Source organism: Candidatus Cybelea sp. (genome assembly GCA_036489315.1).
In the GTDB taxonomy this organism is placed as follows: Bacteria; Vulcanimicrobiota; Vulcanimicrobiia; order Vulcanimicrobiales; family Vulcanimicrobiaceae; genus Cybelea.
On the sequence record DASXFZ010000058.1, the window covers coordinates 1 to 57,671 of the forward strand.

Below are 57,671 nucleotides of genomic sequence, written 5' to 3' on the forward strand. Positions count from 1 at the left end.
GGTATGCCAGATAAGCGTCGATCGAACCCGTTTGGGCGAAAAGCCTCCAGAAGAGATTGGACGTTGCCATAGCGCTTTGCAGTCTCCTTCTAGCCGTCGGCTCCAGGGCGGCCCTCGTCGCGGAATGGGGTGAGTATACCATGCGAGTTTTAGCGCTGGTAGTCTTGACTTTTTGCCCCCCGAGTACTCTCTTGACAAATATTTCGAACCTATTGCCGCGGATACGTTCGGCTCGCTTCGAAGAGGGCAATCGAGCCCGCCACGCCCGCGCTCAGACTCTCCGCGCGGCCGCGCATCGGAAGGGCGATAAGGGCGTCACAGAGCGCCTCCCAGGGCCCCAAACCGCGCCGTTCGTGACCGATGACCAAGGCGGCCGGCCCTTCGCGAAGTTCCCCCGTCAACGCCGTGCCTCGCGTATCGAGCCCCAGCAGCCGAACGTGCGCGGCGGCCGCTGCGGCGGCCACTTCCGGTGGGCTTGCGACCGCCGTGCGCAGGCGAAAGACGGCCCCCATCGATCCGCGGACTACCTTTGGGTGGAACGGCTCCACGCCGAGCGGCCCGAAGATGACCCCGTCGCAGCCGAACGCGTCCGCCGAGCGCAGCAGCGTGCCCGCGTTCGCCGGGTCGCCAAGGTCGGCCAAAACGAGCACCAGTGCGTTGCCTGCGAAGATCGCGGGCAGGTCCCAGCGGCGGGGCCGGGCGACGGCGACGATCCCGGCTGGGGTCGTCAGATCGGAGAGCTGCTTGGCGACGGCAGAGTCGACGAGATGGACCGTCGCCCCGTCCGCCTCGATCTCCCGCACGAGCGGTGTCGCTGCGTATGCTTCGGGCGTGACGAAGAGTTCCTCGATCGCAAAGGAACTGGCGCGTGCTTCCTGCAGCAGCGTCGGACCCTCGAAGACAAACAGGGCGTGCTCGGCGCGTCCCTTGGACGAGCGAAGCTTGCGGACGCGAGCGAGCCGCGGCGAATGGGCGCCGATCTGTGCCGCCATCTTCGGAGCTCTCCCTAGCTCTTTGCGGCGCGGGACGCGAGCCACGCGCGGGCAGCAATCAGGATCAGCCCGGAAAAAATCGCGGCGAGCATGATTGCGATTTTGTCGTTAAAATGGTGGGGGACCAGCGTGCGCACGAAGAGATAGACCGATGCAACGAAGACGACCAGAAAGAAGCCGAGCCATCCGATTTCGATCCAGATGGACGTGCGAGATTTCGGCACCTCACGAGCTTAGCCACGAGGCTGCGCCCAAGCCTTCCGCCAAGTCAACGCCGCAATGAATTACCGGCCCCGGGTGCTCGAATCACGTGAAGTCTTCCGGGGGCGCGTCTTTACCGTTCGCGCCGACGAACTCGAATACGAAGACGGCACGACCCATCGCGTCGACGTGGTCGAACACGGAGCATCGCTGGCCATCCTGGCGACCCCGGCTCCGGGTAAGGTCGTTCTGGTTCGCCAGTATCGCCATCCCGCACGGACGTCGCTCTGGGAGCTCCCCGCGGGCACGAGCGAAGCGGGCGAATCGCCCGCCGAAGGGGCCCGCCGCGAGCTGCAAGAGGAGACCGGATACACGGCCGGGCGGTTGAACCCGATCGGTTCGTTTTGGATGACGCCGGGATTCTGCTCGGAGCTCATGCACATCTTTCATGCAGACGAACTTGTCGAGGGCGCGCCTGCTTTCGACGACGACGAGCGAATCGAGATCGGCACATTTACCCTTGAGGCGGCATGGCGCCTGGTCGCTAACGGCGCAACGGATGCGAAAACGATGCTGGGTTTATCGTGGCTAAAGGGCGTTCGAGGTGAAATTGGAACTCACGCCAGTCGATAGTTAGAAATAGAGAGCAATTCCCGCCGTCGAGAACCGTTGCTATTTCGTTGCGGCGGATTTGCTTCTTTGGAGGTTTGTGGTGGAGATACCCAGCGACATTGACGCCGTCATCAAGCGATTGTTGGAGCCGCGCGGGGATGGTGCAGAAGAATCGGCGTTGACGCCTGAAGACGAGGCGTACTTAAACTCGCTCATCGCTTCGATTCGGTTGGGCCGCCGTTCGGTCTTGATCGTCGAGGATGCAGACGAGCGCTTGCGTTACATGTTCAGCAATGCGACGCGAGCAGAAGCGGTAACCATGTTGGGCAAAGTAGTCGAGGCGACAGGGCGTCGCCTCGCCGATGGAGACGACTAGGGAAACCGCATTCTGGGGGGCTTTTGCGGCCCGCTAGGCCGATAGGCTGAGGCCGTCGATCTTCCCCTGAGGGGTCAACTCGAACTCGTAGTGATACTGTGCGCGGCGGTAGCGCACGAGAAACTCATAGAGAGTATCCCCGCCCTGTTCGGTCGTACTCGATTCGGGCACGATTGAGACCAGCGGTCCAAGCGCCGCGAGATTATCGTGTTCGACCAGAGCGTCCGTAAGATACGTGCTGAAGCTCGGCGTCAGCTCATCCCGCTCGATCTGGCCCGTCGCTAAGCGATTGAGCCATTCTTTGGCGCGGTCGACGATCGCGTTGTCCAAGTGCGCCGCCGCCGGCGGGACGATCAGATCGAGGATGCGAGCGCTAAGTTCCTCCGGAATTGCAACCGAGCCGTGAAAAGAGTCGGCGTTCGAAAGAACGATGACGCCGACGTGCTGCTCCGGCAAGAGGGCGCTAATGGCGCGGTAGCCGGAAATCTGGCCGTTCGACCAAACGAAGTCCTTGCCGCCGCGCCGGTCGATCACCCATCCCATGCCGTAGCGCGTCGGGCCGTTGCTCGCGGTAGGAGCGAACATCGTTCGAACGGCGTCGACGCGCAGGAGTATCGGCATCTCGATGTCCCACTTCGCGAGGTCGTAGAGCGTCGTAACCAATCCGGCATTGCCGCCCAGCCAGGTCGGGTCCCAGACGGGAGCCGGAACGAACTCACGGCCCGATCGCGTGTATCCGGTCGCGTGTGTGGGAGCGATTCCGCTGTCCCCCGCGAGAAACGTGCTGTCCATGACCAGCGGAATGAAAATGTGCTGCTCGAGGTAGTCCGAGAGCGGAAGGCCGCTCGCGCGCTCCACGACCAGCGCCGCGAGCAAATAGTTGAGCGGGGAATCGACGTAGGCGCCCGGAGCGGGCAAAGGCTTGCCTGCATCGATCTCGGCGATGACGTCGGCCAGCTTGACGGATTTGGTCGGATCCTTTGGCTCGTACGCCGGCAGGCCGGAGGTCTGCGTCAGGAGCTGCGCGACCGTAATTGCCGCGCCGAGCTTGAACTCCGGAATGTATTTGCCGAGCTTGTCCGTGAGAGAGAGCTTACTCTCTTGCGAGAGCAGCAGCACCGCGGCCGCCGTGAACTCCTTGGTCAGGCCCCCGACGTAGAATTGCGTGTCCGGGGCCATCGCGACGTGCTTTCCGATCGTGCTGAAGCCGAAGCCTCGAGCGTAGACGATGCGGCCATCCTGGACGATGCCGATGGCCAGTCCCGGCGTACGCCCAGCGTGAATCTCCTCCCGCGCCAAGTCGTCGATCCGATCGGCGAGCGCGGGGGTGAGCGTAACGCTGCTCTCCGCTCGTACCTCCAGCGGCGCGGCCTGCGCGAAAACGCAGAGCGAAAACGCCGTCGCAAAGACGGGGCCCCAACGTTTCATATCGCTCAATGTTTTAGAGATTAGACGGCGTTCGCCTTTTCCGGCGGGCTATTTCTGCGAGGCCTGCCGGGCTATACTGAGGAGCTTTCCGAACGCCTTCTCGTCCGAAATAGCCAGTTCGGCGAGCGCCTTGCGGTTCAGGCTCACGCCGGATTTTTTGAGACCGTGCATGAAAACCGAGTACGAGAGACCCTCGCGCCGGACGGCGGCGTTGATGCGGCTGATCCAGAGCGAGCGAAAATCGCGTTTGCGAACGCGCCGATCGCGAAACGCATACGCCAGCGATTTGAGCAGTGCCTCATTTGCGACCCGATAGTTGCGGCGGCGAGCGGCGCGAAAGCCCTTCACCAGCTTCATCACCTTGCGGCGATGCTTCATCCCGCCAACCGCGCGTTTGATCCGTGCCATGTGTTAACTTTCCCTCAGAGCAGATACGGAATGGTCGGTGCGAGGCGCTTGAGATCGCCTTTAAATGTCGGCTGATCCTTGCGGAACTTCCGCTTTCTCTTGCGGCTCTTCTTGCTCAGAATGTGGCCGCAGCCGTCGAATTGATGACGGTGAAGCAGCTTGCCCTTCGCTGTGACCTTCACTCGCTTGGCTGTTCCCCGATGGGTGCGTATCTTCGGCACTGGTTCGCTCCTTGGCTGGGATAGAAAATTTTGGCGGACCGGTCGGCGTCGCGCGGGGCGCCAGAATCATGAACATGTTCTTGCCCTCGAGCCGCGCCTCTCGCTCCACCGTTGCAAGCGGCGCCATGTCCTCGGCCATTCGATCGAGCAGCCGCCGTCCAAAGGACGTGTACGTGATTTCGCGGCCGCGAAACATGATCGTTACTTTGATCTTGCTCCCGTCGAGCAGCAGGCGCTCCGCCATTCGCGCCTTCGTTTCGTAGTCGTGAGTCTCGATCTTCGGCCGCAGTTTCACTTCCTTCAGTTCGAAGTGGCGCTGCTTTTTGCGCGCGTCTTTATCTTTTTTCGACTGCTCGTATTTCAACCGCCCGTAGTCGGCGATCTTGCAGACCGGAGGCTGCGCGTTCGGCGACACTTCGATCAGGTCGAGTCCGGCGACCCGGGCTCTTGACTGCGCGTCTTCGGTCGGGAGAATTCCGAGTTGGTTACCGTTTTCGTCGATCACGCGGACCGAACGGATGCGAATCTGATCGTTGACTCTAAGGGGTCTTGCTATGAGCTCATCTCCAAATAAAAAAAGCGCTGCCGGAGCAACCCCACGTGGGAACCAGCCGTAGGCCCCTTAAGTGAAGACCGGATCGCCCGCAGGCATCCGGTGAGCGGAACGACCCGCTGCTTCGGCCCGCCAACCATATCACGCCCGAACGGGGGAATGTCAAGAGTGGGATTGCAGGCTGCCCAGCGCGCCGGTGAAGCGCTCGAGCAGGTAGGCGATCTCGTCGTCATTGATGACCAAGGGCGGCGCTATGCGCAGGATGTGCTCGCGAGTCTCTTTGGCGGCGATGCCGCGTTCGAGCAGGGCGTCGGAGAGCCGGCTGGCCGGAACATTGAGAGCCAAGCCAAGCAGCAGCCCGCGTCCGCGAATCCCGGTTACTAGCGGGGATCGAATCGAGCGCAGGCCGGCAACGATCGCGGCCCCGGCATAGCGGGCGCGCGCGGCAAGGTTCTCGGAGAGAATGACGTCTAGGGATGCCTCGGCAACCGCGCACCCGAGCGGGTTTCCGCCGAACGTGCTGCCGTGATCGCCCGGCCCGAACAGGTTCATCAATTCGTCGTTTGCTAGCGCCGCCGAGACGGGATAGTAACCGCCGCCTAGCGCTTTGCCGACGATCAAAACATCGGGTTTGACGGCATCGTAGTCGCACGCGAAGAGATCGCCGGTGCGCCCGAAGCCGGTCTGCACTTCGTCGGCAAGCATCAATATCTCGTGCTCCCGGCACAGCGCCCAGACGCGCTTGAGATAACCCGGCGGAGGAACGTTGACTCCGCCTTCGCCTTGAATCGGCTCGATGAGGACGGCACACGTTTGCGGCGTGATCGCTCGTTCGAGTGCATCGGCGTCGCCGAACGGCACGGTCGCGAATCCCGGCAAGAAAGGGCCGAAGGCTTCGCGATATTCCGGTGTCGTGCTGGCGCTGATCGCGGCCATCGTGCGGCCGTGGAAGTTGTCGGAAAAGACGATGATGCGCGCGGCATCCGGTTCGATGCCCTTCTTGACGTAGCCCCAGCGGCGTGCGAGTTTGATCGCCGTTTCGACGGCTTCTACCCCGGTGTTCATGAGAAGGGCCTTGTCGTATCCGCACGTACGCGTCAACTGCTCGAGCAAACCCGACATGCGATCGTTGTGCATCGCGCGCGACGTCAGCGTGACGCGCCCGGCCTGTGCTACGAGCGCCGCCCTGATGCGCGGATGGCAGTGCCCGGCATTGAGCGCCGAATAGGCGCTGACGCAATCGAGATAGCGTTTGCCGGCAACGTCGGTCAGCCAAACGCCTTCCGCCCGCGCAACGACGAGATCGAGCGGCGCATAGTTGTGAGCGCCGTAGCGCTCCTCACACGCGATCAGCTCGCGCGCCCGCTCAGAGAGGAGATGCACCCGTCTCCGTGTTAAGGACTCGCCCTTGACTACCTGCTTCGACTCGCTCGAGCGCCTCGTCGCGCGCGATCACCCCGGCGTCGCCGAAAAAGGCCGCACGCTGGCGTACGTGCACGGGACGCGCCGTCCGCGTGCGGTCGTCTTGCTACACGGAATGAGCGCGAGTCCGGCACAGTTCGAGCGCGTGGCCGCAGACCTGTTCGACCGGGGGCATAACGTCGTCGTTCCGCGGCTACCGCGGCACGGACACGCCGATCGGCTTTCGACCGCGCTCGAGCGTCTGCGCGCCGAGGATCTCTATACCGCGGTAACCGATTACGTGAGGGTCGCGCACGAGCTCGGCGAGCGCGTCACGGTTGCAGGTTTTTCGCTGGGGGGGCTGCTCGCAGCATGGATTGGACAGCACTACGAGATCGATCGCTGCGTTCCGATCGCGCCGTTCTTCGGCATCGCGTGCATTCCCAACCGGTTGATGAACACCGTCGCCGAGCGGCTGCTCCGTCTGCCGAACCGCTTTCATTGGTGGAATCCGATTCTGCGAGACAAACACATCGCGGCATGCGGATACCCCCGTTACGCGACGCACGCGATCGCGCATTCGTATCGCATCGCGCGCGCGCTGCTCGACGAAGCGCTGACGGCCGCCCCCGGAGCCGAGCACGTCACGATCATTACCAACGCCGCAGAGATCGCGGTGAATAACTACGCTATTCGCCGGCTCTATCGCCGCTGGCATCGGCACCACCCCGATGCAGTCGAGCTTTCGGTGTTGACGGGACTGCCGCTCTCGCACGATATCGTCTCACCGCTGCGGCCGTGGCGTCTGGCGGACCGCGTGCATCCGGCGCTTCTGCACGCCATCGATCCGTAGCGGCGCTAACGGCTTAAATGTAGTTGCGCAGCCTCGGCCAGTAGGCTTCCAGCGGCATCCGAATTCCTTCGCAGAGCGAGATCGGAAAGCCGCTTTCGAACGGACGGCCCCACGGGTTAGAGAAATGCGCGACGACCCGTCCGCTGCGAAAGAGACGAGAATCGCACTCGCCGTTGACCTCGATCAAAACGTTACCGCTATTTCCGAGCGGACCCCACAGCCAGTATTGATTGTGCCCGGAGATCACCGGCGGAAGGCCGTACTGCGGGCCGTAGAAATCCAGCGCGGACGCCTCACCGTAGTTGCTCGCAATGACGGCGGCCTGCGCTCGCTGCGCGGGCGGGAGAGAACGATAGATCCGGGCGACCTGCGCGGCGAGCTCGGGCCAGCCGTGCATGTCGGCCCAATCCGGAGGCAGACTGCCGATCTCCCGGCGCTCCGTGCGCGCGAGCGCGACCTCTTGCGTGAGTAGATTGACCGCGGCTTGGTCGTAGGCGGTCATCGTTCGCTCCGGCAGGATCGGCATCAGCAACGGGACGAGCAAACTTCCCGCGATGGCGACGTACACGAATAAGGCCGGCCGCAAGCGCGCGCGCTGGGCCGACCACGCTTCGACCGCTACCGCCCCGGCGGCGATGAGAATCGGATAGACGTCGCCCGGGTAGTAGTCCTTGCCGTGAAAAACGATCATCGCCAGAATCAACAGTAGATAGGCGATCCCCAGAAATCGCGTCTGCGCGCCGCGCAGCAGCGCGATCAATCCGACGAGCCAGACCGCCGCAAGCAGCGGGTGGGTGATCAGCAGTTGGGTCGCCAGGTATTCGAGCGGGGTGAGGATGACGTTGCGGTAGGCGCCGGCATCGCGCAGCAGCGTCAGCATCGGGTAGTGATGCGCGGCCTGCCACAAGAAGTTCGGCAACGCGATCAGGACGCCGAGCAGCGCGCCGGCGAGAAACCACGGCGTCCGCAATACGCGCCGCTGCGGAAGGGCGAGCAGGGCGAGCACCATCCCGGCCATCAAGAAGAGGACGGTATATTTGCTCTCCATCGCGACGCCGAAGATGGCTCCGACCGCGAGCCACCAGCGCGGATCGGCGCCCTTGACGATACGCAGCACGTACAGCGCCGCCAGCGGCCAGAGCCAAAGCCCGGGCGTATCGGTCGACAGCTTCGTGCCGAAGTCCATCAGCGCGGGCGTAACAGCCGCCACCAGTGCGGCGAAAAGCTCGGCGAAGACCCCGCCGCCGAGCTCGAGGACGAGCAGGCACGTCGTGTAAACGCAGGCGGCGGCAAAGAACGCGCAAATTGCCCGCAGCGCGAACAGAGAGTGACCGAACAACTGCGAGCCCGCGGCGAGTAGCGGTACGACCGGCGGCTGGTCGACGTACCCCCAGGCCGGGTGCAATCCGCAGATCACGAAGTAGAGTTCGTCGCGGAAGAAGCCGTAGTGCGGATTACCGACGAGGTGGGCGGCGAAGGTTACCAGGGCGGCGGAGAGCGCGATCCGTCCAGGAGAGCGCAGGCGCATAGCCTAAGTCATAAAACATTCCAACGCAGCTTGCAATGCCGGAACGCCGCAAAGGTGACCGTCAACCGAAACGCTGTCCTTGGGCGAGCACGCCTGCTTTGATTGCCTATCACGACGCCGAGTGGGGTGTACCGGTACACAACGACCAAGCGCTCTTCGAGATGCTCGTGCTCGAAGGTGCGCAGGCGGGGTTGAGCTGGGAGACCGTCCTTCGCAAGCGCGAACGCTACCGCGAGCTTTTCGGGGGATTCGATCCCGCCTTCGTCGCCAACATCACGCCCTCGCGGGTCAAGCGCATGATGCTCGACGCCGGAATCATCCGCAACCGTGCAAAGATCGAAGCGGCGATCGGCAACGCGCGCGCCCTGCTCTTCGTGCGTCAAGAGTTCGACTCGTTCGATGCGTATATCTGGCGCTTCGTGGGCGGCAAGACGATCGTGCATAGCCCGCGGCGCCTCGGCGACGTGCCCGCGTCGTCGTCCGAATCGGACGCGATGAGTCGCGACCTGCGAAAGCGCGGCTTTCGCTTCGTCGGGCCGACGATCTGCTATGCCTTCATGCAGGCCGTCGGAATGGTCAACGACCACTTCGTAAACTGCGCCTGGAGGTAGCCATCCAGCTTTCGGATTAGATATAGTGGCGGAGTTTGGGCCAGAGGCTCGAGAGCGGTTGGGTGATTCCCTCGCATAGCGATATCGGAATGTTCTGCTCGTAGGAGATTACCCACGGCGGATTGGAATGCGTGACCAGCCGCGCACTGCGGAAAAGACCGGGGAAATCGCTGCGCCCGCAGTCCCCGTTGACGTCGATGACGACGTTCCCGCTGTAGCCTCGCGGGCCCCAAAGCCAATAATTGTTGTGGCCCGAGAGCGCCGGCGGCAACCCGTAAGGGCCGCCGAAGAAATCGATCGCCGCGGCCTCTCCATAGTTGCTCGCGACGATCGCCGCCTGCTCGCGCTGCGGCGGCGGCAACGCATCGTAGATCGCGGCGACGCTCCGTGCGAGTTGCGGCCAGCCGTGCATGTCGGCGAAGTCCTCCGGCAGCGCGGAGGTGCGCTTGCGTTCGGTAGCCAGCGTCGAGCGGCCCAACCCAAGCGCGTGCGAGACGAACCCGGTATAGGCCAGCGTCTGCGGCTCGGCGAGCACCGGCAGCGTGAGCGGTAGAAAGAAGAGCCCGGCCGCAATCGTCGCGACGGCGAGCAGCGGCCGCGCGAGCCGCACGCGCGCGGTCATGGCTTCGAAGGCGACGCCCCCGGCGGCCATCAATATCGGATAGACGTTTGCAGGATAGTAGTGCTTGGCATGCAGCGCGATCATCATCGCGATCAGCAGCACGAAGCCGTAGCCCAAAAACCGGGTGTTACTTCCGCGCAGTAAGCGAACGAGGCCCACGATCCAGATCGGCGCCGCGAAGAGATTGGTCAGTAAGAGCTGTTGGAAGAGAAAGAGCCACCACGGCGCGATGAGGTTCTTTCCGTGCGCGCCATTTTGCAAAAGCTCCCACATCGGGAATCCGTGGAGCGCCTGCCAAACGAAATTCGGCAGGGCGAGCGCAAAGACGATGCCGATGCCGGCTAGGAACCACGGGGTGCGCATGGCGCGCCGCTGCGCAGTGACGGCGAGTCCGAGCACGAGCGCGGCCGCAAAGAAGATCGCGCTGTACTTGCTCTCGAGCGCGACGCCGACGCACGTTCCGGCGGCCAGCCACCAGCGCGGGTCGGCGCCCTTGACGATGCGCAAAACGTAGAGCGCGGCGAGCGGCCAGAGCCACAGGCCGACCATGTCCGGGCTCACCTTCATGCCGAAGCTCTCGAGCACGGGGGCGGCAAGAAATGCGAGGGTGGCCAGCACCGCCGCGAAGATTCCGCCGCCGAGTTCTGCGGCAAGCAGGCACGTGACGTAGACGCCTCCCGCGGCAAACGCTGCGGGCAGCGCGCGCAGCAGCACGAGCGAGTGGCCGAAGAGCTGCGACCCCGCGGCGAGCAGCGGCACGACCGGCGGCTGATCGACGTAGCCCCAGGCCGGGCGAAATCCGCAGATTATAAAGTAGAGTTCGTCGCGGAAGAAACCGTAGTGTGGGTTGGCGGCAAGGTGCAGCGCGAACGCTGCGAACGCGGCGATCGCCGCGGTGCGGCGGACCCCGCGGTCACTCACGTCGGGTCGAAACCCCCCGAGCCGATCATCGCCTCGGAGATCTGGCGGGCGCGGCGGTAGCGATCGGCCGTAGCGGGCGGCGGGTCGGGAAGCTCGCTCAGAATCCGCGCCAGCTCGTCGTCGAACGCTGCGGAGAGTGACGGTGGCGTGTACTCTCCGGGGAAGCGCATGCGTTGTGCGATCATCAGCCGATAGATGCGATCCGTTGCGAGGTCCTCCATGTAGCCGTCGAGCAGGCTCGCACCGCGCCCTTCGAGCACGCCGTTTCGGTAGCGGATCACCGTGCGGATCGCCGCGCGCGTACCATCGAGCGTCGTCGCGCCGATACCGGCCGGCGGGGGACGCAGATCCGGCCGCGCGGGTGCGAGCGCCGGCCGCTTCTCGAGCTGATTGGGATAGGGAAACTGCGCGACGGCGATCGCGTTTTGATCGGGATGGCCCGTCCACGCGCCGTCCATCAGGCAGTCCGCCTCGTTGCGTTTGTCGCGCTCGAGCACGGCGAGCGCGCGAGCGTTGAGCTGCGGGTCGGTTCGGCTCGGGTAGAGCGCCGTCATTCCGCCGATCGCCAGCGCCCCGTGCTTGTGCGCGATCTCCGGCAGCAGCTCGCGGACTCGTTGAAAAAAGGCAACGTCGAATGGAATCGTGTTGCGATCGGGCAGCAGCCACGCGGGATCGCAAAGATTGTAGTGGATGAGGCTGGCCATGTAGTCCCAGCGCCCGAGGTTGAGGCCCAGGATATACTCACGTAAGTTGAAGAGAAACTCTTCCATCTCGAACGCGAGCGGGTGCGATTCGACCAGCGCCATCGCCCTGATCGAGCCGCGCGGCCAGCCTTTGGCTTCGATCAGCGCGTCGAAGACCGCGCTCCACCAGAGCGCCTCCTGCGCGGACTCAGATTTCGGGATGTAGATGCAGAGGGGGTGCGTCAAGCGGGAGTAGTCGCAGCGAAAGACGAGCAGCGCGAGATCGAAGAGCGGGGCGCTGGCCGGCACGTGCGAGATGATCCCAGCCTGCGAAAGGTGGAGGCCGCGCACGCGCGTCCAGACAACCGTGCCGCTCGCAGCGTAGAGCGCATCGAGCGCGTTGCGATGCGCGGTCATCAAGTGCTCCCACGTATTTACGATCGAGTCTTCCAGATCGAGCATCACGCCGGGGGCGCCCGACCGCAGCAGCTTCGCGCAAAGCTCGGCGTCGTCGGCCGGCCCGGTCATTTGATTGCGCTGATCGGCGCACCAGATCGGCAGCTTGATCCGCCACGCAGACTCCGACGCTTGGGATTGCGCAGGGTATGACGGCAGCTCGCCGGCGTGAGCGCGCGCGAGGCGCTCCGCCCGCTCGCGCGTTAGCCGCTGCGCCTCGGGTGTGAAGCGTTTGTGAAGCGGTAGAAAAAACTCGGTGAAGCCTTTGGCAATGCTTCCGTCGAGCGTGAATCCAGCCGGGGCGACGTTCACGGCGGCGTGACCGAGAAAAGCTCGTGATAGTCGTCGAGCGTCGCATAGTCGCGGGCTCCCTCCATCGCGCGTGTTTGATGGGGATCGACGAGGACGAATACGCGGCGGTGCACGGCCCACTGCCGGTAAAGGAAAATACGAGGCTCGTCGTCGGAGACGATGATGCGTCCGCTCAGCGAGCCGTCGACGTAGGCGCCGTAGGCGAGCGAGGTTGCGTCGAGCCAATCCGCGACGATGACGCTGCGCGGGGGAACATAGGGTTTGACGGCCTCGATTACCCAGCGGCCCCCCTCGCCGGGCGAGTGCGCGAAGAAACCTCGTTGGCCCCAAAACGACGTGACTGCGCCCGTTGCGAGAAAGAGCACGAGCGCCGTTCGCAGCAGCCTCGCCTTCACACCGGTCGTTTGCGGCGTCAGCGCACCCAGCAGCGGGACGGCGATCCACGAAGCGAGGAGCCGGTAGCGTCCGACGTCGCTCTCGTTCGGATAGACGACGGAGAAGAGGAGTGCGGTCGTGCACGCCAGGCATAGAACGAGCGTTACGCGCCAGTTGCGGCGCCAAGCCGCGAGCGCGCCGCCGATCAGCAGGAGCGTCGCAATCGTTCCATACTGCACGTGCGTATCGCTCACGAACGTCCACAGCGCGTCGCCGACGTGCAGCGGATTGAACGCCTGCGCGAAGTAGGCCGGGGTGTGAAACTGCGTTCCCGTGAGCTCGACGGCGAGGCCCGCAAACGTGCTCGGGTTATTGTAATTCCAAAAAATGCCGCCGCCGGCACCGGCCAGCGTTGCCGTCGGATCCAAGCCGTGCGCGACGATGTACGCCGAGCGAAGCGGCAGGTAGAGGTAGAGCGCAAGTGCGGCGACGAGCAGCAGCGCGGAGAGCGCGCTCAACCGCCACGACGGCCGGCGCTGCGCGATCAGCGCACCGGCGACGAAGGCCGGCAGAAGCCAAAGCGCGTTGGGATGCGCGGCCATCGCCAGGCCGCAGAGCGCGAAGGCTCCAGCGAAGCAGCGACCGTCCGCAGTACGCATCCATCGCACAAAAAGGTAGATCGCCAGCGCCGCGCAGGCGACGGAGAGGTCTTGAGCCTCCGCGCGCGCTGCGTGCGTCCAGACGTTTTGCGTGAAGGCAAACCAGAGCGTGGCGAAGAGCGCGACGAGCCGCCCGGAACCCAGCTCGCACGCAACCTCGTAGGCGGCGACGCACGCGACCGCGATGGCGACTCCACTCATCAGGTTCATGCGAAAAGCGACGGACTGGATCGCCGCCAGGTGCGACCAGAGATAGCCGGCCAGAACGTAAAGGGGGAAGCCGGTCGGATGGGCGATGCCGAGGATGTACGGCACGCCCTGAAGTTCGGCGGTATCCCACGACGCCGGCTCGACCGAGGCGCTCGCAGCGTATACCGTCGCCGGCAAGACGAAGGCCGCTGCGCGCGGCCAGTTCACGCCAGTGTCGGCAGCGGAAGCGAAGGACGAGTAGACAGATCGGGGTGAGGTTCGGTATATCCCTCGAGCGCGCGCTCCATCAGCTCCAAGCCGAGGTCGAGCTGAGGATCCTTGCCGTCGCGATAATCGTGCGGCGCGATATCGACGTCGTAGTCGGGATCCGTTCCGTGATTCTCCACGCCCCAGCCGACGTCGACGAACCAGAACGAAAACTCCGGCTGCGTCGTGAGCGTTCCGTCGACGAGGTGGTGATACGGGTCGATGCCGATGACGCCGCCCCACGTGCGCTTACCGACCAGCGGCCCCAGTTTATACAGCTTGAAGCAGTGGCTGAAAATATCGCCGTCGGATCCGGCAAACTGGTTGGTTAGCGCAACCATCGGGCCGCCGACCGACTCCGGCGGATAGGGAATCGGCGCGCCGTATCGCGGCAGATCGTAGCCGACGCGCTTGCGCGCCAGCTTCTCGAGCAGCAGCGGCGAGACGTGGCCGCCGCGATTGTAACGAACGTCGACGATCAGCCCTTTGCGGTCGAACTCGCTGAGGTAGCCGCGATGAAACTCGGAGAAACCCCAGGGCCCCATGTCGGGGATGTGCAGGTATCCGACGCGCTCGCCGGTTCGCTCGTGCACGAGCCGGCGATTGGTTTCGACCCAGGCGCGGTAACGCAGCGGCGTCTCGCTCGAAAGTGCCTTGACGAGAAGCGTCCGCTCTTCGCCCTTGCGGGATGCCAGCGTGACCGAGACGTGGCGTCCGGAGGCGTTGACGAGCAGCCGGCCGGGGGTAACGTCGCGGCTCAGGCGTTTCCCGCCGATTGCGACGATGCATTCGCCTTCGCGAACGTTGAGCCCGGGTTCGGCCAGCGGAGAATCGACGTCACGATTCCAGGAATCGCCGCGGTATATGCGTTCGATGCGGTAACCGGAGCGCTCTTCGTCCCAGCGCAGATCGGCACCCAAGAAACCTCGCTGATACTGTGGCGGCTCGCGATAGTCGCCGCCCCACTCGTAAGCATGCGACGTGCCGAGTTCGCCCTGCATCTCCCAGATGAGGTCGGAGAGTTCGCCGCGCGTGCGCACCCGGGGTAATACGACGGCGTAACGATCGTAGACGCGATCCCAATCGATGTCGCTCATGTCCTCGACCCAGAACTGCTCGGTCTGCAAGCGCCATGCTTCCCGGTACATCTGCGCCCACTCGTCGCGCGGAACGATCTCGACGTTGGCGCGGTCGAGTTCGATCCAGCCGCTCCGCCGGCCGGGTTCCGTCGGCGGTTTCTGTTCGTCGCCCTCCTCGGGGAGATCGTTGAGCGCGTCGACGGCGCGCAGCCGTTCCCCAGAGCGATAGATCAGCGTGCGCGCGTCGGCACCGAGACGAATCTCTTCGACCTCGGTCGCGATCATCGCCAAACGCTGCTGCTCGAAGTCGTACGCGAGCAGCGTTCCATGCGACCCTTCGTCGAGGTCCTCGCGCCGCGCCGGCTTGATTCCCTTCACCGGAAAGACCGTGAAAAGCGGACGCTGCGGCGCGGCGACGATTTCGCGATAGTCACCTTCGTCGACCGGAAAACCGAGCACGCGACCCTGGATGCCCTCGAAATCGATCTCGACGTCGGGCACCTTATGGGGCTTTTTGTTGTTCGTGTGCAGCGCGTCGTGGTTGCGATCTTGGTGGATCGGCTTTGGTTTCGGAACGAATGGCGAGGGCACGTCGTTGCGCAGCGTCACGACGAATGGCCGGCTCGCCTGCGGAAAGCTCAGATCGAACTGCAGCGCGTCGTAGACCGGATTGAAGTCGCGCGTCGAGATGAAGTAGAGGTACTTTCCGTCCGGATCCCAGGCCGGAGTGTGGTCGGTGCGCAGCGGCGACGTGACCTCGTGGATCTTTCCCGAACGAATCTTCACCACGCGAATGATCGAGGTTCCGTGCGCCGGCGACCAGACGTAGGCCAAATAACGGCCGTCGGGGGAGAAAGCTAGGCCCTCGATCCGGTTCGACGGGCACGAGTCGAGCACGCGAACCTTTCCATCTCCGAGGTCGACGGCGCAGAGCTCGTGGCGATGGTTCGCAAAAGCGATAAGGTCGTCGGCCGGAGAGCAGGCCATGTCGGTAATTCGCCCGACGTCGCCGGTGGTGACCAGCTTCGGTTCGGCCGACTCGTCGGCGGGGTAGAGCGCGATCTGCTCGTACCCGTTGATGTCGGTGATCGAAACGAGGCGCTCGCCGTCCCGCATCCACTGCGTCAAACGGCTGCGGGCCCGGCTTCCGGCGCCGTGCCGGATGACCGCCCCGTCGAAGAGCGGCATCGTGAACGTTTGGCCGCGAGCATCGAATGCGAGCTGGGTTCCCTCGGGGTTCGGTGCAAAATGCTCGAGCGACTCGGCCGCGCTCTCAAAACGACGCGCGAGCTGAGGAGCCGTCGAGTGCGTCTCTATCTGCACCGTCGCGACGTCGCCGCTTGCAATGTCGAAGAGCTTGACGTCACCGCCGGCCGCGTAAACGATCCGGCTGCCGTCGGTCGACGGGAAGCGGGCGTAGTATTCGTTCTCGCTCGTGTGGCGGCGCAGATCGTTTCCGTCGGGCGTGCACGAGTAGATGTTGCCGATGCCCTCGTGATCGGAGAGAAAGTAGATACGCTCGCCGATCCACATCGGCCAACACGGATTTCCGTCGGGCAGCGCGAGCCTGGCGAACTCGCCCGAGTCGGCCGCCTGCACCCAGATCTGGCCGGCGGTGCCGCCGCGGTAGCGCTTCCAGCGCGCCGGGTCGGCGGCGTTGCGTCCCATCGCCAGCCGCCCGCCCGGTCCAAACGAAAGCGTGCGCGCGTGGCCGAGATTGAGCTCGCGCGGCTCGCTGCCTTCGGGCGAAATCGTGAAAGGCCGTGTCTCCCCTTCGTACCACGACGTCGGGTTTGCCGCAAAGGCGATCTCGGCGCCGTCGGGCGTCCAGCCGATGACCCACGCCATCGTCGCACCGAGAAAGGTCAGGCGGCGCGGCTCGCCGCCTCGCGCCGGCATCACGAAGAGCTCCGGGCTTCCTTCGTCGGTCGAAATAAAGGCGATCCATTTACCGTCGGGCGAGAGCCGCGGATAGGAACAGGTACCGAAGCTCACGGTAAGCCGGACGGCATCGCCGCCTCGTGCAGAGACGCTCCAAAGATCGTCTTCGCACACGTAAACGACGCGGTCGCCTGCTATAGTGGGATAGCGATAATAACCCTGGTCCATACCGCGAAGCTTGGCGACCGGGTTTCCGCCTCCCCTTATTTCGGCGTGCGCGGCATCGTGCCGCCGCTCACGTGCAAGAGCCGCCCAAGCGTCGCGGAGAGCTCGGCGGCGTTTTCGATCTGCGTGAAAATCGGCACCAGTGTCGGCGTGCGCGAACGCTCCTGAAGCGGTGCGATCGGGCCACTCCAAGCAAACTGCGTCGCCGGCTCACCCGCCAGACTCCGGAAGAAGAGTTCTGCGCCCAAGGCGTTTGCCCAGCCGAATTCCGGACGGGTGTAGCGCCAGTATCCGCCGGGATAGAAGCTTTCGTGGATCAAGCCGCTCTCGCCGTCGGTTTCGGCAAGCGTCGTGATCGCATTGGCGACCTCGACCGAAGACGTTGCGGTGAGCGCCCGCCCGATGATGCCCAGCGGCCAAACGTAGCCGTACGGTGTGTGGGGGCTGCCGAGCCCTTCGGCGTAGCGTCCGGAAAAATAGAACGGGTTGTCCATGCTCAGCGCAAACTTGCGCGTTGCGAGATAGACGGGATCGAAGGCCGAGCACCAGTCGATGTACGGCAGGGTCGTGAGGTTGGGAATGTTGGCATCGTCCATCAGGTTGTAGCGGCCGAACCCGTCGGTCTCGTACGCGTAGATCCACGAGTGCAGGCGGCTATCGAAGACGCGGCCGTAGCGTTCGATTCCGACCTCAACGCGGCCGCCGAGCGCCTGCCCTTGGTGCGCGAGGTTCGCGTCGCCCCATCCATCGAGCGCAAGAAGTACGACGTCGCGCAGCGCGACCGCCGCCATCGCGTTCTGCGGAATGTTGAAGCGATAGCGCACGGCGTCGTCGGATGGCCGGAAGGCTCCCCAGATCATCCCGGTCGACGCGTTATAATTGTCGTCGGAATACGTGTGATAGGCGTAGTGATAACGGTTGCACGTGCGGTGCTGTTCTTCGCAGCGGTACGTCTTGACGATCGTCTGAAGGGCGCGGTGAAGGTCGTTGGTAAAGACGGTCCGATCGCCGGTAGAGCGCCAGTAGACGTAGGCGAGCACGACCGGCCACGCGAGCGAATCGACCTCCCATTTGCGCTCGAAGACGTGATAGTTAGCGTCGACTGCGTTGGCGTAAGCGTCGGTCAGAACGTTGCGAGCGTTGCGCTGTATCACGCCGTCGAAGCGCGCGCGCAGCACGGGGTAGAGCCGCTGAAAGCGAATGTAAGGGATCGTCTGCGCCGACGAATCGCGCAGCCACATCGCCGGAATGTCGCCGGTCTCGACGTACGTGGTCGCATCGTCTTCCAGGAAGAAGTCGCGAAACAGCGTGTGAAAGAGCTGTGCGGTTGCGATATCGCGGACGCGCTTTCCGGTCAGCGGCACGACGAGTGTCTCCGCCGCTGCGGGCAGCGCGTGGGACACGAAGATGGCGACCAGCGCCAGAATCGCGAGAGAGCGCGCACCTTCCCACCGCACCGATTGCACTATGGAATGATTGCCTTCGCGCCGGGGAGGTCCGTTCTTGCTCGGAATCGGAAAGAGGCAACATCTTGAGCGACAAAAGTACAAATGTTGAGTTGCTGCGCGATTTTCGGCTGCGCAAGCCGCGGGCGCTGGCAAAGGCGATCTCGGCGGCAGAATCGGGCCATGGCGGCGAGATCGTGCGCGCGCTCTACGAGCAGACGGGACGCGCGATGACGATCGGTCTGACCGGGCCGCCCGGCGTTGGAAAATCGACGCTCGCCTCGGCGCTCGTGCGAAAGGCGCGCTCTCTGGGCAAAAGCGCCGGGGTCGTTTCGGTCGATCCGAGCTCGCCCTTCTCGCACGGCGCACTGCTCGGCGATCGCATCCGGCTCGCCGAGCATTTCACCGATCGAGAGGTGTTCATCCGTTCGATGGCCAGCCGCGGGCATCTCGGCGGCCTGGCGGGCGCAACGGCCGACGCGGTGACCTTGATGGACGCGTTCGGCTTCGACGTCGTCGTCATCGAGACGGTTGGTGTCGGGCAGAGCGAAGTCGCCGTCGCGGAGCTGGCGCAAACGACTCTTGTCGCACTTCAACCCGGCAGCGGCGACTCGATACAGGTGCTCAAAGCGGGCATCATGGAGATCGCCGACGTTTTTGTCGTCAACAAAGCGGATCACCCGATGGCCGACCAGCTTCGGCGCGAGATCCGCTCGGCGATGGAGATGCTGCAATGGGACGGCTGGGTGCCGGAGCTTGTCGTGACGCAGGCGCTCGCAGGCGTGGGGATCGACGACTTGTGGGCCGCAATCGAGCGGCACGTGGCTTATCTGAACGAAACCGGTGAGATCGAGCAGCGGCGCCGCGAAGCTTTTCGGCACCAAGTCCGCCAGCTCGCCCTCGGCCGCATCGAAAACCGCCTCCGCCTGGCGCTGCAAAGCGACGAAATCGTGGGGTTCGATCCCTACGAAGCGGCCGATCGCGTCATCGCGAAGCTCGGCCTTTAAAGTGCGCTTGGGGAGAATTCGGGCGCTGCGTCGAAAGGCTCGCCCGCTACCCTTTGCTTCCTTACTTCCCTTCGACAGGCTCAGGACAAGCTCAGGACAGGCACAACCTCAGAATGATATTCAACACGCTAGAATTACAACGACAGGCTAAGCGCAGGATGAGACCGACCACCGATACACCAGCAGCGACGACGATCGAACGCCCCAGCGGCCTGGGAGCGGCGCCGCCGCCTGCTTTTGAGGAACAGGAGCGGCGTTGGGAGGATGCCTCGCAGAAGGGCCGCCCGCGAAAGGGCCCGGGGTCGGGCGCCGTCGACCGTACGATCTCCGACGTGCCTCTCAAAACGATCTACTCGCCTGAAGACGTCGCCGGTCTCGATCTTGCTACCGATCTGGCGTGGCCGGGCGAATATCCGTACACCCGCGGGATCCACGCCAACGGTTACCGGGATCGTCTGTGGACGATGCGGCAGTTCGCCGGGTTCGGCAACGCCGCGCAGACCAACGAGCGCTACCATTTTCTGCTCAAGCACGGCCAGCATGGCCTCTCCGTCGCGTTCGATATGCCGACATTGATGGGATACGACTCCGACGCGCCGCAAGCGCGCGGCGAGGTCGGAAAATGCGGCGTGGCGATCGACTCGCTCGCCGATATGGAGGTGCTTTTCGACGGCATCGACATGGGCGACATCACGACCTCGATGACGATCAATGGTCCGGCCTGCATCGCGCTCGCGCAATACATCGCGGCGGCCGAAAAGAAGGGCATCCCCCGCGCGAAGCTCGGGGGCACGATTCAAGCCGATATCCTCAAGGAATACATCGCGCAGAAGGAGTGGATATTTCCTCCGCGCCCACACATGCGCATCATCGTCGACATGATCGAGTTCTGCACGCGCGAGATGCCGAAGTGGAATACGATCTCGATCTCCGGCTACCACATCCGCGAGGCCGGCTCGACCGCCGCGCAGGAGCTGGCGTTCACGCTCGCCGACGGCTTTGCCTACGTCGAGGCCGCCATGGCAGCCGGGATGGACGTCGACTCGTTTGCCCCGCGGCTTTCGTTCTTTTTCAATTCGCACATAGACTTCTTCGAAGAGATCGCGAAATTCCGCGCCGCCAGGCGGATCTACGCGCGGCACATGCGCGAGAAGTACGGCGCACGAGACCCGCGCTCGTGGCAGCTGCGCTTTCATACGCAGACCGCCGGCTGCAGCGCGACGGCGCAGCAGCCGGAGAACAACATCGTTCGCGTTGCGTTCGAAGCGATGGCGGCCGTGCTGGGTGGGACTCAGTCGCTGCACACGAACTCGATGGATGAAGTCTTGGCGCTGCCGACGGAAAAATCCGTCGAGATCGCCTTGCGCACGCAGCAAGTCCTGGCGTACGAAACTAACGTCACCAACGTGGTGGATCCGCTCGGCGGGTCGTACTTCGTCGAGGCGCTCACCGAGGAGATGGAACGCCAGGCGGAGAGCTATTTCGCTCAGATCGCCGAGTACGGCGGCGTGATCGAAGCGATCGAGGCCGGCTTCTTCCAACGCGAGATCGCCGATGCCAGCTACCGCTACCAGCGTTCGCTCGAGACGCGCGACCGCGTGATCGTGGGCGTGAACGCCTTCGTGCGAGACGAAGTGAATGAAAATATCGACCTGCTGAAGATCACCGAGGAGATGGAACGGGCGCAAGCGGCTTCTGTAGAGGATCTTCGCGATAAGCGAGACGATGCCGCGGTACGCCGCAGCCTCGAGCGGCTCGCGATCGCCTGTCGCGACCCGAAGGACAATCTCATGCCGCATCTGATCGACGCTGCCAATGCCTACTGCACCGAGGGCGAAATCGTCGAGGCGATGGCAAGCGTCTACGGGCGTTACACCGAACGGGCGGTCCTCTAATGGAACCACAAGACAGAGGCGGCGACCTCGAGCTCTACCGCGTGCGGCGAACCCTCGCCGCGGTGAAGCGAAAGCTCGAAGAGGCGCTGCATTTGAGCCGTAACTACGACGAGATGCGACATGACCGACCGGCCGCTGCGCGTCGTCATCGCTAAAGCCGGCCTCGACGGCCACGACCGCGGGGCAAAAGTCATCGCGCGGGCGCTGCGCGATGCCGGAATGGAGGTCATCTACACGGGACTCTTCCAGACGCCGGAGCAGATCGTGCAGACCGCGATTCAAGAAGATGCCGACGGGATCGGCCTCTCGATTCTTTCCGGCGCACATATGACGCTCTTTCCGCTCGTCGTCGAGCAGCTGCGCGCTCAAGACGCAGGCGATATCGTCTTTTTTGGCGGCGGCACGATTCCGCCGGAGGATGCAAGGCGGCTCAAGGAGCTCGGGGTGCGCGAGATCTTTACGCCCGGCGCACCGCTCCAAGCGATCATCGACTTCGTCTCGCGCGAGTGCGGTAAGCGACGAACGCCTGTCGCCTAGAGAAGTTTCTTAGGTGACGCGAATTCGGACCCGAGTCGCGCCGTCACCGACCGGCGATCCGCACGTCGGCACGGCCTATGTGGCGCTCGTCAACTACTGTTTCGCCCGCAAGCACGGCGGCGAGTTCGTATTGCGCATCGAGGACACGGATCAAGCCCGCAGCACGGCGGAGAGCGAACGCGTCATCCTCTCCGCGCTGCGCTGGTGCGGGCTCTCCTGGGACGAGGGCCCCGACGTCGGCGGCCCATTCGGGCCATATCGTCAGAGCGAGCGCTCGAGCATCTACAAAGAGTATGCCGAGAAGCTGCTGGTAACCGGTCACGCGTTCAAGTGCTTCTGCACGCCGCAGCGACTCGAGGAGATGCGCGTCGCGCAGCGCGCGGCGGGCCGTCCCTCGCGGTACGACGGACACTGTCGCAGCCTCGGGCCCGAAGAAGTCGCGCGGCGCGAGGCGGCCGGCGAGCCGTTCGTCGTGCGGATGCGCGTTCCGGATACGGGCGTTTGCGTCGTCAACGACCTGCGGCGCGGCCCAATCGAGTTCGACTACTCGACCGTCGACATGCAGGTACTGATCAAATCGGACGGCCTGCCGACGTATCACCTCGCCAACGTCGTCGACGATCACTTGATGGAGATCTCGCACGTTTTCCGCGGCGAAGAGTGGGTCTCGAGCGCACCGAAGCACCTCTTATTGTACGAGTACTTCGGCTGGCAGCCGCCGGTCCTGATGCATCTTCCGCTGCTGCGTAACCCCGACAAGAGCAAGCTGAGCAAGCGTAAGAATCCGACCGGGATTCTGTTCTTTGAGGCGATGGGCTATCTGCCCGAGGCGCTAATAAACTTCTTGGCACTGATGGCCAATGTGGTGCACGAGGGCGAAGACGAACTGATGGAACTGCCGGCGATCGTGCGCCGCTTCGAGGTCGAGCACGTTCCGATCGGCGGACCGGTCTTCGATCTCCCCAAACTCGATTGGCTCAACGGCCGCTATATTCGCGAGCGGCTCGATCCGGCGACGCTGCTCGCGCGCGCTCAAGGTTGGGCGGCGCCGCCGCAGCGCCTGTCACGCGTCGCCGAACTCGCGGCGCCGCGCATCGAGCGCTTGAGCGATCTCGGCCCGCTCTTGGCGTTCCTGTTCTCCGGAAGGCTGGCCCTAAACGAAGACTCGTTTGCCGGCGCGAAGCTCGACGCGCTCTCGATCCGCCGCGCCTTCGCCCTCGCGCTGCGCGAGTTCGACAAGCTGCCCGTCTGGAATGCGGCGGCGATCGAGACGGTGATGTCGCGTCTTGCCCAAGCGCTCGAACGAAAAACGCGCGACCTCGCGCGCCCATTCTACGTCGCGATCACCGGCAGCCCGACGTCGATCCCCCTCTACGATTCGATGGAGCTGCTCGGTCGCGATATGGTGCGGGAGCGCCTTCGAAATGCACTCGACCTGCTCGGCGCGCCGAGCAAACGCGAGCTCGAAGAGTGGGAGCGGCTCCTATCGCGCGACGAGGTGGTTGCATGATCCGCGCGATCGTGCTCGCTGCAGGGAAGGGCACGCGCATGAAGAGCGCGCGCTCGAAGGTGCTGCACGAGATCTGTGGGCGTCCGATGCTTTGGTACGTCATCGCGGCGCTGCGCGGCGCCGGCATCGACGAGATCGTCGCCGTGATCAACTCCGAGCTGCGCGGCGAAATCGAGGGGTCCGGCGTCGAGATCGTCGTCCAGGAGGAGCAGCTGGGGACGGGGCACGCGGTGAAGATCGCGCTCGACCATCTCGCACCGATGCCGGGGCGAGTCGTCGTTGCCTGCGCCGACATGCCGCTCGTGACCAGCGAGATCTTCGCGGAGATTGCGGCGCCGCTCGATCGCAGCGGAAAGGCTCGCGCTCTGATGTCGCTCGTGACCGTGAAGATGCCGCTTCCGTCGAACTTCGGCCGCATCGTGCGCAGCGGCGGGAGCGTCGAACGCATTGTCGAGGTCCGCGACGCGACGCCCGAAGAGCTCGCAATCGACGAGATGAACGCCGGAATCTACGCGTTTGACGAACCGTCATTGCGGGAGGCCGTCAAAGAGCTGCGCAGCGACAACGCTCAAGGCGAATACTACTTGACGGATACGGTCGCGCAGTTCGTGCAAAGCGGCAAAGGCGTGCATCCCGTGAACGCGAGCCGGCATCTCGACGTGTTGGGTATCAACGACCGGGTCGAGCTTGCGCTGGCGCGCAAGGAGATGAACGCGCGGCTCTGCGCCGCCCACATGCGGGCCGGCGTCACGATCGTCGATCCCGACACGACCTATCTCGAACCCGAGCTCGAGATCGGCAGCGATACCGTGATCTATCCGAACACCACGATCGCTCGCCTTTCGATTGCCGGCCGTGCCTGCGTGATCGGCCCGAACAGCCGGCTCTCGAACGCGCGTCTTGGCGAGCGCGTCACCGTGCGCGAGAGCGTGATTACGGATTCGACCGTCGGCAACGACGCTGCGATCGGTCCGTTCGCGCATTTGCGCAGCGAAGCGCGGCTGGCAAACAACGTTCATGTCGGGAACTTCGTCGAGATCAAGAAGTCGGACTTAGCGCGCCGTGTCAAGGTAAGCCACCTGACGTATTTGGGTGACGCGACCATCGGCGAGGAGACGAACGTCGGCGCCGGCACGATCACCTGCAACTTCGACGGAAAGCAAAAGCACGCCACGATCGTCGGGCGCAACGTCGCGATCGGATCGAACACCTCGCTGGTCGCCCCAGTTCGAGTCGGGGATGGCGCCCTTACCGGTGCCGGATCGGTCGTGACCAGGGACGTTCCGGATGGCGAGCGCGTTGCCGGGAACCCGGCGCGGCCTCTGCCCAAGAAGTAACGTGCGCATACTTTGCGGCTTGCTCTTTGCCGCGGCCCTATTGGCGGTGCCGGCGTCCGCCGGCGCGGCCTCCGGCGTACGTCCCAATGCGTTGGACGTTCGCGTCGACTCGCTCTCCAACGAAGTCCTCCTGACGCAGCCGGCAACGATGCTCGTCGACCCGGCGCGTCAGGACGCCGCGCTTCGGCGTGCGCATTGGACGCTGCCCGGCTGGATCCTCATCCTCTTGTGCCAGTCGGCCGCGCTCTTTTATTTGTGGAGCTCCGGCGGCGCAGCCAGGTTGCGCGATTGGCTGCGCCGGCGGATGCGATCCGAATGGATCTTGCGATTCTCCTTCGGCGCGTCGCTCGCGCTCGTCGCGCGCATCGCCTCGTTTCTACCGGCATTTTACCTCTATCGAGTTGCACGAACGATGCAGATCGATCTCGAGCTGACGCGATGGTGGGTCGTCTCTTGGACGATTCACACGCTGCTCGGCATGCTGATCGCCGGGTTGATCGCAGCGATCGTTCTCGGTTGGGTGCAACGAACGCATCAGTGGTACGTTTACACAATCGTCGGAATCCTCGCCGGCTGCGTCGTGTGGTCCTATGCCGCGCCGTATCTCGCCTTAACCGGAGCGCGCGTCGTAGCGCTCTCCGGTCCGCTCGCGCAGCGAACGCACGCCGTCCTCGTGAGCGCCGGTTTCCCCGGAGTACCGGTGGAGGTCGCGCACATCCGCAACTCCCCGATCGGCGATGCCGCGGTTGCGGGCTTCGGCTCCGCGCGCACGATCTTGCTGACCGACAAGCTGATCGCCGGCGGCACCCCGGCCGAGGTCGCCTACGAAGTCGCCGTCCAGATCGAGCAGGTCGCGCACCACGATTTTCTCTCGATTGCTTTGATCGAAGGGGGTATCGTCATCGTCTTTTCGGCTATCGCCGTCGTGCTGGCCGATCGCATTCGCTTCCGGCGGGACGACGATCCGCTTTCACGGCTGGCGATCGTCGGGTCGCTGCTCGCGCTGGTATACATCGCCGCGATTCCGGTCCGTAACGCCGCGCTGCGGTCGTATGAGTTTTCCGCGGATCGCTCGGCGGTGGCGCTTACCGGCGATCCGGCCGATGCGGTGCGGGCGCTCGTGCGCGCTACCGATCAGCACATGGAAGAGGTCTGCCCCGAGCTGACCGCCGCACTCTTCCTCTATACCTCACCAGGAACGGGCGCGCGCGTTGCGGCGATCAATCACGTGCCGTCGGGCTGCCCTTGAGCCCCCGGCGGGGCCCACGTATTCGCAAACCGCATCGCCGGCTCGATCCCCTCGTCGAGCCATAACGCAGTCGCCTCGACCGCGGCGGCGACGATTCCGCGGAGAACGCCTCGCTCTGCTTCGTTGAATCGCCCGAGAACGTGGTCGATGCTGTCGAACTCCGGACGCCCCACCCCGATTCGCAGGCGCGGGAATCCCTCACCGATGGTCGCGATGACCGAACGCAGCCCGTTGTGGCCGCCGTGGCCGCCGCTGGCGCGCATCCGCAGCTTGCCGAACGGCAGATCCATGTCGTCGCTGACGACCAGAACGCCGCTGGGGGGCGTGCGATACCACGACGAGATCAGCCGCACGGGGGTCCCGCTGAGATTCATGAACGAGGTGGGCTTGACGAAGACGAGGCGGCGCGCCGAATCGAAGGCTTGCTGCGCGGCGTCTTTCTTCTTCCAGGCCGTGATGCCGTACCGACGCGCCAACTCGTCGACGACGACGAAGCCGACGTTGTGGCGGGTGGCGGCGTACTCGGGGCCCGGATTGCCGAGGCCGACGACCAGCCTCGGTGCTCCCTCGGCCAGCTATTGCCCCTCGGCCGGCGTGGGCTCGGCGCCGATGACTTCCGGCTGAACTTCTTCCGACGGGCTCGCCGCTTCTTCGAGATCCTGCGCGGTGCGCGAGGGCTCGATCGAGACGATCACGGTCTCGGGGGCGGTCAGCAGTTTGAAGCCCGGCGGGAGCGCGATGTCGCCGGCGGTGACGTGCTCGTGGATACCGAGCGGCGTTACGTCGACCTCGAGATGCTCGGGTATCTTGTTGGCCGGCCCTTCGATCTCGATCTCGTGGACGATAACGTCCATGACGCCGCCCATGTTCTTGACGCCGTCGGCGACGCCGACGGTCACGATACCGAGCTTCGCGCCGATCGTCTCGTCCGCCGAGACTCGCTGCAGGTCGGCGTGAACGATGCGTCTGGTTACCGGGTGGGTCTGTACGACGCGGACCATCGCGGTCTGTTTTTTGCTTCCATCGACCAGCGTGATGATCGCGTTGCGGCCGCTTTGGTGAAGCAGTTCGCCGAACGCGCGGGCGTCTAGGGCGATGTGATCGGGAACGCTTCCATGGCCGTAGACGACGGCTGGGATCTTGCCGTGCGAGCGCAGCGCGTGGGCCCCCGTCGTACCGAGTTTCGAGCGGGGCTCGATGGAGAGTGTCAGGTCTTTGCTAGCCACGATGTCCTTCTTAGAATACGCCGACGGCCTCTGGTGCCGGCGGCGCAACGGTACTGACGGTTTCGTCGCCTGCAAAGAGCTCCGAGACCGAGCGATTGGTGATGATTCGGTTGATTGCGTCGGCAAAGACCTGCGCGATCGAGAGCTGCACGAACTTCGGGTGATTCGTTCCTTTGGAGAAGGGGATCGTGTTCGTAAAGAGCACCCGTTCGATCTCCGACTGCTCGAGCTGCTCGACCGCTTCCCCGGCGAAGATGCCGTGCGAGGCGACGGTATATACTTTGGTCGCACCCCTCGCTTTGATCGCTCCAGCCGCCTTAGCCAGCGTGCCGCCGGTCGAGATCATATCGTCGACGACGACCGCGACCTTGCCGGAAACGTCGCCGACGATATCGGTGACCTCGGCGATATCTGGCTCCGGGCGACGCTTAAAGACGATCGCCAGCGAACTATTGAGCCGCTTTGCAAAGAGCTCGGCCCGGTGCACGCCGCCGGCGTCGGGGGAGACGATGACGATCTTGTCGTCGCAAAGGCCTTCTTTTTTGAGGTAGTTGCAGAGCACGGGCATCGCCATCAGGTTATCGACCGGTATGTCGAAGAAACCCTGAATCTGAGCGGCGTGCAGATCCATCGTGACGATCCGGCGGGCGCCGGTCACCTTCAGCAAGTTTGCGACGACCTTGGCCGAGATCGGCTCCCGTCCTTTGGTTTTTTTGTCTTGCTTTGCGTACCCGTAGTAGGGAATCACGGCGGTGATCCGGGCGGCTGAGGCTCGGCGCAGCGCATCGACCATCAGCAGCAGCTCCATCAGCGCGTCGTTGACGCCCTTGCCGTTGGGCGATTTGCAGATCGACTGGACGACGAAAACCTCGGACCCGCGAACGTTCTCGCCGATCTCGACCCGAGTCTCTTCGTTTCTGAACTCGGAGACCAGCGCCTTACCGACGTGCAGCCGTAGCCGCTTGGCGATCTCTTCGGCCAGCTGTGGATTGGAGTTCCCACAGAACAGAAGCGGATTCTGCACGAAGGGGACGTTCGCCCAGTGAATCGTTCCGCCCTCGAAGGCGGTTTGAGCTATCGCAGTGGCTCAAGAATTCACGCTCGTTTCACCCTTCTCGCTGGCCGGCGACCAACCCAAGGCGACCGACTCCCTGGCGCAGGGGCTCGTGCGCGGTGACCGCACGCAGACCCTCCTCGGGGTGACCGGCAGCGGCAAGACGATGGCGATGGCGCGCACGATCGAGCTCGTGCAGAAACCGACGCTCGTGCTCTGCCACAATAAGACGCTCGCCGCCCAGCTCTGCGCCGAGTTTCGCGAGTTCTTTCCGAAGAACGCCGTAGAGTACTTCGTTTCGTACTTCGACTACTATCAACCCGAGGCGTACGTCCCCTCGACCGATACCTATATCGAGAAGGATAGCTCGATCAACGACGAGATCGAACGTCTGCGCCACTCGGCGACGCAATCGCTGCTGACCCGGCGGGATACGCTGATCGTGGCCTCGGTCTCGTGCATCTTCGGCCTGGGCTCGCCCTCGGATTACGTGGAGATGTCCGCACGCATCCGGGTCGGGGAGGAAATCGACCGCGATGCTTTCTTGAGAAAGCTCGTGGATATGCAGTACCGGCGCAACGACATCAATCTCGTGCGCGGGACGTTTCGCGTGCGCGGGGATACCCTCGAGTTCGTCGGCGTCGACGAAGAGCTGGTTCATCGCATCGGCTTCTTCGGCGATGAGATCGAGTCGATCAACGTCGTCAACCTGCTTACGGGAGAGTATCTCGAGAGTAAAGACGAGGTGCTGATTTTCCCCGCAAAGCACTTCATAACGCCTGAAGAGAAGCTTCAGCGCGCGATCGGGTCGATCGAAACAGAGCTCGACGAGCGTCTGGCCTACTTCAAGCGGCACGGCAGGCTTTTGGAGGCGCAGCGCCTCGAGATGCGCACCCGCTACGACCTCGACATGCTGCGCGAGGTCGGGTACTGCAACGGAATCGAGAACTACTCGCGTCACCTCACCGGGCGCGAGGCCGGCTCGACTCCCTGGTGCTTGATCGACTTTTTCCCGAAAGACTGGCTGCTCTTCGTCGACGAATCGCACGTGACGCTGCCGCAGGTCCACGGGATGTTTGCCGGCGACCGGTCGCGTAAGGAGGTTTTGGTCGAGCACGGATTCCGGCTGCCCAGTGCGCTCGACAATCGGCCGCTCACATACGCGGAATTCGACGATCACATCGTGCAGGCCGTCTACGTTTCGGCGACGCCGGGAACCTATGAAATCGGGCACAGCAGCCAGGTCGTCGAGATGATCATTCGCCCGACGGGCCTGGTCGATCCCGAAGTCGAGGTGCGCCCGACCCGCAATCAAGTCGACGACTTAATGGAAGAGATCCACCTGCGGGCGGCTCGTCAGGAGCGCGTGCTGGTAACGACGCTGACAAAGAAGATGGCCGAGGACCTTACCGACTTCCTCATCGAGAATGGACTGCGCGTCCGCTACCTTCACAGCGAGGTCGACACGCTCGAGCGCGTCGCGATTCTGCGCGACCTGCGAGCCGGCGTCTTCGACGTGCTCGTCGGCATCAATCTGCTGCGCGAAGGTCTGGATTTGCCGGAAGTCTCGCTCGTCGGTATCCTCGACGCCGATAAAGAGGGGTACCTTCGAAGCGGTACGTCGCTCATTCAAACGATCGGCCGCGCCTCGCGCAACGTCGAGGGCAAGGTGATCATGTACGCCGACGTCGTTACCGAGTCGATGGCGCGCGCGATCGGCGAAACGCGCCGGCGGCGAGAGATGCAGGTGGCCTACAATAGCGAGCACGGGATCGAGCCGAAGTCGGTGCGAAAGGAGATCCACGACATCCTCAGCATGATCGGCGCGACCCGTGAGGATGCCGCCAAGCTCAAGCTGGACAAAGTTCCGCGCGACGTCGCACTCAAGATGTCACGGGACTTGGAACGAAAAATGCGCGAAGCCGCCGCGAGCCTAGAGTTCGAGAAGGCGGCCGCTCTGCGCGACGAGCTGATCGAGTTGCGCAAGCAGATCGGCGGAAACGAAGGAGTCCTCTTCGGCGGCAAGGCTCCGAAGATCTTCGACAAGGCCTTGGCCGAACTCGTCGGTAATTAAGGGAGCCTCTGGTCGATCGGAGGTTCCTCTCAGCTTGACGGTTTTGACTCGTACCATCCTCAACATTCCCGAAGCACTCGGGGAGCTCGCGGTCATCGTCATCGTCGTCGCCTGCTTCGTCGGCGTTCACGCAGCCCTGCAGCGCCTCCTCAAGAGCGAAGTCTTACGGCGTCACAACGACGTGGCCGGCTACCTCTTTTCAGCCGTCGGCGTGCTCTATGCGGTCCTGCTGGGGTTCGTCGTCGTGGTAGTTTGGGAAAAGTACGATGGGACGATTGCCAACGTCCAAGAGGAAGTCGATGCCGCCGGCGACCTGTATCACGTCGTGGACGGATTTCCGGATACGCTCCGCACGCGGATTAGGACCGATCTGACGAAGTACGCGCAGACCGTGATTGCGATCGAGTGGCCCGCGATGGGGCGCAACCAAGTCGTCCCCGATACGGGCTCGAAGCTGATCGAGGATGCGGCATATGCCGTAAATACGTACTCGCCGCGCGACCAGCGCGGGTATAATGCTCAGCAAGCCTCGATCGGCAACGAACAGCGTCTCTTCGATGCCAGGCGCCAGCGCTTAGTACGCGCAGAGCCGGCGGTCCCAGGCATATTGTGGTTCGCGCTGGTCGCGGGGGCGCTCGCGATGGTCTCTTTCTGCTATATATTCGGCGTCGAGAACCGGCCCGCTCAGCTCTTGATGACCGCAATCCTCGTCGGCCTCATCGCGATACTTTTCGTCGTCGTCGCCGAGTTCGCCGGACCCTTCTCAGGCTCGGTCATGGTCTCGTCGGAGGGCTGGAGCTTCCTCGCGGAACGCCTGCCTTACATCCAATAAAAAAAAAGGAGCTCACCATGATACGCTCACCGCTTAGTCTCCTCGTCCTTTTAGCGGGCACCATTGCCGCCGCTCACACACCTCCCGGCTCCGCGCCTGTCGGCCAGCCGGGCAACGGCCCGGTCGCGCCGCCGCCACCGCCGCCGCCCATGAGCCAACCCGCGAGCGCGGCGCCGACCCCGACGCCCAATCCAGCAATGATCGCCCAGGCAAAGTCGATCTTCACCCAGTTGCAAGGCGGAACGGTCGACCGCTCGCTGCTCGAACCCACGATGAGTTCGGCGCTGACCGATGACAAGCTGTCCGCGCTCAAGGGCAGCATCGGAAGTCTCGGTGCGCCCGTTACGTTCGACCAGCAGAACGCCGGGCTGCAGGGCGACCTGACGTATGCCGTGTACTTGCTGACCTTCAAAGACGGCACGAAACTGCAGCTGCTCGACGTCGTCGACAAGCAGGGAAAGATCGCCGGCCTAAAGCTCACGCCGCCGTAAATAGGAAACCGCTTCACGATATGCGACGCATCGATCTCGTGCTGTTCGACCTCGACGATACGCTGCACGACGATACGTTTGCCTATCAAAGCGCCGCCGAGGAGGTAGCCCGCGAGGTTGCGGCCGAGCACGGCGTCGACGCGCTCGCGCTCAAGGCGGCGTACGTCGCCGAGGCAGAGGGATTTTGGCAGCGCCTCTCGCCGGCGGATCTGAAGGTCAAGCTCTCGCGCGTTCGCGCGAGCATGTGGCAGAATGCCCTCGAAAGCGTCGGCGTCGCGAGCCCCGAGGTCGCCGAACAAAGCGCCGAGCGGTACAACGCCTATCGCTCGAAGTACTACACGCTCTTTCCGGGCGCCGTCGAACTCTTAAAAGCGCTGCGCGAGCGCGGCATGAAGCTCGGGATCGTGACCAACGGTCTCTCGGAGACTCATCGCGAGAAGATTGCGCTGCTTCGCATCAGCGAATTCTTCGACGCGATCTTCCTCGCCGACGAAGTCGGCATGATCAAGCCCGACCCGCTCCTGTTCGCCCACGCCTGCCGAACGCTCGGTGGGGCGCCGGCGCACTCGGCGATGGTCGGCGATCGCTACGACCGGGATATTCGCGGCGCCCTCGAGGCCGGGCTCTTTACCGTTTGGCTCAACGTGCGCGACGAGGAGCTTCCTGCGGGTGCGCGGCCGGCCGACGCAACCTGCAGTACGATCGGCGACGTTGGCCGCATACTTCTGCTCTCCGGCAGTGTCTGGTAGATAACGTGTCTTTAGACTCCATCGTCATTAAGGGCGCGCGGGAGCACAACCTCAAGAACGTCGACCTGGTGCTGCCGCGCAATCGTTTGATCGTGGTAACCGGGCTCTCGGGCTCTGGCAAATCCTCGCTTGCCTTCGATACCGTCTACGCCGAAGGGCAGCGACGCTACGTCGAGTCGCTCTCGTCGTACGCTCGGCAGTTTCTCGGCCAGATGGAGAAGCCCGACGTCGACTACATCGAGGGGCTCTCCCCGGCGATCTCGATCGACCAAAAATCGACGTCCCGCAATCCACGTTCGACGGTCGGAACGGTGACGGAGATCTACGACTATCTGCGCCTGCTCTACGCGCGTATCGGAACGCCGCACTGCTATCAGTGCGGGCGAGAGATCAGCACGCAGTCGAGCGAGCAGATCGTCGACTCGATCATGGAGCTGCCCGAAGGCACGCGGATGGTGCTGCTCGCGCCGATGGTGCGCGGGCGTAAGGGCGAGTACACGAAGCTTTTCGAGGAGATCGCGAAGGAGGGCTTCACGCGCGTACGCGTCGACGGCGATACCAAAGAGCTTTCGTCGAAGATCGTCCTCGACAAGAAGCGCAAACACACGATCGAGGTCGTCGTCGATCGGCTCGTCCGCAAGCCCGAGATTCGCAAGCGGCTCGCCGATTCGGTAGAAACGACGCTGAGGCTCTCCAACGGCATCGTCACGGTGCTCGCTTCGACAGGCTCGGGGCAGCCCGAGAGGGAGCTTACGTTTAGCGAAGCCTTCGCGTGCGTGTATTGCGGGCTCTCGTTCGAAGAGCTCGCGCCGCGCCTGTTCTCGTTCAACTCGCCGTACGGCGCGTGCGCGGCGTGCACCGGACTCGGCGAGAAGATCGAGATCGATCCGTGGAAAGTAATTCCCGACCGCAGCAAGTCGATCGCGGAAGGCGCGGTCGTGCCTTGGAGCCGCGCGCTCGGCGGCGGGCGATACCCTTCGATGAATCCGTACTACATGCAGCAGCTCGAGCGAGTTCTCAAGAGCCATCGCGTCAAGACGACGACCCCGATCGATCAGCTTTCCGACGAAATCCTCGACGTTATTCTGTATGGAACCGATCGCGAGCAGAACTTCGCGTACACCTCGCGCGGCGGAAAGACGTGGGAGTATCGCTCTTCATTCGAAGGCGTGGTCAACAATTTGCAGCGCCGGTACAGCGAAACGTCGAGCGACTACGTGAAGGAAGAGATCGAGAAGTTCATGTCGGCCTCGGTCTGCCCGGCCTGCAAGGGCGCGCGCCTCAAGCCCGAAGCGCTGGCGGTCACCCTGGGCGAACGCAACGTCGACGCGCTGACGCGGATGTCGATCGAGCAGCTCGAGCTGTTTTTTCGCGAGTTGGCGCTCAGCCCGCGGCAGGAGCAGATCGCGCATCAGATCGTCAAAGAGATTCGGGCGCGCTTGGGTTTTCTGACCAACGTCGGCTTGAACTATCTGACCCTCTCGCGCTCGGCTACGACGCTTGCCGGCGGAGAGTCGCAGCGCATCCGGCTGGCCACGCAGATCGGCAGCGCGCTCGTCGGCGTGCTCTATATTCTCGACGAGCCCTCGATCGGGCTCCATCAGCGCGACAACGACCGGCTTCTCGCGACGCTGCGGACGCTGCGCGACCTCGGCAATACGCTGATCGTGATCGAGCACGACGAAGACACGATGCGGATGGCGGACGTAGTCGTGGACATCGGGCCCGGCGCGGGCGCCGAGGGCGGCGAGATCCTCACCGCGGGATCGCTCGACGACGTCATTGCGAACCCCAAGTCGGAGACCGGAGCCTATCTCTCGGGCCGCAAATTCATTCCGATTCCGCGCCGCCGCCGCAAGGCGCGCGGCTGGCTCGAAGTTCGCAACGCCAAAGCGAATAATTTGCGCGGCGTCGACGTCGCCTTTCCGATCGGGGTCTTTGCGGCGGTGACGGGCGTGAGCGGCAGCGGCAAGTCGACGCTCGTGAATGAAGTGCTTGTACGCGCACTCAATCAGCACTTGCACCGGCAGCCGCCGGGCGGAACGTACGGCACGGTCAAAGGCGCGGGTCAGCTCGACAAGATGGTCGTGATCGATCAGTCGCCGATCGGGCGGACGCCGCGCAGTAATCCGGCCACCTACACCGGCACCTTCGATTACATTCGGCAGCTCTTCGCGCTCGTTCCCGAGGCGCGAATGCGCGGCTACACCCCGGGACGTTTCTCATTCAACGTCAAGGGCGGCCGCTGCGAGGCTTGCGAAGGCGACGGCATCATCAAGATCGAGATGCACTTTCTCCCCGACGTCTACGTGCCGTGCGAGGTCTGCAAAGGGCGGCGCTACAACGCGCAGACGCTAGAGGTCAAGTACAAGGGCAAAACGATCTCCGACGTACTCGAAATGCGAGTCGACGAGGCCAACGACTTCTTCGCGGCGATTCCGCGCATCCACAACAAGCTGCGGACGATCTGCGACGTGGGACTCGGCTACATCAAGATGGGCCAGCCGGCGACGACGCTCTCGGGCGGAGAGGCGCAGCGCGTAAAGCTCGCGACCGAGCTCTCACGGCGCTCCACCGGACGCACCTTCTACGTCCTCGACGAGCCGACGACCGGGCTGCACTTTGCCGACATTCACAAGCTGCTCGACGTCCTCGAGCGTTTGGTCGAGCTCGGCAACACGGTGCTCGTGATCGAGCACAACCTCGACGTGATCAAGACCGCCGACTACCTGATCGATCTCGGCCCGGAAGGCGGAGATCGCGGCGGTACGATCGTCGCGACCGGCACTCCCGAAGAGGTTGCGCAGAACGAAGCTTCCTTTACCGGAGAATACCTGGTCCCGGTACTGCGCGACCAGCGTGCCGTCGGGCACCATCAACTCGATGCGGCCGAGCTGGAGCGTCTCGAGCAAGAGAATCTCTTCACCCTTCGCGATCTCGCCGAAACCGGCCGGGTTGCCGTGGAAGCCTAGGCCGCTAGTGACCCGCTCCGCTGCTCGCGCGGCGGCTCGCGCCGACGCCCTGCGCTCGCAGATCGAGGAGGCGAACTACAACTACTACGCCCTGGACGACCCGCAGATTACCGACGCGGAGTTCGACGCGTTGCTGCGCGAGCTGGTCGAGCTCGAGCAGCAGCATCCCGAGCTGCAGACGCCGGACTCGCCCACGCAGCGCGTCGGAGCGGCCGCCTCGGCGCGGTTTGCACCGTACGAGCACGCGCGGCCGATGCTCAGTCTGGCCAACGCCGTCACCATCGACGAGCTGCGCGCGTTCGACGAACGAGCGCGCAAAATCGCCGGAACCGGCGTTGCGTATGTCTGCGAACTCAAAATCGACGGCCTCGCCGTGGCGCTGGACTACCGAGACGGCTCGTTCGTGCGCGGGGGAACCCGCGGCGACGGACGCACCGGCGAGGACGTCACCGCGAGCTTGCGCACGGTGAAGACGATTCCGCTGCGTTTACGCGCGGCCGCACGAGCGGTGCCGGCGTTCGTCGAAGCGCGGGGCGAAGTCTACCTGCGAAAGAGCGACTTCGAGCGGCTCAACGCGGATCGCGAGCGCCAGAGCCTGGCGGCGTTTGCGAATCCCCGCAACGCGGCTTCAGGCGGCATCCGGCAGCTCGACCCGGCGCTGACGGCCGCGCGGCGGCTCTCCTTCTTTGCCTATCAGCTCGCCGTCGAACAGGGCGGCGCGGCGGCCGTGCATACGCAGTGGGAGGCGCTGGAGCGGCTGCGTGCTCTGGGTTTCCCCGTCAACCCCAATGTCGCACTCGCGAAAACGCTCGAAGAGGTCGTTACCTACTGTCGCGATTGGGAAGAGCGGCGCGACAGCCTCGACTATGAGATCGACGGCGTCGTCATCAAAGTTGACGAGTTTGTGCTCCAGGAGCGTTTGGGCGTCGTCGCGCGCGATCCGCGCTGGGCGATCGCCTTCAAATTCAAGCCCCGCGAAGGTCGCACGCGACTGTTGGACGTTGCGGTTACGGTAGGGCGGACCGGAACGCTCAATCCGAGCGCGGTCCTGGCACCCGTGCAGATCGGGGGCGTCACGGTGAAGAGCGCAACGCTGCACAACATCGAGTACATCAAAAGTAACGACATTCGGATCGGAGATACGGTGCTGGTGACGCGCGCCGGCGACGTCATTCCTCGCGTCGTTGGGCCGGTGCTCTCCGAGCGAACGGGGCGCGAACGCCGATTCAAAATGCCGGACCGGTGTCCGATCTGCGGCGCCGACGTCGACCATCCTGAAGACGAGGCGATGTCGCGATGTACGAACGCCGCCTGTCCGGCGCAGGTTTACGAGCGTTTGCGCCATTTTGCATCGCGCGGCGCGATGGATATTGAGGGCATCGGCGACGTCCTGGCGCAGCAGTTGACCGAGCTCAAGCTGGTGCGCAACATCGCCGATACCTATAACCTGAACGAAACTTCTCTCGCTTGCGTTCCTCGACTCGGGCGCAAGAGCATCGAAAATTTGTTGCGTAACGTCAACTCCTCGAAGCGGCGCGGCTTGGCGCGGCTGCTCTACGGCCTCGGCATCCGTTTCGTCGGCACGCAGACGGCGCAGATTCTCGCTTCCGACTTTGGTACGATCGATCGGATCGCCGAATCGAGTGAAGACGAACTGCAGCGCAGCGAAGGCATCGGCCCGGAGGTGGCGCGCAGCGTCGCGCTCTTCTTCAAGCAGGCGCCGAATCTCGAAATGATCGAACGGCTGCGCGCGGCTGGGGTCGTTATGGATGCGCCGAAGCGCGTTCGCGCCGACGGGACGCTGCGCGGCAAAACGCTCGTGCTGACCGGGACGCTGCCGACGCTGACCCGGGAGGAGGCGACGGAGCTCATCGCCGGTGCCGGCGGCAAAGTCAGCGGCTCCGTCAGCAAGAAGACCGACTACGTGGTCGCGGGCAGCGAAGCGGGAAGCAAGCTGAGCAAGGCAGAGCAGCTGGGAATCGCGATTCTCGATGAAGCCGGCCTGCGAAAGCTGTTGAAAAAATGACGCGCACGACGCGCACCGGCGTTGCCGTGCGCGTTCTCCCGTCCGACGTACTAACCCCGATCGGCGCCTATCGCGCACTGGCGAACCCGCTGGCGTCATGCCTGCTCGAAAGCGTCGAGAGCGGAGGGCGCATCTCGCGCTACTCCTTTATCGGAATCGACTACTGCGACGCCGCCGAGTTCGCCGCGGATGCGCAGCTCTACCCGCGCGTCCGCGAGTTCTTCGCCGAACACCGGATCGAGTCGGAGCGCGGCGCGCTCGGCGGAGCGCTCCTGGCCTTCTCGTACGAGGCCGCCCGTCCCGACGCGCGGCTGCCCGCGAGAACGCCTTCCGACCCGGTGATGCCGGCAGCATTCGTCGCAATTCCCGCGACGTGGCTGATCTTCGATCACTTTACCGACTCGCTCACGATCTGGACGAGCGGCGGCGATGCGCAGCGGCTCGAGCGCCGGATCGACGGCTACGTCGAACGTTTGTTGGCCGCGCGCCCGCTCTTTCCGCAGCCGGTGCGGGCGCACGGGGCGATCGCGCAGTCGCTCGACCGCGCACGTTACCTCGAGCTCGCCGGCGGCGTGAAGAACCTGATCTTCGAGGGCGACGTCTATCAGCTGCAGCTGGGCATCCGCTTCAACGCCGAACTCGAAGGCGAGGCGTTCGACCTCTACCGGGCGTTGCGCAGAGAGAACCCGTCACCGTATATGTTCTACGTCGACACGCCGTTCGGCCAGCTGCTCGGCGCCTCGCCGGAATTTCTGGTTCGGCTGGAAGGGCGTAGAGCGCGTCTGCGTCCGCTCGCCGGAACCCGGACGCGAGGGAGTAACGACGAAGAAGACGCCCGGATTGCGCTCGACCTGCTCTCCAACGAAAAGGAGCGCGCCGAACACGTGATGCTCGTCGACCTCGGCCGCAACGACCTCGGCTCGGTCTGCGAGTACGGCAGCGTGAGCGTCGACGAGCTCTTGCAGATCGAACGCTACAGCCACGTCATGCACATCGTTTCGAGCGTCGTCGGGCGGCTGCGAGCGGATCGCGACGCGCTCGACCTCTTTCGGGCCGGCTTTCCCGCGGGCACGGTGACCGGGACGCCGAAGGTGCGCGCCATGCAGCTCATCGACGCGCGGGAGCCGGTAACGCGAGGCTTCTACTCCGGAAGCATCGGGCGGTGGTCGTTCGGCGGCGACTTCGACTCGTGCATCACGCTGCGCAGCATCCACGTGCAGAACGGACACGCCTGGTGGCAAGCCTCCGCGGGCATCGTCGCCGATTCCGATCCAGTGGCCGAATACGACGAGATCCTGCACAAGACTCGTATCGCGCGCGCCGTGCTGGGGGCCGGGCCGTGACGGCGCGGCGGGTGCTGTTCGTCGATAACTACGACAGCTTCAGCTACAACGTCGTGCACCTGCTGGCGTCGCGCAACGCGTCCCCCGACGTCGTGCTGAACGACGATTCTCACTTGACGCGCGAACTGCTCGAACGCTACGACGCGCTGGTCGTCGGGCCCGGTCCCGGGCGGCCGGAGCACGCGCCAAAGATGATGGCCGTGCTGCGTGCGGCGATCGAGCGCAAGATGCCGGTGCTCGGCGTCTGCTTGGGACTGCAGGCGATCGGCGAGGCGCTCGGCGCGACCGTAACGCACGCTCCGCGGTTGATGCACGGCAAAACCTCGCAGATCGCGCACGACGGCAGCGGCCTCTTCGCCGGCCTTGCTTCGCCGCTGGTCGCGACCCGCTATCATTCGCTCTGTCTCGAGCCCTCGACGATTCCCGGCGTGCTGCGCGTCAACGCGCGCAGCGAGGACGGCGTCGTGCAAGGCGTCGCGCATCGCGGCCTGCCCGTCCACGGCGTTCAATTCCACCCCGAATCGGTGCTCAGCGAGAGCGGCGAAGCGATCGTCGAAAACTTCTTTCGCCAACCCTTGTCGCGATGACCGGCTTTCCCCCGTTGCTGCGCCGCCTGCTCGGCGGCCAGAATCTCTCGGCCGACGAGGCGGCCTCCTTCGTCGGCGAGGTGATGGACGGAACCTACACTGCGGCGCAATCCGCAGCGGTGTTGACGGCACTGGCATACAAAGGTGAGAGCGTCGACGAGATCGTGGGTGCGGCTCGGGCGATGCGCGAGCGCAGCCTGCACGTCGAGCACGGCCTGCCGATGGTCGTCGACGTCGTCGGAACGGGCGGCGATCATGCCAATACCCTCAACATCTCCACGATGGCGGCGCTCGTCGTTGCGGCCACGGGAATTCCGGTTGCCAAGCACGGCAATCGCGCTGCCTCGAGCGCGTGCGGGAGCGCCGACGTTCTCGAATCGGCCGGCTTTCCGATCGAAGTTGCGCCGGAGGTGGCGGCGCGGATGCTGCGAGAATCGGGCTTCACGTTTATGTTCGCGTCGCGCTACCATCCCGCGATGCGCATCGCCGCGGCGATTCGCCGCGAGCTTGGGGTACGGACGATCTTCAATCTGCTCGGCCCGCTGACCAATCCGGCGAGTGCGACGCATCTGGTCGTCGGCGTCGCGCGTGAAGAGCTCGTCGAACGGCTCGGCCCGGCGCTGCGAGCCCTCGGCGTGGTGCGCGGCGCCGTCGTACACGGCGCAAGCGGAATCGACGAGGTCGCCGGCGACGCACCGACGGCGATCTATTCCTTCGACGAAAACGGCTCGCGGCTGTGGCAGATCGAGCCGAGCGCCTTCGGAATAACCGCCCCGCTGAGCACTCCGGTCGGCGGTTCGGTCGAGCTTTGCCGCACTGCCTTCGTCGAGATACTGCAGGGAGCTGCGAGTGCGGCGGCCGACGTCGTCGCGCTCAACGCGGCCGTCGTGTTGGCGGTCGCCGGCGCCGAGAGCGAGCTGCCCGCGGCATTCGAGCGGTCGCGCGAGGTGCTGCGCAGCGGCGCCGCGTGGCGTACGTTCGAACGCGCGAAGGATGTCGGATCGCGTGCCTGACGCCTGGATCAAGTTCTGCGGCTGCACTTCGCTTGCCGACGTGGCGATGTCGCACGAAGCCGGCGCCGACGCGTTCGGAATGATCTTTGCGCCGTCGCCGCGGCGCATCGGCTTCGACGCGGCAGAGGAGATCGCGCGCCGGACGCCGGCCGGAATCTCGCCCGTCGCCGTTTTCGTAAACCCGGAGCGCGGCGAGGTCGAGAGCGTCCTCGAACTTTTCCCGGCCGCGTTGCTGCAGTTTTCGGGCGAGGAAACCCCCGATTTTGTCGGGCGGTACGGCGACCGCGCTATCAAGGCGATCCACGTCGACGACCGCGCGATTCTAGTCGACGAGCGATGCGAACGCTATCCCGAGGCGCTGGTCCTCTTCGATGCCCGGCACGACGGTATGGCTGGGGGTACCGGGCAGACCTTTGACTGGAAACAGGTCGTGGCAATCGCGGCCAAACGGCGCGTGGTGATCGCGGGCGGCTTGAGCGCCGAGAACGTTGCACAGTGCGTCGAGCGCGCCCACCCGTTCGGCGTCGACGTGCGTAACGGAATCGAGACCGGCGGCCGGAAGGATCCACAGAAGATGCGCGATTTCGTGCGAGCGGTTCGCGAAGCGAAATGAAGCCCGACTCGCGCGGGTACTTCGGCAAATTCGGCGGACGGTTCGTCCCTGAAGTATTGATCGCCGCCCTCGACGAGCTGGATAGCGCCGTGAACGAGGCTTTCGACGATCCCACCTTTTGGGACGAATACCACGCGGTCTTGCGCGATTTTGTCGGACGTCCCTCGCCGATGTATCGCTGCGAGCGCTACGTGGCCGATCTCTCGCCCGTTCCGCTGCTAATGAAGCGCGAAGACACCAATCACACGGGCGCGCACAAGATCAACAATACCGTGGGTCAGGCCCTGCTCGCGCGGCGGATGGGCAAGCGCCGGCTGCTCGCGGAAACCGGCGCAGGCCAGCACGGGGTCGCGACTGCGACGGTCGGCGCGAAGTTCGGCCTGCCCGTAGATGTTTATATGGGCGCGCGCGATATCGAGCGCCAAGCGCTCAACGTGTACGTTATGCGCTTGCTCGGCGCAGACGTTCACTGCGTGGAGAGCGGAACGCAGACGCTCAAAGATGCAACCAACGAAGCCTTTCGCGTCTGGGCAGCTCGCGCCGGGGACACGTTTTACGTTATCGGCAGCGTCGTCGGCGCGCATCCGTACCCGTATATGGTGCGGGAACTGCAAAAGGTGATCGGCGTCGAGGCGCGCCGGCAAACGCTCGCGCGCTACGGACGCCTGCCGAGCGACGTGGTCGCTTGCGTCGGCGGCGGCAGCAACGCGATCGGAATCTTCTCCGGTTTCGTCGACGATCCGCAGGTCAAACTGTGGGGCGTCGAAGCGGGCGGCGAAGGCCTTGAAAGCGAGCACCACGCCGCCTCGCTGGGTGCGGGAAGCATCGGCGTGCTTCACGGCTCGCGTTCTTATCTGCTGCAGAGCGCGCAGGGTCAAGTGCGCGAAACGCACTCGGTCAGCGCGGGCCTCGATTATCCGGGGGTCGGCCCCGAGCACGCGTTTTTCAAGGAGAGCGGACGTGCGACGTACCCGAGCGTCACCGATGCAGAAGCGATCGAGGCCTTCAAAGGCTTTGCGCGATCCGAAGGCATCGTACCGGCGCTCGAGAGTGCGCACGCGATCGCCTTCGCACGCAAACTCGCCGCGGAGCGCTCGAAAGACGACCTGATCCTGGTCAACTTGAGTGGACGCGGCGACAAAGACATCGGCCGGTGCTGACGGCTGTTTTCGAGCGCGCGCGCAGCCAGCGGCGCTTGGCCTTCATACCGTACCTGATGGCGGGCGACCCGGATCTAGCGACGACGTCGCAGTTGATCGGCGCGTTGAGCGCGCAAGGCGCGGATCTGATCGAGCTGGGCGTACCCTACAGCGATCCGCTGGCCGACGGACCGACGATCGCCGCCGCCGCACAGCGAGCGCTGGGCAACCGCGTCGGTCTATCCGACGTGCTGGCGCTGGCCAAGCAGTGCAGCGGCAACTCTGCGCCGATCGTGCTCTTCACGTATTATAATCCGGTCTACCAGTTTGGCGTGCAGCGTTTCGCCGCCGCGCTTGCCGATGCAGGCGTAGCCGGCGCGATCGTTCCCGACCTCGCACTCGAGGAGAGTGCAGAGCTGCGAGCGGCGCTGGCGGAGCAAGGGCGCGAAATGCCGCTGCTCGTGGCGCCTTCGACGCCGCCCGAACGCGCGCGCCGGATCGCCGAAGCCGCCGGCGGATTCGTTTACGTCGTTTCGCGCTTGGGCGTAACCGGCGCGGGCAAGACTCCCGACTTCGCACCTTTGCGCGCACAAATTACGGCATTGCGAGAGCGGACGTCGAAGCCGCTCGCCGTCGGATTCGGCGTAAGCCGGACGGAGGACGTGCGCAGCGTCGCGGACGCCGACGGAGTGATCGTCGGCAGCGCGCTCATCGACCGGTACGCGGGCCTCTCGGGAACGCAAGCCGTCGAGCGCGTTGTGGATCTGGCCGCGGCGCTTATCGCGGCAACGCGTCGCTAAGGGCGTCGACCACGTCGCCGGCCACGACGCCGGCGCGGCGCTTGCGTGCCGCGGCCCGTCCGGCAAGGCCGTGCCAGTAGGCGCCCGCGCAGGCGGCCTGCACCGGGGAAAGCCCTTGCGAAAGCAGCGTCGCGATGATACCGGTGAGCACGTCCCCGGTTCCCGCGGTCGCAAGCGCGTTCGTGCCGGTGGTGTTGATGTTCACCGTCGTCCCGTCGTAGATCAGCGTGTCGGAGCCCTTGAGCAGGGTCGTGATTTTGGTCCGATCGACGAACTCGCGGATGCGCTCGACGCGCGTGCCTGGCGCAATCGTTCCGAGACCGGAGAGCCGCGCGAACTCACCGGCATGCGGGGTGACGACGGCCGGACGGCCGCGCAGCAAGCCGAGGTGCTTGCTGAGATGAAAGAGCGCGCTGGCGTCGACGACGATCGGCAGCCGGTTTGCCTCGAGAAACAGCATAACGATCTTGGCCGTGCGCTCGTCGAGCCCTAAGCCCGGCCCGATCGCTACCGCGCCGTTATGACGCGAAATCTCGACGAGCTCGTGCGCGATCGCTGCCGGCTCGACCGCGTCCGAAAGCTCGACGACGACCTGCTCCACGAGATGGGCGCGCAGTGCCGCCGCGGCCGAGCTCGGAGTCGCGACCGACACGTAGCCGGCGCCCGCGCGGGCGGCGGCCCGCGCGCAAAGGATCGCCGCGCCGGGAAACTGCGCCGACCCCGCGATGATCAGGGGCGCGCCGGCGCCGCGCTTGTCGGTATCTGCAGCTCGCCGCGGGAGCAGCGCCGCAAACGCCGCGTCGTCGAGCGCCGCGAAGCTCCGCGGCTGGGCGGCCAGCGTCGCCTCGGGGATTCCGATCGCTGCGCAAACGAGCTCGCCGACGTATTCGCGTGCCGGTTCGAGAAGCAGACCGGGCTTTGCCGCCGCCAGCGTCACGGTCAGCGTCGCCCGCACCGCGTCCTGCGCGACCGCGCCGGTCAGCGCGTCGATACCGCTGGGGATGTCGATGGCCACAACGGTGCGTTCGCGCGTGTCGAGCACGCGCGCGAGAGGGCGATACGCCTCGGGCAACGGCAGCCGCGCACCGGTTCCGAACATTCCGTCGACGCCGATCGCGTTCTGCAGCAACGCGCGAGCCTCGCGTTCGCCGGCCGGCAGCGCAACGATTCCGACCCTGGTCGCCGCGGCGCGCGCCCGCGCGGCAACGCGCGCCTCGGATCCGACCGCTGCAGGATCCTCGGCAACCGTACACTCGTACTCGCTCGCGAGCTCCGCCAGCGCGCAGAACGCGTCGCCGCCGTTGTTACCGGGGCCGGCGACGGCGACGATGCGAGCGCCCGGCGGCGCTACGCCGCGCAGCCGCTGCGCGATGGCGGCGCCGGCGTTGCACATCAACTCGATCGCCCCGGTTCGGGCAATTGCCTCCGCGTCGGCGGCACGCATCTGCTCGGGAGTCAGAACGTAGATCACGATTCCAAAATTACCACGGCCGCGGCGATCTCGGCCGTATGCGTTATCGTCAGGTGGATCGTGCGCACGCCGCGCAGTTCGATCAGGCGCCTCGCGTCACCGAAGAGCTCGATCGTCGGTTTGCCGCTGCGCTGGTGCCCCACGCCCACGCTGCGCCATGCAATCCAGTGGCCGAAGGCCTTGCGCGTCGCCTCCTTCGCTGCGAAGAAGCCCGCGAGACGCTCCGGCCAGTTGCGTTTGCGCAGCGCGTACGCCATCTCGCCCTCGGTGTAGATCTTGCGCGCGAACCAGGTCAGCTCGCGCTCCCCGAAGCGGTAGCGTGCGACCTGCGCCGTGTCGAGACCGATGCCGACGATCATCCTGAAGACTTCGACGCGGCAGATGCAGGCCACCTAGATTTTGTGCGCGAAGTACGCGGCTCGAGATGGATTCGAATATTCGAATCGTGCCGATCAATACCGTCGACGCGGGATTCATGAGCCGTCTCGCCCCCTGTCTCGAAGAGCGATTTCTCTGCAGCGTGGGCGTGGAACGTTCGCTGGTCGTTCCCCGCAGCACGCTCAACGCGACACGCGGCCAGCTCTTCGTCTCGACCCTGATGACGAAGGTGCAGCGAGCGCACCCGGAGGTTGGCGCGGCGACGCTGGCGATCACCGAGTTCGACCTGTACAAAACCTCGCATCGTTTCGTTTTTGGCGATGCCGACGAAGCGCAGAGCCTCGCGGTCGTCTCCACCCACCGGCTGCGCTCGGAGTTTTATGGCGAGCCTGCCGATTCCAACATCCTCTTTCAACGGATCCTCAAGGAGTCGATCCACGAGCTCGGCCATGCCTTCGGCCTCAAGCACTGCTACAACGCGCGCTGCGCGATGTACTACTCGAACTCGATCTTCGAGACCGACAACAAGATGCCGCATTTTTGCGAGGTGTGCGACCGCCGCCTTTCCCGCGCTCGGTCCTAGAACTTCATCAGCGTATTGTGCATTCGTTATCGTAGGATGCGGGCGTCGGCCATTTCGATTGCTTGTGTCTCTCCGTTGTCGCGCTGGACGCGGAGTGCGCCGCCGATCTCGAGGCGCGCGGCTGTTGCGTCGAACGGTTCATTAACGCCGTCTAGTTGAATTTGGTAGCGCCGCCCGGGAACGCCGGCGCCGGCTTCCCATAACTGCACGACGCGCCGCGCGTCGTCGAGCAGTTCGAGCGACGTTGCGTAGTTGCGCAGGATCGCTTCGAGCAGTGCGGGCCGCTCGATGGGCGCAAAATCCTCACAGAACGCGGCGCTCTCTTCGATCGGCGTTGCCTTAGCGCCCGAGCGGACGACGTTGATTCCAACACCGCAGGCAACCCGCGCAGCGGGACCGGTGACTTGCGATTGGCAGAGAATACCGGCAATCTTGCGACCTCGCACGAGAATGTCGTTGGGCCACTGAAGGATCGCGGGTATGCCGGCCGCTATCAGCGCCTCGCGCACCGCGAGTGCGACCCAGAACGGTACGAGCCAAAGACGATCGGTGCGAACGGCCTCCGGCAGGATCGTGCTGAAGAGGAGCGAGGTTCCGGCGGCTGCCTCCCAGGTGCGCCCCCGGCGTCCGGCCCCGCGACTTTGATACTCGGCGACGATCGTGTGTCCGGCGAAGCGCTCGTTGCCGAGCAGCGCCGCAGCGTCCGCATTCGTGCTCGTCGTGCCCTCGACATACGAAATCGATGTGAAGGGGCTTGCCGCCAGCGCAGCGAGGATTTGCGCGTACGGCCCGGCACTCGACTCTCGCACGCCGCATGATTCGGCAGCCGGTCTCTTCTTCACCCCAAGCCGGGCGGAGTCGCGGCCCGTCTAGCCAACCACGGCAGTATGTCTATTGAACGTACGCTCATTCTTTGCAAGCCCGACGCCGTTTCGCGAGGGCTGGTCGGCGAGATCGTCTCGCGTATCGAGCGACGCGGCTACGTGATCTCGGCGATGAAACTGATGCAGCTCGACGGCGAGCGTGCCCGTCAGCACTACGACGAACACCGCTCCAAGCCGTTTTTCGCCGACCTCGTCTCGTTCATCACGAGCGGACCCCTGCTTGCGATGGCGGTCGAAGGTCAAGATGTAGTCGAAGGCTGCCGTCAGCTCATCGGCGCCACGAATCCGCTGCAGGCGGCTCCCGGCTCGATCCGCGCCGATCTCGCGCAGACGATCGGGCGCAATCTCGTGCACGGCAGCGACGGCACGGCAAGCGCCGACCGCGAGCTGAATATCTTTTTCGAAGATAAAGATTTCGTTTCGCGCCGTCACGATCTCGAGCGCTGGATCAAGGAGTAAGGATGTCCCTGGAATCGTTACGCGGCGGGGGGAATCCGACGGTCGAAGGCGTCCACGCGCGCGAAATCCTCGATTCTCGCGGCAATCCTACCGTCGCGGTAACGGTCGCTACGAACTTCGGTGCGGTCGAAGAGGCGATGGTTCCATCGGGGGCCTCGACGGGTGCAAACGAAGCGGTCGAACTGCGCGACGGCGATCAGCACCGCTACAACGGCAAAGGCGTTCGCAACGCGGTGCGGGCCGTCAACGACATCCTGGGGCCCGCGATCGAAGGCCTCGATGCGACCGCGCAGCGGGAGATCGACCAGCGGCTGATCGAGCTCGACGCTACGGCAAACAAATCCAATCTCGGAGCGAATGCGATTCTCGGCGTGTCGCTTGCCGTCGCGCGCGCCGCGGCGGTGAGCCTTTCGCTTCCGCTCTTTCGGTATCTCGGCGGCCCGGCTGCGGCGACGCTTCCCGTTCCGATGATGAACGTGATCAACGGCGGCAAGCACGCGGAGGGCGCGTTGCAATTTCAGGAGTGTATGATCGTCCCGGTCGGCGCGCCGACGGAGACCGAAGCGGTGCGTTGCGGCTCGGAAGTCTTTCACGCGATCGGGCAAATCTTGCACGAACGGGGCCTTCCGACGCTGGTCGGCGACGAAGGCGGCTACGCACCGCCGCTGGAGACGCCGCAGCAAGCACTGGGGCTGATCGTCGAAGCGATCGAACGAGCCGGGTATCGAGCGGGTGACGACGTCGCGATCGCACTCGATCCCGCCTCGAGCGAGTTCTACTCCGACGGTAATTACTATCCGCTCTCGCGCGACACCGCGGCGAACGTCGACGAGATGATTGCGCTCTACACGGATCTTTGCGATCGCTATCCGATCGTTTCGATCGAAGACGGCCTGGCGGAGAACGACTGGTCGGGCTGGGAGAAGCTCACCGCAGCATTAGGTAAGCGCATCCAACTCGTGGGCGACGATGTTTTCGTAACGAACATGACGTTCCTCGAGCGCGGGATCGCGCAAGGCGTGGCGAATGCGATTCTCATCAAGGTCAATCAGATCGGCACGCTTACGGAGACCCTCGACTGCATCGCGATGGCCCAGCGTGCCGGTTACGGGATCGTGATCTCTCACCGGTCCGGCGAGACCGAGGATACGACGATCGCCGATCTCTCGGTCGCCACCGGAGCCGGCCAAATTAAGACCGGGTCGCTCTCGCGAAGCGATCGCACGGCGAAATACAATCGCCTCATGGCGATCGAAGAACAACTCGGGCAGGCGGCTCGCTACCCCGGGGCTAAGGTCTTTGCGCGCGGGCCTGTAGCTCAGCGGTAGAGCGGCCGGCTCATAACTGGTTGCGCGTAGGTTCGAATCCTACCAGGCCCACCATACAATGCGGTGAGACTAGGCACGACTCGGCACAACGGGCATCATTCGCCGCTGGCTTTACGCCCTGTTCCGATCAGAGCGCCGAGTGACTCTGCGGCCGATTGCAGCATCGCCGGAGCGATATGGGTGCGTGTCATTTACAGCGGGTCCTTCCGTCAAACATCGCGCTGCGAATGGCCGAACGCTCCGCGTCATTTAGGTCTGCATCGTCGGAAAGATCGGTCATCACCATATGGAAAACGTATGCCTCCTCTACGGTGGGCGCCTCATTGCACGGCATTTCCGAATATCGAACGAAGTAGCGAACGCGCCACGTGACCTTTGGGTTTGGAAACGAGCCAAGCGATCCATTTGCGCGCTGGCAAGCGACGAGTTCGTCAAAGGTCGGCAGGAATGGCTTGCAGCGCGCGTTGATGGAAGGCTGCACCGAGTTGACGATCGCCGCTTGTCCGGATAGTGAAGGCGCAGGCGGTAAAGAGGCGCCGGTGCTGCCGCAGCCTGCCGCGAGTGCGACGCCAACGCACCAGCCGAGAACCTGCAGCGCCAGCCGTCGAGGTCTGAAACGGCCGATTGCTACAAGCGGATGTTTGCTGGCCCACAAGGCACGGTGTTCTAGAGGCGCTACCAGCCCGTCGGCTCGGCCTGCAGCAGACGAAGCATTGCTCGCGGTAGGTACCGACGTGGAAATGGTTGTGCGTTTTCTTGCGTAACGTCTCATCAACTTCCCTTTCAGGCCACTCGGGCGTCGTTGCAGCCATCCGTCCTCGAGCGTGACCGGCCAATCATCCTACGGAACGGCGACGACCAAAACACACAATCCACACAATCGCCCTACACCTTTGCAGCGCGATGGAGGATAGCAACTACGCGATTTCCCCTGCGGCTGGACAGCAAGACAACAAAATGGCGACCAGTATTATCGCCGCAACGAGCCTCGGGCTTCGCAAGCAGATCGTGAGGGTGCCGCCAACGGTAGGGTGAAAAGCCGAGCACGAGGCGGAAGAGGGCAACGACGCAACTCGGCTGATTTTGGACGCTCCTCCGACGCTACGACGCTACCGCGTTGCCGCAAACCTTTCCCAAGGGGCTTCTCGCCGAGCGCGCCCGGGTTAGTGTTAGCGGCGTCGGATCCCTTGAACGCGGCGACCGGCGCACGCCATGGCGCGAAACGTTTTCACTTTTATTTGGACGCGTTGACGCTTAACGCCGAGCACCGCCGGGAGTTCGAGGCTGCCGCTTCCTTCGGTCGGAAGGCGGCGCCAAAACTAGCCTCCGTGGGATGGCGGGATTCCCAAACCGCATGCCTGCCGCTGGCCCTGATTCCAGAGCGCTCCGGGGACTAACGTGTCCGCCACGCGGCAACGTCTTGAAACGTGTCGATTTGCGCGCCGCGGTTTAACACGTGCAGCCGCTTTGTGAGGGCGTCGAAGTCCCGCCCTGCGAACACGGGGATAAACGGCAGATCCCGGGCAAGGAGATGCTGGACGATGCGGTACAGAACGACGCGCTTCGAGCGATCGTACGTATCGAGGGCAGCCAGGTTCGCGGCATCCACCGACTTGTTGCAATAGCTCATCATGTTTTGAGGCCCGTTGCAATCTAAGAATGTGCTTTGATCCGGATCTGGGGGCTCGAGTATGCTCCAAAAAACCGCTTGCGAGTGTTTATTCGTTGTCGGGTCTTCCTTCCCAAAGAACTGAAAGGCGCTGAACCCATGGAGCGTCACATCTATACCGACCAAAGCCAGCTGCTCCTGTAACTGTATGGCTATTTCTTCGTTCGACGGTTGGCCACTCATGTAAGCGATCTCGATGTCGAGCCTCGTACCCGCTCGATATCGGCCGCCGTCCGCGTTACGATGCCAACCCGCTGCATCCAGCATATCGTTAGCTAGACGGACGTTGTATTGAGAATACCGTGCGCTCGGATCGTACGACCATCTGAAAGCCGGAAAGGCCGCATCTCGCGTATCGAAGGCACCCCGAGTAGCCCGAGAGACGATCGCCGGCAGATCGATTGCCGTAGCAACGGCACGTCGAACGATTCTATCCTGCAAGATCGGATCGTGCATATTGAAGGTCAAGGCTTTCATATACGAGGCGCTTCCCTCTAGGACGCTGTACTTAGACAGCGTACGCACTTCGGGCAAGAGCGACAAGTCCATCCCAAACGACCCGTCGATGGTTCCGGCGCGCAACATTGAAAGGGCGGTACTGTCGTTTGGGATGCTCCGTAAGTCGATCTCATGCACGCCCGGCCGCATGCCGGAATAATAGGGATTTGCGACCAGCTCGATTACGTCATTTCGGATCCATCTCTTTAATTCGTAGGGTCCGGAGCCGATCGGATGTGAATCGAAAGGAAGATTATTTAATGATGGGGCCCTCCATAAGATATGCTTGGGAAGAATCGCGACGTTCACACCCTCCAAGATTGGCGCGTAGCGCTTCCTCAAATGTACGGTTAAGGTATATCGGCTCGTCGCAACGGCGGACTTAATCTCGCCGTACGTTTGCGTTGTAACGATATTATTTGCCGGATTTAATATTTCGGTCAGTGTGAAAGCGACGTCAGCGGCCGTCAATGCCGTGCCGTCGCTCCAACGAACGTCCCGACGCAGTCGAAAACGGACGTCGAGACCGTCGCCCGAAATGCCGCCATTTGATTTCGTTGGAACGACCGCCGCAACCTCGGGCGTAAACGCGCCGTTAGCGTCTTCATGCAATAGTGTCGAATAGAGAAGCTCGGTGATATCCTCATATTGCCGCCCGCCGAGAAAAAGCGGGTCGAGCGTGGTTGGGTCGAGCCTATACGCGAATACCAAACGGTCCCGTTGCGGTATTCCATTGCGAGAACTGCAAGCAATGCCAACGAGAACGGCGACAGCCCACCAACTGCTCCGGGCGCCAAAAAGTCGTGCAGCGCGGAAAAGCCCTGCAAAGCGAAGTCTAAGCGGTGCGGAGCGTCCCACTTCCTTCAGATTGAACCACCTCGCGAAACTTCCCCCACCTGCGGTACGCGCTAGAGACGAGGCTGCGAGGATGCCTTAGCGGGCGGCCCGAACGTCGGCGCGATGGACCGAGGAGAGCAATCAAAGAGCTCGCCTGAGTTCGGGGCTCTGCTACGGCACCACCGCCTGGCCGCAAATCTCTCTCAAGAAGCGCTCGCCGACCGCGCAAGAATGAGCGTTAACGGCCTGGGTTCTCTGGAACGTGGCGACCGGCGAAATCCACGACGCGAAACGCTCGACCTTTTATCCGACGCACTGGAGCTTAATGCCGAACAGCGAAGGCAATTTGCGTTTGCCGCGTCGCTCTCGCCCGACGCTCGGCGGAGACAGGTGGTCGCAGTCGGCCCGTGGCCGAACCCCACGGTCGAGAGCCTGCCATTCGCGTTAACGAGTTTCGTCGGTAGGGATAGCGAATTCGCCGAGATCACCGCGCTTGTGGGCGCTCATCGAATGGTGACGCTCACCGGCGCGGGAGGCGTTGGTAAGACGCAAACGGCATTGCACGTAGCATTGACTGTTGAAGAGTCCGGTCACGGTCCCGCGTGCTTTATCGGGCTCGCGCCGATCGGAAATCCGTCGCACGTCGTCGCCGCGATTGCATCCGCACTGGGCGTGCAGGAAGCACCCAATCGCCCCTTGCTGGAGACGCTAGGCGCCTTCCTGAAAAACCAGGCGTTGTTCTTAATTCTTGACAATTGCGAGCACGTTATCGCCGAAGCGGCGTTTGCCGCAGAGTCATTATTGAAAGCCTGTCCGCACATTCGAATCCTGGCGACCAGTCGAGAACCACTACGCGCCGCCGGCGAATACGCCTACAGGCTGCCAACGCTTGCCCTTCCTTCGCTCGATGCTGGGCGCGCTCTGCGCGCAGGGCACGCCGCTAGAACGTTCGGAGCCATTAGGCTGTTCGAGGATCGGGCAAGTGCGGTGGATCGCACATTCGCGCTCACTGATTACAATGCACCTATCATTGCAGAAATCTGCCGGCGTTTGGATGGCATTCCACTTGCAATAGAACTCGCTGCCGCTCGAGTGGGGCAACTTCCATTGAAGGCGATCGCCGACAAGTTGGACGATCATTTCGGCATGCTCACCCAAGGTTCGCGCACCGCCTTACCGCGACAGCAGACGATGCGCGCAACCGTTGAGTGGAGCTATAACCTTTTGAGTACGCAGGAGCAACGGGTCTTTGAGCGGCTCTCGATCTTTGCCGGTGGCTGTGCGCTCGACGTAGCGACGAGCGTTTGCAGAGATCACGACGGCGACGTCGGCGGCGCCGAAAACGCCGCTGACGTCTTCCACGCACTCTCGTCGCTCGTCTCGAAGTCACTCCTTACTGCGGATCCAGAGAAGGGCGAGACTCGCTACGTTCTTTTCGAGTCGTTTCGGCAGTATGCCGGCGCAAAGTTAAGAGAACGTGGCGAATACGAGACGGTAGCGCGTCGTCACGCCCTTGCGTATTGGAACCTCGCGCATCGATTCGGCGGTTCCTATTCAGTTGCGGACGCTTTGCCTCGTTAGCGCATCGAAGAGGAGCTGGATAACTGGCGCGCCGCGCTGCATTGGACGCTGAACGATCGAGGCGACACGCTGTTAGGGCAACGACTTGCTGGGGCCTCCTTCGGCGTGTGGCAAGACAGATCGGTCGAGGGTCGAGCTTGGATCAATACTGCGATACGATCGATCGACGATCGCACGCCGGCAAATGCGATAGCCGACCTGCGCTTCGCGGAGGCGGTCGTCGCTTGGCAGCTCTGGGAATGCGAGACAGAGCTTGCCGCCGCACAAGCCGCAGTCCGGCACTATCGTTCGATAGGAAACTCGTTGGGAATTGCTCGAAGCCAAGATCTGACGGCGCACGCGCTAATTTATCTTGGGCGAATATCGGAAGCGAAGCGGGTGCTGCTTCAAGGCATCGAGCTTGCCCGGGAAAACGGAGACCTAGTCCTGGTCGCCTTTATGCTGCGCAATCTTGCGGTTGCCAGCGAGGCCGAGAATGACCTCGTTGCGGCGCGTGATCACATCGAGCAAGCGCTTTCAATCTATCGGACGTTACCCGACACCCATGGCGAGAACCAACTGCGCATTGCATGGGCCGTCAGCGATCGCGCCTTGCTTGAACGCAACGCTGGAAATCTCGAACTGGCCCTCGAGCTCATTACCGGTCTCCTTAACGTGCCGCGGATACCGAGTTCGTGGCGCGTCATTTGCAACGTGCTCCTGGCCGCAGCGGATGTTGTGACGATGCTTGGCCAGTACGACGAGGCTGACGAGTACGCGCACGAAGCGCTCGACCTTCATCGTCGACACCGATTGCAACCGGCGGCCGCGTGGGTATTCCAACAATATGCGGTCACGATCGCCTACCGCCCCTACGCGAATGCCGAGCAGCTGTATTCTGCGCACGTTCGAGCTGCCAAGATCCTCGGGTTCGTGGATGCTTCCCTTTCAGTACTCGGCGCAGCGCGCACGCCCGAGGGCGTCGCTGAATATGGCTGGCTTCTGGATGTTCTGCGCGCGTCTTTCGAGCCCGAGACGCTGGCAATGCATATGGCCTTCGGTGCGGCAATGGGCGAAGATCGGGCGGTGGAGTTGGCTTTGGAAACGGCCGGCTAGATGTGTGAGATGATTGTGTGGGTTGTGTGTTCTCCTGGCGAACGCCAGCGCTCGTAGTCATGAGCTTGCCGAGTCTTTGCGATCGGAACGCGCTGGACCGAAAGGTAAGTGCGTCGCAATCTCGCACAGGTCTCAAGACTGGGGTATCCGAAGTGCCTCCTAAAGTGCTCGCGTAAAGCGGGACCTCAGTAGACCGGCTGCATGGCTACTGCAACAAAGCCAAAAGCGCTGTTAGATAATACCAAATTCCGGTCAAAGAGGTGCACGTCAAACGAAACCACAGAGCCGGAACAGGTTGGTTCGACACGGCTTAGAATTGCGTGGTGGACGCCTTCCAGGACCAAAGCAGCGCAGTTAATCCTTCCAAAATAGTTCTGCTCGAACGTAAGCACGTATTCGCCACGCTGTGGATGCGTCACTGTGAAGTCCTGTCCGGCGAGGATTTTGCCATCGTGGCTAATTAGCCCCGATGCTGACGCAGTGATATAGCCCGTGTTGCGATGGATATTAGCCGCCGACGCATAGCCCCCTAGCCCAATGACTAAACCAAGGATAAGGAAAATAAACCTTTGCATTTAACGAGCCATCCTTTCGTCGAAGTCGAGTTGCGGAGGGTCATATTTGTCGCTCAGGCCCGGAACGCCTAGACGTCACCGGTGGACGCGTCCGGGTTCCCGTCGTTCGGTCAGCGACGGGCGCACCGGCAGGCCCCTGAGCGCGAGAGACTCTGTGACCGGCAGACGGACACTCGGTGCATACGCGGCGGCAAAAGCCGAGTCTAAATAACCCGATGGACAATTCAACACTTGGTTCGATCGCGCTTTTCGGCGCGGCCGGTGCGATCGGTCACTCGCTAGCCTCGGAGCTGCAATCGCTCGGCATTCCGTATCGTGCAGTAGGGCGTGACCCCGAACGTCTTCGCGGCGACTTTCCGGGCGCTGCAATCGCAACGGCGGACTTCTTCACCAAGGAAGGCGTGGGAGACGCCGCCGCCGGCATCGATACGATCTTCTATCTCGCCGGCGCGCCGTACACCGAGTTTTTCAAGCACCCGATAATGGTGCGCAACGCCCTCGACGCGGCGCGGGCGCCCGGCGTGAAGCGCTTCGTGCACGTCACGCCGGTTTATAGTTACGGGCCGCCGCTCGCGCGCCCGGTTCCCGAAAGCCAACCGCACGTTCCGAGTACTCGCAAGGGCCGCTTTCGGCTAGAGCAAGAGCAAGCCGTGCTCCAACGAAACGCACCCGGCTTCGCGACGATGGTCGTGCACCTGCCCGATTTCTATGGTCCGCACGCCGAACTCAGTTACGCCAACGCCTTCGTGCGCGAGGCGTTGAGCGGAAAGACGGCCTCGTTTATCGGCCCGCTCGACGTACAGCGTGAATTCCTGTTCGTGCCCGATGCCGCGGCACCGCTGCTCGCCCTCGCCGCTCTCGACGATGCCTACGGGCGGTGCTGGAATCTTGGCGGCGAATCCATCGGCGCACGCGATTTCGCCAATGCCGTCTTCGCGGCGCTCGGCAAGCCGCCGAAGTATCGTTCGGTGCCGAAGTGGGTGCTGCAGATCGCCGGCATCGGAATGCCGCTAATGCGTGAAGTCGCGGAGATGTACTACCTCTTCGATAGCGGCTTCACGCTCGACGATGCGGCGCTGCGCGCGCGCCTCGGCGAATGGAGGAAGACGCCGCTTGCCGACGGTATCGCGCAGACGACTGCCTGGATGCGTTGAGGCTTACGTACCGGCGTCGGCGCCTTCGTGCAGAACGAACTTCACGATCAGCCGATTGAGCGTGGCGCCGGCAGCGGGGCTGCCGTAATTCACGTAGAGTTCGTTGCCGGCGGCGAAGCGCTGGTGATACGCGAGCGCGAGGTTGTTGCCGATCTGGGTCGCGAATCCGCCGTAGCCGTTGATGTCGCGCAGCTCGAGGCTAAAGCTGCTGTCGCTGCTGATGTTATAGCCGAGCGAGACGCGCCGCAGCCATTGCGAATCGAGCGTTCCGTTGGTGAGCGACCGCTCGTAGGTTCCATCGTACTCGAGGCCGAGGCTGAGGCGGCGCGTGAGCGGGCGGCTCGTTACGATCGAAAATAAGTGGACGTAGTTGTCGCCGAACGGCCCCCAAGAATAGTTCGTGTCGATCGGAGAAGGCGTGCCGTCGCGGTAGCCGACGGGGACCTGATAGAGGTTGAAGGGCTGCGTGACGCCGTCGAGATAGCACGGATAGCCCGTGAAACTCGATTGATACAGGATTGGGCCGCTGCAACCAGGGCCCGCCGGAACGCCGTACGATCGAAGTTGCCCGACCTGCTCGCCGATTCCGTTGAAAGAGAACTGGTTCTTGAAGACGCTGTTGAAGAAAAGCTGCGTGTCGGCTTGATGCACGGCACCCGATTCGTCGATAAAGCGATCCGCGGTGAGGAAGATCGACCAGTTCTTGATCGCGGGCGACGCGCCGGTGAGGTTGGTGTAAAACGTCGGGCCGCGGATATCGGAGTTTGCAGTGAAACCGTCGATCGGGTCGTAGTTCGGCGAAACGTCGAAGTAGCCGCCGTTGATCTCGAAGTTATTCTTGTGTCGGTCGATCCAGAACTGTCCGAGGTTGGCGTGTCCCTGCGGGACCCAGCTCCCGTTCTCGAACGAATAATCGGCGTAATAGATCATCCCGTTTTGAAGATCGCGCGCTTCCACGCCGTTCTCGATCGTCGTATCGCTGCCGGAGACGCTGTGATTGGCGAAGACGCCGTCGCTCCAATAGATGAACGAACCGTTCGGCATCGCGTGCTCGTAACCGTAGGCTTGATCGGAGAACGTGTTGTTGCTCGTTTGGTCGTAGCCGTGAAACGTCAGCGCCCCGAAGCTCTGGTAGTTGCCGAAGGTTCCCTCCATCTTCGCGCCGCTATCGAACGGCCCGACCGACGGAGAGTAGAAGACGAGATTCGGCGCCGTCGAGGCCGGCCCGGTCGCCGAGCGCGGTCCCGAAGAAGCGTTGATGAAGGCCGCGCCTTGCGAGAAAAACGGCCGGTACTCGATGAGCTGGCGCTGGAACTCCTGAGGGACGATCGTCTGCTGATCGATCTCGACGTTTGAGAAATCGGGATTGAGCGTGCCGACGAAACGGATCGTCGGCGTGATCGGATAGCTGACGTCGCCGCCGAACGAGCGCACGTGCATCGGTAAGAACGTGCCGTCGGCCTGCTGGAAGAGATTACGATCTCCGCCGATGCTCGCCAAGCCGTAGAGATCGGCGCGAGGTTTTGGACGCGCCGCCGCCGAGGGCGCGAGATCGAACTGTGCGCCTGCCCAGAACCGCGTATCTTGAAAGGTCGGCCAGGTACCGCTCGCGGAGTCTCCCATGATCGTATCCCAGACCCACGAGAGGTGCTCGCCGCGCGCCGCGATGCCGCGAACGAACTGGATGCGCCAGGTTTGCTTCCCGCCGCGCGGCACCCGTAGAACGTCGAGCGGAATAATCAAGACCGCGCTCCACGATCCGGTGCCGACGCGGCCCGCAGATGTCCAACGGGGGCGGAAACGGACGTTTTCGTTGGCCTGTTCGTATCGGGCGCCGCGCGGCGTCGTTTCGAAATAATACGCTTGACTGCCGCCGCCGCTCGTATCGAGACCGATGCCGACGAAGTCGTCGAGGCCGAATCCAACGTCGTTGGTGGTCTGCGAGGCCGCGATCGGCACGCCGTCCTGTTCGGCTTTGAAGCCGACATAGAGATTCTTGTCATCGTAGAGCAGATACGCCGTAGTGGTATAGCGTGACGGCTGTCGCGTCGTCACGTTCTGCCACGGCCCGTGTTCGGGAACTTCGCCGGCAGCCCAGGCCGGATCGGCCAGCGTCGGATCCAGCGTCAGCGGATGCGCCGCGCGCGCAACGGGAAAGGAGAAACTCGCGGGAACGGCAGCGCGAGCCGGCGCGCACACCACCGCAAGCGCAAAGCCGATGCAAAGGCCAATTCGAAAGATGTAGCTCACTGTCGAGAGGTCTCAAACCGCTGCTACACCCACGCAGCGCGCGAGGTTTCGAAACCCGATGCTTTTGCGCAATTGATTCCTATTGATAACAGCACCGCGCGCACACCCGCGTCGCGCGTCACCCCCGTCGCGTGTCTCGACCCACATCGGTGTCACC

At 63.7% G+C, this 57,671-nt stretch carries 50 protein-coding genes and 1 tRNA gene; 29 read left to right on the plus strand and 22 right to left on the minus strand.

Annotation, left to right across the window (positions count from 1 at the left end):
- Positions 1 to 209 precede the first annotated feature (209 nt).
- Together VGG51_12700 and VGG51_12705 are read right to left on the minus strand one after the other, a co-directional pair.
- Entirely contained in the window at positions 210 to 992 is a 783-nt protein-coding gene (locus tag VGG51_12700) for an RNA methyltransferase (GenBank protein HEY1883889.1), read from the minus strand.
- A gap of 14 nt (positions 993 to 1,006) precedes the next feature.
- On the minus strand, positions 1,007 to 1,216 hold the full coding sequence (locus tag VGG51_12705) for a hypothetical protein (protein ID HEY1883890.1): 210 nt from the start codon (positions 1,214 to 1,216) through the stop codon (positions 1,007 to 1,009).
- Positions 1,217 to 1,271: 55 nt separating this feature from the next.
- Here VGG51_12705 and VGG51_12710 point away from each other — a divergent pair, with 55 nt between their 5' ends.
- Together VGG51_12710 and VGG51_12715 are read left to right on the plus strand one after the other, a co-directional pair.
- Positions 1,272 to 1,826, plus strand: a complete 555-nt coding sequence (locus VGG51_12710; protein HEY1883891.1) for an NUDIX hydrolase — start codon at positions 1,272 to 1,274, stop codon at positions 1,824 to 1,826.
- A gap of 79 nt (positions 1,827 to 1,905) precedes the next feature.
- Complete coding sequence (locus tag VGG51_12715; GenBank protein HEY1883892.1) at positions 1,906 to 2,181, plus strand: hypothetical protein; 276 nt, start codon at positions 1,906 to 1,908, stop codon at positions 2,179 to 2,181.
- A 33-nt stretch (positions 2,182 to 2,214) separates the two neighbouring features.
- On the opposite strand, the gene VGG51_12720 is transcribed toward VGG51_12715, so the two are convergent.
- The 4 genes from VGG51_12720 to rocD all read right to left on the minus strand — a co-directional run bounded on the left by VGG51_12720 (position 2,215) and on the right by rocD (position 6,174).
- On the minus strand, positions 2,215 to 3,609 hold the full coding sequence (locus tag VGG51_12720) for a serine hydrolase domain-containing protein (protein ID HEY1883893.1): 1,395 nt from the start codon (positions 3,607 to 3,609) through the stop codon (positions 2,215 to 2,217).
- Between the two features lie 48 nt (positions 3,610 to 3,657).
- Complete coding sequence (gene rplT, locus VGG51_12725) at positions 3,658 to 4,017, minus strand: 50S ribosomal protein L20 (protein ID HEY1883894.1); 360 nt, start codon at positions 4,015 to 4,017, stop codon at positions 3,658 to 3,660.
- A 60-nt stretch (positions 4,018 to 4,077) separates the two neighbouring features.
- Positions 4,078 to 4,794: a translation initiation factor IF-3 gene (gene infC / locus VGG51_12730; GenBank protein HEY1883895.1), complete on the minus strand. Its 717-nt coding sequence runs from the start codon at positions 4,792 to 4,794 to the stop codon at positions 4,078 to 4,080.
- Between the two features lie 159 nt (positions 4,795 to 4,953).
- Positions 4,954 to 6,174 carry an ornithine--oxo-acid transaminase gene (rocD, locus tag VGG51_12735; GenBank protein HEY1883896.1) on the minus strand — a complete coding sequence of 407 codons (1,221 nt, stop codon included), beginning with the start codon at positions 6,172 to 6,174 and terminating at the stop codon, positions 4,954 to 4,956.
- 25 nt (positions 6,175 to 6,199) lie between these two features.
- Between rocD and VGG51_12740 the strand changes: the two genes are divergently transcribed.
- Positions 6,200 to 7,045, plus strand: coding sequence for an alpha/beta fold hydrolase (locus VGG51_12740; protein ID HEY1883897.1), 846 nt, complete (start codon positions 6,200 to 6,202; stop codon positions 7,043 to 7,045).
- Positions 7,046 to 7,058: 13 nt separating this feature from the next.
- Here VGG51_12740 and VGG51_12745 read toward each other — a convergent pair whose 3' ends face one another.
- The gene (locus tag VGG51_12745; GenBank protein HEY1883898.1) at positions 7,059 to 8,573 is read right to left on the minus strand and encodes a glycosyltransferase family 39 protein; all 1,515 of its coding nucleotides are present in this window, start codon (positions 8,571 to 8,573) and stop codon (positions 7,059 to 7,061) included.
- 35 nt (positions 8,574 to 8,608) lie between these two features.
- Between VGG51_12745 and VGG51_12750 the strand changes: the two genes are divergently transcribed.
- On the plus strand, positions 8,609 to 9,184 hold the full coding sequence (locus VGG51_12750; GenBank protein HEY1883899.1) for a DNA-3-methyladenine glycosylase I: 576 nt from the start codon (positions 8,609 to 8,611) through the stop codon (positions 9,182 to 9,184).
- Between the two features lie 16 nt (positions 9,185 to 9,200).
- Here the strand turns inward: VGG51_12750 and VGG51_12755 are convergent, their stop codons facing one another.
- The 5 genes from VGG51_12755 to VGG51_12775 are packed head-to-tail and all read right to left on the minus strand — an operon-like array spanning position 9,201 to position 18,319.
- Positions 9,201 to 10,727 (minus strand): glycosyltransferase family 39 protein, encoded by a 1,527-nt coding sequence (locus tag VGG51_12755; protein HEY1883900.1) that lies wholly within the window; start codon positions 10,725 to 10,727, stop codon positions 9,201 to 9,203.
- Positions 10,724 to 12,178, minus strand: coding sequence for a hypothetical protein (locus VGG51_12760; GenBank protein HEY1883901.1), 1,455 nt, complete (start codon positions 12,176 to 12,178; stop codon positions 10,724 to 10,726). The genes VGG51_12755 and VGG51_12760 overlap by 4 nt, the downstream gene beginning before the upstream one ends.
- Entirely contained in the window at positions 12,175 to 13,629 is a 1,455-nt protein-coding gene (locus VGG51_12765) for a DUF2723 domain-containing protein (GenBank protein HEY1883902.1), read from the minus strand. Before VGG51_12765 ends, VGG51_12760 begins: the two co-directional genes overlap by 4 nt.
- Positions 13,626 to 16,856 carry a PDZ domain-containing protein gene (locus tag VGG51_12770; GenBank protein ID HEY1883903.1) on the minus strand — a complete coding sequence of 1,077 codons (3,231 nt, stop codon included), beginning with the start codon at positions 16,854 to 16,856 and terminating at the stop codon, positions 13,626 to 13,628. Before VGG51_12770 ends, VGG51_12765 begins: the two co-directional genes overlap by 4 nt.
- A gap of 35 nt (positions 16,857 to 16,891) precedes the next feature.
- The gene (locus tag VGG51_12775; GenBank protein HEY1883904.1) at positions 16,892 to 18,319 is read right to left on the minus strand and encodes a glycoside hydrolase family 125 protein; all 1,428 of its coding nucleotides are present in this window, start codon (positions 18,317 to 18,319) and stop codon (positions 16,892 to 16,894) included.
- Between the two features lie 65 nt (positions 18,320 to 18,384).
- Between VGG51_12775 and meaB the strand changes: the two genes are divergently transcribed.
- The 6 genes from meaB to VGG51_12805 all read left to right on the plus strand — a co-directional run bounded on the left by meaB (position 18,385) and on the right by VGG51_12805 (position 25,833).
- Entirely contained in the window at positions 18,385 to 19,305 is a 921-nt protein-coding gene (gene meaB, locus VGG51_12780) for a methylmalonyl Co-A mutase-associated GTPase MeaB (protein ID HEY1883905.1), read from the plus strand.
- A gap of 158 nt (positions 19,306 to 19,463) precedes the next feature.
- Entirely contained in the window at positions 19,464 to 21,200 is a 1,737-nt protein-coding gene (locus tag VGG51_12785) for a methylmalonyl-CoA mutase family protein (protein HEY1883906.1), read from the plus strand.
- Positions 21,201 to 21,320: 120 nt separating this feature from the next.
- Positions 21,321 to 21,737: a cobalamin B12-binding domain-containing protein gene (locus tag VGG51_12790; protein HEY1883907.1), complete on the plus strand. Its 417-nt coding sequence runs from the start codon at positions 21,321 to 21,323 to the stop codon at positions 21,735 to 21,737.
- Between the two features lie 13 nt (positions 21,738 to 21,750).
- Positions 21,751 to 23,247: a glutamate--tRNA ligase gene (gene gltX / locus VGG51_12795; GenBank protein ID HEY1883908.1), complete on the plus strand. Its 1,497-nt coding sequence runs from the start codon at positions 21,751 to 21,753 to the stop codon at positions 23,245 to 23,247.
- Positions 23,244 to 24,584 (plus strand): bifunctional UDP-N-acetylglucosamine diphosphorylase/glucosamine-1-phosphate N-acetyltransferase GlmU, encoded by a 1,341-nt coding sequence (gene glmU / locus VGG51_12800; protein HEY1883909.1) that lies wholly within the window; start codon positions 23,244 to 23,246, stop codon positions 24,582 to 24,584. The genes gltX and glmU overlap by 4 nt, the downstream gene beginning before the upstream one ends.
- A gap of 1 nt (position 24,585) precedes the next feature.
- Positions 24,586 to 25,833 carry a M48 family metalloprotease gene (locus VGG51_12805; protein ID HEY1883910.1) on the plus strand — a complete coding sequence of 416 codons (1,248 nt, stop codon included), beginning with the start codon at positions 24,586 to 24,588 and terminating at the stop codon, positions 25,831 to 25,833.
- On the opposite strand, the gene pth is transcribed toward VGG51_12805, so the two are convergent.
- The 3 genes from pth to VGG51_12820 are packed head-to-tail and all read right to left on the minus strand — an operon-like array spanning position 25,809 to position 28,083.
- Positions 25,809 to 26,408 carry an aminoacyl-tRNA hydrolase gene (pth, locus tag VGG51_12810; protein HEY1883911.1) on the minus strand — a complete coding sequence of 200 codons (600 nt, stop codon included), beginning with the start codon at positions 26,406 to 26,408 and terminating at the stop codon, positions 25,809 to 25,811. The genes VGG51_12805 and pth overlap by 25 nt on opposite strands.
- A complete protein-coding gene (locus VGG51_12815; GenBank protein ID HEY1883912.1) occupies positions 26,409 to 27,059 on the minus strand; it encodes a 50S ribosomal protein L25 in 651 nt (216 codons plus the stop codon).
- Positions 27,060 to 27,069: 10 nt separating this feature from the next.
- Entirely contained in the window at positions 27,070 to 28,083 is a 1,014-nt protein-coding gene (locus tag VGG51_12820; GenBank protein HEY1883913.1) for a ribose-phosphate pyrophosphokinase, read from the minus strand.
- A gap of 58 nt (positions 28,084 to 28,141) precedes the next feature.
- Here VGG51_12820 and uvrB point away from each other — a divergent pair, with 58 nt between their 5' ends.
- The 12 genes from uvrB (at position 28,142) to trpA (ending at position 42,752) form a co-directional block, all read left to right on the plus strand.
- Positions 28,142 to 30,187, plus strand: a complete 2,046-nt coding sequence (uvrB, locus tag VGG51_12825) for an excinuclease ABC subunit UvrB (GenBank protein HEY1883914.1) — start codon at positions 28,142 to 28,144, stop codon at positions 30,185 to 30,187.
- Between the two features lie 43 nt (positions 30,188 to 30,230).
- The gene (locus VGG51_12830) at positions 30,231 to 31,019 is read left to right on the plus strand and encodes a hypothetical protein (protein HEY1883915.1); all 789 of its coding nucleotides are present in this window, start codon (positions 30,231 to 30,233) and stop codon (positions 31,017 to 31,019) included.
- 149 nt (positions 31,020 to 31,168) lie between these two features.
- Positions 31,169 to 31,510 carry a hypothetical protein gene (locus tag VGG51_12835; protein ID HEY1883916.1) on the plus strand — a complete coding sequence of 114 codons (342 nt, stop codon included), beginning with the start codon at positions 31,169 to 31,171 and terminating at the stop codon, positions 31,508 to 31,510.
- 20 nt (positions 31,511 to 31,530) lie between these two features.
- Entirely contained in the window at positions 31,531 to 32,259 is a 729-nt protein-coding gene (locus VGG51_12840; GenBank protein HEY1883917.1) for an HAD family hydrolase, read from the plus strand.
- Between the two features lie 5 nt (positions 32,260 to 32,264).
- Positions 32,265 to 35,231, plus strand: coding sequence for an excinuclease ABC subunit UvrA (uvrA, locus tag VGG51_12845; GenBank protein ID HEY1883918.1), 2,967 nt, complete (start codon positions 32,265 to 32,267; stop codon positions 35,229 to 35,231).
- A gap of 7 nt (positions 35,232 to 35,238) precedes the next feature.
- Positions 35,239 to 37,257 carry an NAD-dependent DNA ligase LigA gene (gene ligA, locus VGG51_12850; protein ID HEY1883919.1) on the plus strand — a complete coding sequence of 673 codons (2,019 nt, stop codon included), beginning with the start codon at positions 35,239 to 35,241 and terminating at the stop codon, positions 37,255 to 37,257.
- Positions 37,254 to 38,600, plus strand: coding sequence for an anthranilate synthase component I family protein (locus tag VGG51_12855; GenBank protein HEY1883920.1), 1,347 nt, complete (start codon positions 37,254 to 37,256; stop codon positions 38,598 to 38,600). The genes ligA and VGG51_12855 overlap by 4 nt, the downstream gene beginning before the upstream one ends.
- Positions 38,597 to 39,187, plus strand: a complete 591-nt coding sequence (locus VGG51_12860; GenBank protein ID HEY1883921.1) for an aminodeoxychorismate/anthranilate synthase component II — start codon at positions 38,597 to 38,599, stop codon at positions 39,185 to 39,187. Before VGG51_12855 ends, VGG51_12860 begins: the two co-directional genes overlap by 4 nt.
- On the plus strand, positions 39,184 to 40,200 hold the full coding sequence (trpD, locus tag VGG51_12865) for an anthranilate phosphoribosyltransferase (protein ID HEY1883922.1): 1,017 nt from the start codon (positions 39,184 to 39,186) through the stop codon (positions 40,198 to 40,200). Before VGG51_12860 ends, trpD begins: the two co-directional genes overlap by 4 nt.
- A complete protein-coding gene (locus VGG51_12870) occupies positions 40,193 to 40,813 on the plus strand; it encodes a phosphoribosylanthranilate isomerase (GenBank protein HEY1883923.1) in 621 nt (206 codons plus the stop codon). The genes trpD and VGG51_12870 overlap by 8 nt, the downstream gene beginning before the upstream one ends.
- Complete coding sequence (trpB, locus tag VGG51_12875; protein ID HEY1883924.1) at positions 40,810 to 41,973, plus strand: tryptophan synthase subunit beta; 1,164 nt, start codon at positions 40,810 to 40,812, stop codon at positions 41,971 to 41,973. The genes VGG51_12870 and trpB overlap by 4 nt, the downstream gene beginning before the upstream one ends.
- Positions 41,967 to 42,752: a tryptophan synthase subunit alpha gene (trpA, locus tag VGG51_12880; GenBank protein ID HEY1883925.1), complete on the plus strand. Its 786-nt coding sequence runs from the start codon at positions 41,967 to 41,969 to the stop codon at positions 42,750 to 42,752. The genes trpB and trpA overlap by 7 nt, the downstream gene beginning before the upstream one ends.
- On the opposite strand, the gene VGG51_12885 is transcribed toward trpA, so the two are convergent.
- A complete protein-coding gene (locus tag VGG51_12885) occupies positions 42,730 to 44,223 on the minus strand; it encodes an NAD(P)H-hydrate dehydratase (protein ID HEY1883926.1) in 1,494 nt (497 codons plus the stop codon). The two genes, trpA and VGG51_12885, sit on opposite strands and share 23 nt — an antisense overlap.
- Positions 44,220 to 44,615 carry a holo-ACP synthase gene (acpS, locus tag VGG51_12890; GenBank protein ID HEY1883927.1) on the minus strand — a complete coding sequence of 132 codons (396 nt, stop codon included), beginning with the start codon at positions 44,613 to 44,615 and terminating at the stop codon, positions 44,220 to 44,222. The genes VGG51_12885 and acpS overlap by 4 nt, the downstream gene beginning before the upstream one ends.
- Before the next feature lie 32 nt (positions 44,616 to 44,647).
- Here acpS and VGG51_12895 point away from each other — a divergent pair, with 32 nt between their 5' ends.
- Positions 44,648 to 45,184 carry an archaemetzincin family Zn-dependent metalloprotease gene (locus tag VGG51_12895; protein HEY1883928.1) on the plus strand — a complete coding sequence of 179 codons (537 nt, stop codon included), beginning with the start codon at positions 44,648 to 44,650 and terminating at the stop codon, positions 45,182 to 45,184.
- A 26-nt stretch (positions 45,185 to 45,210) separates the two neighbouring features.
- Here the strand turns inward: VGG51_12895 and VGG51_12900 are convergent, their stop codons facing one another.
- Complete coding sequence (locus tag VGG51_12900) at positions 45,211 to 45,993, minus strand: biotin--[acetyl-CoA-carboxylase] ligase (protein ID HEY1883929.1); 783 nt, start codon at positions 45,991 to 45,993, stop codon at positions 45,211 to 45,213.
- Between the two features lie 78 nt (positions 45,994 to 46,071).
- On the opposite strand from VGG51_12900, the gene ndk reads away from it, so the two are divergent.
- The 3 genes from ndk (at position 46,072) to VGG51_12915 (ending at position 47,909) form a co-directional block, all read left to right on the plus strand.
- Positions 46,072 to 46,527: a nucleoside-diphosphate kinase gene (ndk, locus tag VGG51_12905; protein ID HEY1883930.1), complete on the plus strand. Its 456-nt coding sequence runs from the start codon at positions 46,072 to 46,074 to the stop codon at positions 46,525 to 46,527.
- A gap of 2 nt (positions 46,528 to 46,529) precedes the next feature.
- On the plus strand, positions 46,530 to 47,855 hold the full coding sequence (eno, locus tag VGG51_12910; protein ID HEY1883931.1) for a phosphopyruvate hydratase: 1,326 nt from the start codon (positions 46,530 to 46,532) through the stop codon (positions 47,853 to 47,855).
- Positions 47,835 to 47,909: transfer RNA gene (locus VGG51_12915), tRNA-Ile, on the plus strand. The genes eno and VGG51_12915 overlap by 21 nt, the downstream gene beginning before the upstream one ends.
- A 133-nt stretch (positions 47,910 to 48,042) precedes the next feature.
- On the opposite strand, the gene VGG51_12920 is transcribed toward VGG51_12915, so the two are convergent.
- Both VGG51_12920 and VGG51_12925 read right to left on the minus strand, forming a co-directional pair.
- Complete coding sequence (locus VGG51_12920; protein ID HEY1883932.1) at positions 48,043 to 48,627, minus strand: hypothetical protein; 585 nt, start codon at positions 48,625 to 48,627, stop codon at positions 48,043 to 48,045.
- Positions 48,628 to 49,248: 621 nt separating this feature from the next.
- The gene (locus VGG51_12925; GenBank protein ID HEY1883933.1) at positions 49,249 to 50,733 is read right to left on the minus strand and encodes a peptide ABC transporter substrate-binding protein; all 1,485 of its coding nucleotides are present in this window, start codon (positions 50,731 to 50,733) and stop codon (positions 49,249 to 49,251) included.
- 249 nt (positions 50,734 to 50,982) lie between these two features.
- On the opposite strand from VGG51_12925, the gene VGG51_12930 reads away from it, so the two are divergent.
- Both VGG51_12930 and VGG51_12935 read left to right on the plus strand, forming a co-directional pair.
- Complete coding sequence (locus tag VGG51_12930) at positions 50,983 to 52,440, plus strand: helix-turn-helix domain-containing protein (GenBank protein HEY1883934.1); 1,458 nt, start codon at positions 50,983 to 50,985, stop codon at positions 52,438 to 52,440.
- A gap of 378 nt (positions 52,441 to 52,818) precedes the next feature.
- On the plus strand, positions 52,819 to 53,535 hold the full coding sequence (locus tag VGG51_12935) for a hypothetical protein (GenBank protein ID HEY1883935.1): 717 nt from the start codon (positions 52,819 to 52,821) through the stop codon (positions 53,533 to 53,535).
- Positions 53,536 to 53,720: 185 nt separating this feature from the next.
- Here VGG51_12935 and VGG51_12940 read toward each other — a convergent pair whose 3' ends face one another.
- Entirely contained in the window at positions 53,721 to 54,110 is a 390-nt protein-coding gene (locus tag VGG51_12940) for a hypothetical protein (GenBank protein ID HEY1883936.1), read from the minus strand.
- Between the two features lie 215 nt (positions 54,111 to 54,325).
- Between VGG51_12940 and VGG51_12945 the strand changes: the two genes are divergently transcribed.
- Positions 54,326 to 55,264, plus strand: coding sequence for an NAD-dependent epimerase/dehydratase family protein (locus tag VGG51_12945; GenBank protein ID HEY1883937.1), 939 nt, complete (start codon positions 54,326 to 54,328; stop codon positions 55,262 to 55,264).
- Between the two features lie 3 nt (positions 55,265 to 55,267).
- On the opposite strand, the gene VGG51_12950 is transcribed toward VGG51_12945, so the two are convergent.
- On the minus strand, positions 55,268 to 57,514 hold the full coding sequence (locus VGG51_12950) for a hypothetical protein (GenBank protein ID HEY1883938.1): 2,247 nt from the start codon (positions 57,512 to 57,514) through the stop codon (positions 55,268 to 55,270).
- Positions 57,515 to 57,671 lie beyond the last annotated feature (157 nt).

Coding starts and splice junctions, on each gene's coding strand:
- VGG51_12700 (HEY1883889.1), bottom strand. CDS start 992: ATGGCGGCACAGATCGGCGCCCATTCGCCGCGGCTCGCTCGCGTCCGC.
- VGG51_12710 (HEY1883891.1), top strand. CDS start 1,272: ATGAATTACCGGCCCCGGGTGCTCGAATCACGTGAAGTCTTCCGGGGG.
- VGG51_12720 (HEY1883893.1), bottom strand. CDS start 3,609: ATGAAACGTTGGGGCCCCGTCTTTGCGACGGCGTTTTCGCTCTGCGTT.
- rplT (HEY1883894.1), bottom strand. CDS start 4,017: ATGGCACGGATCAAACGCGCGGTTGGCGGGATGAAGCATCGCCGCAAG.
- VGG51_12745 (HEY1883898.1), bottom strand. CDS start 8,573: ATGCGCCTGCGCTCTCCTGGACGGATCGCGCTCTCCGCCGCCCTGGTA.
- VGG51_12750 (HEY1883899.1), top strand. CDS start 8,609: ATGCCGGAACGCCGCAAAGGTGACCGTCAACCGAAACGCTGTCCTTGG.
- VGG51_12770 (HEY1883903.1), bottom strand. CDS start 16,856: ATGGACCAGGGTTATTATCGCTATCCCACTATAGCAGGCGACCGCGTC.
- VGG51_12785 (HEY1883906.1), top strand. CDS start 19,464: ATGAGACCGACCACCGATACACCAGCAGCGACGACGATCGAACGCCCC.
- VGG51_12790 (HEY1883907.1), top strand. CDS start 21,321: ATGACCGACCGGCCGCTGCGCGTCGTCATCGCTAAAGCCGGCCTCGAC.
- glmU (HEY1883909.1), top strand. CDS start 23,244: ATGATCCGCGCGATCGTGCTCGCTGCAGGGAAGGGCACGCGCATGAAG.
- VGG51_12835 (HEY1883916.1), top strand. CDS start 31,169: ATGAGCCAACCCGCGAGCGCGGCGCCGACCCCGACGCCCAATCCAGCA.
- VGG51_12840 (HEY1883917.1), top strand. CDS start 31,531: ATGCGACGCATCGATCTCGTGCTGTTCGACCTCGACGATACGCTGCAC.
- VGG51_12855 (HEY1883920.1), top strand. CDS start 37,254: ATGACGCGCACGACGCGCACCGGCGTTGCCGTGCGCGTTCTCCCGTCC.
- trpD (HEY1883922.1), top strand. CDS start 39,184: ATGACCGGCTTTCCCCCGTTGCTGCGCCGCCTGCTCGGCGGCCAGAAT.
- trpB (HEY1883924.1), top strand. CDS start 40,810: ATGAAGCCCGACTCGCGCGGGTACTTCGGCAAATTCGGCGGACGGTTC.
- VGG51_12895 (HEY1883928.1), top strand. CDS start 44,648: ATGGATTCGAATATTCGAATCGTGCCGATCAATACCGTCGACGCGGGA.
- ndk (HEY1883930.1), top strand. CDS start 46,072: ATGTCTATTGAACGTACGCTCATTCTTTGCAAGCCCGACGCCGTTTCG.
- eno (HEY1883931.1), top strand. CDS start 46,530: ATGTCCCTGGAATCGTTACGCGGCGGGGGGAATCCGACGGTCGAAGGC.
- VGG51_12920 (HEY1883932.1), bottom strand. CDS start 48,627: ATGAGACGTTACGCAAGAAAACGCACAACCATTTCCACGTCGGTACCT.
- VGG51_12930 (HEY1883934.1), top strand. CDS start 50,983: ATGGACCGAGGAGAGCAATCAAAGAGCTCGCCTGAGTTCGGGGCTCTG.
- VGG51_12940 (HEY1883936.1), bottom strand. CDS start 54,110: ATGCAAAGGTTTATTTTCCTTATCCTTGGTTTAGTCATTGGGCTAGGG.
- VGG51_12945 (HEY1883937.1), top strand. CDS start 54,326: ATGGACAATTCAACACTTGGTTCGATCGCGCTTTTCGGCGCGGCCGGT.